The sequence below is a fragment of the Shewanella sp. TC10 genome (genome assembly GCF_009663145.1).
Lineage (GTDB): Bacteria > Pseudomonadota > Gammaproteobacteria > Enterobacterales > Shewanellaceae > Shewanella.
Genome location: NZ_VKHR01000035.1, coordinates 1 through 54,161, shown reverse-complemented (window position 1 = coordinate 54,161; position 54,161 = coordinate 1). Strand labels below are relative to the sequence as shown.

The window sequence follows — 54,161 nt, the reverse complement described above, 5'->3', positions numbered from 1 at the left end:
GTAAAGCGCCGACATTCGGCGCTTTACGAACACGGCGTTGACCTGTGTTATAAGTCCAAGCTTGTCGAGGTAAAGCTTCTTGGTCCATAGTTTCTTTTACAAGAAGTGCCGTACCAGCAAGGCGCGCTGGTTGACGTACAACTTGTTTAAAGAAGAACAATGTATTTGATTCTTTTAACTGATCTAACGTTACTTCAGGGCGACTATAGCTGAAACGAATTTCTTCAGCAGTTTCAATCAAGGTATAAGCACCACCTGCAGTAGGAGCTGCTTGGCTACGTGCGGTTTTAATATCAACACCACGATAACGTAAAATATGGTTCCAAATGACTTCTAAACCATTATTAGGAATAGGAAATGGCACACTAATAGATGCGCCACTTACACCATTACCATTTGCCACAAGCTCAGCATTCAATGCATTCGCTTTTGTTGCATCATATACATATTGCGGTAATGAAGCAGTACGACGAGTTTCATAAACATTCATTTTGTATGTATCTGGATACAGTTCAAAAAGCTTGTTTTGACCCGGTGTTAAAAACTCAGCGTACTGGGCTTTATTTGCATTCGTAATGGTAAATAAGATCTTATCTGAAGGAAATGGATCTGGGTGATGCATACCCTTTTCATAGCCAGCTACAGGAGAGGTAATCCCATTATCCCAAGCTGGAATTGAACCGTCAGCGTTACCCGCTTTAACAGCGCCAATGGGAGTAAGTTCATTACCCAATTTAGCTGCTTCAGCTTCAGATACTTTCGCCATCGCTGCAGGTGCGCTAAACGCCATAATTACTGCAGCCGATAATATCGTCAGTTTCTTCATTATTATTATCCTTCTAGATAGAATACTTGACGTTGAACGAGACGTAATCTCGGTCTGTCATTGCATTAGTTGTTCCTACACCACCAAAGAAGTTGTTGTAAGAAATATCTGCTCCCCAGCGGCTGCGATAATCAAAACTAACGCCTACAGCAACTGACTTACGACCTTCTGTAAATAAGAACATTGGATCAGGCGTAATACCGTCAACATCGTGAGAGAAAATCACACGTGGCGACATATTCACACCAGCAAAGATATTATTGTAGTCAGCTTTCGCAACTAAGCGATAACCCCAAGCAAAATCTGTTGGGAACGGATTAGTTTCAGGACCATCATGAAGTGCTTCGATAATACCTGGCATGTCAGGATTACCACCTGAACGGGCGGTACCTGGACCGTTTAAACGTAGCTCGTCAAAGCCTGGCATGTCATGGATCCACACACCACCGACTTCTGCAAGCATAGTTAAGTTATCAGTGCCTAAGGTAGGTCCAAATAAATGAGTCAATGTAAACTGTGCTTGAGTGGTATCAGATAGAATGAAACCATCAATTGTTTCACCAGCTTCTACACCTTCAATTTGCGACACACCATCTAAATCAGGGCGTAAACCTGCATTAGCAAGCTGCTGAGGCATACCTGCAAATAACAACTCAACGTCATCAATTTGTAATGGCTCATCAACACGGTGTGAAACTTCACCCGCAACTGATGTGTCACCGACTAGGGTGTTAAAACTTGCGCCGTATAATTGAATATCTTCAGGATATACCACTTGAGCTTTAGTAAACGATTCCATGCTTAGCATTAATTCACGGTCAATTTCACCGCCACTTGCAGCTAAACGTCCATAGTCTCTTGCTAAAGCTTCACTGCTAAAGTTAGATGCTGTACCACTGATAATTGGACGACGACTGTGATAGTTCATGTAATACAAACCAAACTCAGTTTCACCAAGACTCGGCGCGTAATAACCTAACTTTATACCGTACTGACCATCATCACTTGGCTCAGCCTCATCCTGCAGTAAAGCTACTTTAGTAGCATATGGCACCATGTAAGCTGCGAATGCAGGATCAAAATTTGCCGCAGCTGCTGCACCATAAAGTGCGGCATACTCTGACATTAAGAATTCAAGATTGATATCAGGGTTTGAGTTGAAACCTAGCTGTGCATTTTGGTTATAACCACCGAAACCAACAAAGTCATTGGTAGCAAAGTTAGAACCTGCTGATGGAACCCAAACTGGTTCCCAATCATACTGGTAATAGGCTTCAACATTTAAATTTTCAGTAATACCTAACGATGCCCATACCATTCCTTGCGGACGGAAAGCTTCTTTAAGTTCTGCACCAGGTGTATTTAAGATATTTAAATCAACTGGGTTAATGACACCAATACCGTGTGGAATTAATGTACTTTCACCCCAAGAAACAACTTGGTTACCGACACGGACTGATAATGGGTTTTTACCATCATTTAAGTTAAAGTTACCGTAAACAAAAGCATCTAATAAGCGAATGTCTTTACACTGAACCTCTTCTGCTCGGCTATCCTCACAAGGATCATATTCTTTGCCGGTCAGTGGATCATTATAATCAAAATCACCATCACTTAATTTACGGTCATAAAAATACATGCCGCGAACAAACAAACCGAAGTTCTTATATTCTAAAGATAGCTCATGCAAACCTTTAAAACGTTCAGAGGTAGTGTCACCCTGAGAATAGAGTAAGTTACTTAAGTCGTTGTTACTTGAGTATGAGCCAGGCTGGCCCCAAATTTGAGCTGAAGAGTAGATAGGAGTTTGTCCAAATGGCGCACCGAAACCAGAATAACCAGACCAATCAAACTGTGGCTGGTTAACTTTACCGATTTGCCCTTCCCAATCACGCTCAGAAACACGCCAGCTTGCGCCAACAGTCCAAGTCGAGTCAAAGGTGCCTCGTACTTCACCCCAATCAAATGAAACAGCATTAGCGCTACTGCTCATCCCTAAAGTCAATGCCGACACCACCCCCAAAGCGAGTGCCGACTTGTTAAAGCGTCTTTTAACAATATTCATTTTTGCTTCTCTCCGTAACCTGCCGGATTCGTTGTTATAGGATTTGAACCAACATTTTGTTAGCCTGCAGGCAACTCCATTGTTACAGCAATTAACATCATTGAGCAAGTTCAAAAAACATTAAATTTGTTAACGAAATGGTGTAGTTAGGAGAAATTTAGGAAGAATAAACGAACGCTTATTTGAATTAGATCACACGAATGGACTACAAAGAGAGATAAAAATAATAAAATAATTTAATTACAATAACTTAAATAAAACCAAGTGAAGCTAAATTACCATTTAACAATCAATTGATCGTTTGAAGTAATTGCTCTAAATTTTATTCAGAGAAATAAATTTTCCAGAAGATTCTAAACGCAAAACAAACTGTCCGTGGATACCTGTTGAGCTTACATATGGTCTAAAATATTTACCATTAATATGTAATATTTTGCCATTCACATCCTTTACTTCCACATTCTTAACTGTGCCTTGGTAATACGGAAGGAAATCATTGAAACTAATATACATCGAAAATATAAATTGCATGGCTTGATTATTTAATTATAAAAATGACACAACTAACTGACAATGGCTTGTATTAAAACAAAACCATTGCCAGTTAAACAGAGTTAAGCTTGCTCTAACGCTTTGTCGACTTTCTCAAACAAATCTTTAGAAAGGTTTGGTAATGCTTTTAATCTTAATAAGCAATCTTTCATTTTTTGCTGACGTTCTGCATCAAATTTAGCAAATTGGATTAGCGGTGTAATCATTCTCGCTGCAATTTGCGGATTTAACTCATTCAATTTAATTAATATATCAGTCAGGTAATTGTAACCGCTACCGCTGATGTCGTGGAATTGATAAGTATTAGCTGCAACAAAAAAGCCAATCAAAGACCGAACACGATTTGGATTATTAAAGCTGAAGCTTTCATGTTGAGTTAACGATTTAATTTCAGCTAATACTTCAGGCGTGTTTTGCGACGCTTGAAGGCTAAACCATTTATCCATGACTAAAGGCGTTGAAACCCACTTCTTCTCGAAATCTGCCATTAATTCTTGTTTACAAGCTAACTGACCCGATACAGCTGATTTCAATGCAGCCAAACTATCTGTCATATTGTTTGCAGAATGATATTGCTCAGTGACCAAAGCTTCGTATTCTGAAGAAACACGTGATAACAATACTAAACAGATATTTTTAAAGGCTCTTGAAGCGGCATCATCTAAATGAATAAGTGAACGATAACGTGTCACAAGTTCATCTAAACATGACTCTGCAAGTTCATCGACTACAAACTCTCTCGCCGCCTGTAATGAGTCTAAGTCAACTGATTCGACTTGTTCGATAAGCGCTGCTGCACTTGGGAAAGCAAGGATTTCGGCAACTAACGCTTTATCAATATTCTCGTCTAAGATAATACCTCTAATAGCTTCAATCACTCTAGCATCAAGATGCATAGTTTCTTTAGCATTGAGACTTGCTACATTTTGCCATACCGCTTGACTAAATAAGCCCACTGATGCTTCCCAGCGAGCCACTTCACTCGATGCAAATCGGCTCAGGTGTACAAGTTGATCCACATTAAAGTCGTACTCCAAGCGCACTGGAGCAGAAAAGTCTTGTAATAAAGACGGCACTGGCTGCGAGGCAATATTGTCAAAAGTGAATGTTTGCTGAGCTTGTTTTACGTCCAAAACTTGATTGGTTAACGACGTACCTTCAGAATCCAGTAACTCAACACTGAAAGGAATGTGTAATGCTTTTCCTTTAATACCTTGTGAAGTCACTGATTGACTCACGGTTAAATGGTATTGCTGTTTCTGTTCATCATAGCTGTCTTCAACATGGACAACTGGCGTACCGGCTTGACTGTACCAATTTCTGAATAAAGTCAGGTCAATACCACTCGCCGTTTCCATCGCGTTGACAAAGTCATCACAGGTTACCGCTTGTCCATCATGGCGTTCGAAGTAAAGCTTCATACCTAATTGGAAGTTCTTCTCACCTAAGATGGTGTGCATCATTCGAATAACTTCAGCGCCCTTGTTATAAACCGTTACTGTGTAGAAGTTATTCATTTCAATAACAGATTCTGGGCGGATCGGATGAGACATTGGGCCTGCGTCTTCAGCAAACTGTTGGTTCTTCATAACTCGAATAGCTTGAATACGGTTTACCGCGCGCGAACCTAAATCAGAGCTGAACTCTTGATCTCTAAATACAGTTAAGCCTTCTTTCAAACTCAATTGGAACCAATCACGGCAAGTGACACGGTTACCTGTCCAGTTATGAAAATACTCATGACCCACGACAGACTCGATGCCATGATAATCTTCATCTGTGGCACTGGCGGTGTCAGCTAATACGTATTTGGTGTTAAAGACATTTAAGCCTTTGTTTTCCATCGCGCCCATATTGAAGAAATCAACGGCAACAATCATGTAAATATCTAAGTCATATTCTAAATCAAAGCGAGTTTCATCCCATGCCATCGACTTTTGTAGCGATACCATTGCATGGTTAGCTTTGTGCAAGTTTCCTTTGTCCACAAATACTTGTAGCTTCACTTCTCGACCACTGCGGGTAATAAACTTATCTTCAAGTAAATCAAAATCACCAGCAACTAAAGCAAATAAATAGCTTGGTTTAGGAAATGGATCTTCCCAACGAACAAATTGACGAGACTCAGTAACATCGCCCTTTTCAATTAAGTTGCCGTTACTGAGTAAAAAAGGAAATGCTGCTTTATCTGCTTCAATTCTTACTGTGTAAATAGCTAAGACATCTGGGCGGTCTAAAAAGTAAGTAATTCGTCTGAAGCCTTCAGCTTCACACTGAGTACAATAAGCCCCGTCAGACATATATAAGCCTTCAAGGCTTGAGTTAGCTTCAGGATCTTGTTTAGTGACGAGTTTCAATTCAAAATCGTTTAATGCTGTGGTCACCAGTAATTGGCTATCTTGCTCTTTGAAATCTGCTGGCTGACCATTTATTTCAACTGAAACTAAATTTATCTGCTCACCTACCAGTACTAAAGCTTCATTATGATCGCCAACCCTCTGAACTTTACTTGTTGCGATAACTTCAGTATCCGAACCTTTTAAATTAAAATCTAATTCGATGTGACTTATTGTGAAAGTCGGTGCTTGGTAGTCTTTTAAATGTTTTGCTTGAGCTTGAGTCATAAATAATCCTTGAATAACACTTAGCACTTTATAGGCATAAAATTTACATAATAAAAAACGCGCTTAAAGCGCGTTTTTTGGCAATAAAATAGGATTTATTTCACTGCTAATTTTTTAGCATCAACCATATCTAAGGTAATTAATGCTGTCTCTTCTAAAAACGCATCTGGCACTTCTAATTCATCTTCTTCAGACTCTTCAGTATCCGCTGCATCATTATCAGCAACTTCGGTAGAATCTGCTTCAGTTTCAGTTGTCTCTTCATCTTCTTCATCAAGTGATGCTAAAGGCTCAAGACCATTTTTAACACGGCGCTCATTGGTACGATCAAGAATACGTTTTTCATCTTCTTCACGCGATGCGATTCGCTCACTTTCTACTAGCGAAATAGTTTTATCGTCATGATGCTTCTTGAATTCAGCAATATCATCGAAGATATAACCAAACTCTACGTCTGTCTTAATACGTTGCTGATGCTTGGTATCCAGTTTAGCGATTAATTCAGGGTAAATGTTACCCAAAGTGCCGTATTGAGCTACTGGAACTTTATCCCATGGTAAAGCATTTTTCTCTTCAGACTCACCGTATTCACCAGGCTCTAAGGCGCTAGGGAATTTAATATCTGGAGTAACCCCTTTAAGTTGGGTACTACCACCATTAATACGGTAAAACTTTGCAATTGTATATTGTACGTGACCAATGGGTTTTTCGTACATATCGTAAATACGGCCTAAGCTTTTATGTTGCTGAACCGTGCCTTTACCAAAGCTCGCTTCACCCACAATTAATGCTCGATCGTAATCTTGCAATGCTGCTGCGAAAATCTCTGAAGCTGAAGCACTGTAACGATCAACCATCACTGTTAATGGACCGCTATAAGCACTTTTTCCATCATTGTCACGGTTTTGTGTAACACGCCCGTTAGCATCACGTATTTGAACCACTGGGCCCATATCGATAAACAAACCAGTTAATAAGGTTGCTTCCGTTAAAGCACCGCCGCCATTACCACGTAAATCAATGATAATACCTTCGACTTTATCTTCTTTAAGTTTGGCAATTTCTTTTTCGACGTCTACAGACAAGTTCATGTAGAAACCAGGAATTTGAATCACACCAACTTTACGGTTAGCAAATTCACCTTCTGTTGGTTCGATAACTTTAGACGTTGCAGCGCGATCTTCTAAGCGAATTTTGTCACGAACAATTGTCACTTCGAATGTTTTAGCGTTAGCGCCGCCTTTTTTAGGCAGAATTTGTAAGTTAACTTCACTGCCCTTAGGGCCTTTAATTAACTCTACAACATCATCTAAACGCCAGCCGATGACATCAACTATTTCACCGTCTTTTTGACCAACACCAATAATTTTATCTTCAGGAGATAGCTTCTCACTGCTTGCAGCAGGTCCACCAGCTACAAGGCTTTTAATCACTGTGTAGTCATCGTCCATTTGCAATACTGCACCAATACCTTCAAGGCTTAGGTTCATTTCCATTTGGAAACGTTCAGCATTTCGAGGAGATAAATAACTTGTATGAGGTTCTACAGTGCGAGCAAAGGCGTTCATTACACCTTGGAATACATCTTCACTGTGAGTTTGACTCAGACGCTTAATCGCATTGTTATAACGCTTACCGAGTATTTCAACTGTTTCTTCCCAGTCTTTATCAGCAAGTTTTAAGTTTAATGCATCATATTTGACACGTTGACGCCAAAGCTCATTTAATTCTGCTTCATCTTTTGGCCATGCAGCTTCTTCGCGATCAAACTCATAAGCATCACCGGCTTCTGTGAAGTCGAATTCTTTGTCTAGTAGCGTTAATGCGTAGGCAAAACGTTCATATCGACGTTTTTGCAATAAAGAGAACATATTAAAGGCAGGTTCGATATTGCCAGTTTTGACCATATCGTCGAACAGATGCTGATATTGTTTGAAACTATCAACATCTGCCTGGGTAAGTACATTACGTCTGAAATCTAACTGTTGTAGATAACGATCGTAAATCAACTCAGAAAAAGCATCATCAAGTTCAAAGCGATGGTAATGAGAGCGAGTGAATAAATTCGTTACCCTCTTACTCGCAACCTTGTGTTGAGGCTCTTGCTCAAGTTTAGGTAACTCGTTGATTTGAATAGTTGGTGAAATTGCCCAAGCCGAAAAACCGACAAATAAAGTGGCAATCGACGCAGCCAAAGTGAGTTTTCGCATCAACAAGTTACTCCTTAAATGATCACGATAATAAGATATGCTCTGCACGTACTTTAACGACTAAACCAGAATCAAGCTGTACATGGACATCTTCTTTTTTGATGTCAGTGATAACGCCAGCTACAGGATTTTGTCCTAACTTGACACTAACACGTTGTTTTTGTTTAAGCTCGTCAAATTTTGCAGGTACATAATTAACTTTTGGAGCAGCAGGCTTTTTAGCCTTAGCTGGACGGTCTTTTTTAACCGCAGCTGCTTTCGAAGCTGGTGCTTTTTTAGCTGGCTTCTTAGGGTTTGCTTTAGCAGCCTGTGCCTGACGCTTAGCTTTAGCTTTCTCTTGACCTTCTTTTAAGGTCTGCTGAGCATGATCAATATGTTCCTGCTCAAGTTCACCACAGTCTTGACCATCTAGATCAATACGTTGAACGCCAGCTTTTACACCTTTAAGGTAGCGCCAGCTACTTGTATAACGTCTAAGTGCAACACGTAATTGTGTTTTACTTACTTTAGAATCATCAGCCAACCTTTCAGCTAAATCTTGAAACAACCCAATTTTTAATGGCTTAGTTTCACCTTCTGCAATAAAGCATAAAGGAAATGTTTCATATAAATACGCTAAAACTGCGTTGGTGTCGGTCAACTTGTCTGTTGATTCCATTTTTACTTCCACGTTATATAAGGGGACTGGTTAATAGCTGTCTTAGCTAGATACAGTCGTTTATCTTTCGTTAAACAGAGTCTTGCTTAACGTTCAAATTAGCATTTCCTACATAATTGCTAAAGCAGTAGAAACATGCCTTAACAAATTAACTTACTTGCCTGCATATTTACAGTAAATAAATTTTAAACATAGTAATGCGTGCAGCTCAGTATTATAAAGCTCATGTCAGCGATTGCGACCTGCAATTTGGCTTATTTGTTCGCAAATTAAGCAAATAAGCAAGATTCGAAGCTTTTAACTAAGTTTTCGAGTCCTTTTTGATCATCTTTATCAAAACGATTTAAAGAAGGGCTATCAATATCTAACACTGCGATGATATTTTCACCATGATGAACAGGAACAACTATTTCAGAATTACTCGCTGCATCGCAAGCAATATGTCCTTCAAATTGATGCACATCTTCAACTAATTGAGTTTGATCTAATGCCGCAGCTGTTCCACAAACACCTTTACCAATGACAATACGTGTACAAGCGACCTTTCCTTGGAATGGACCTAACACTAATTGGTCATTTCGCTTAATGTAAAAGCCAACCCAGTTAATATCGTCCAAATTATCATTTAACAATGCAGAAAAATTTGCCATACCCGCAATGAGGTCATCCTCACCTTCCATTAAAGCCAGTACTTGTCGGTTTAAGGTGTCATATAAATCAGCTTTCATTTTACTTCCTAACAATTATTTTATTCTGCGGCCGCTTTTTTTGTTGCCTTTTTAGCTGCTGGTTTTGTCGCAGCAGGTTTTGCTTTGACCACGCCTTTAAGTAAATTTGCAAGCTCATCTTTATTAGATGCAAGATAAAATGCAAGTTTCTCTACACTATTTTCATCAATTTCTAACTCAGCGCTAGTAATAAAAGGAACTAAGTTATCAGCAATGTCGAGCATTTTGTCATAGGCATCGGCTTCTTTTTTAGATGTGAATGTCATCTTTTCCACCCCTTCTCTGACCACGACAAACTTTGTAATTACCGCCATGATTAACCTCTTACTGTTTTTATATACAGTGCATAGAGTGTCATAGAACTAACTTCTGATGCAAGTATTCTGATTATTCTGGTATTATCTCATTTCATTGTAACTCGAATCGTGATGAATAAACTCATTTCGAGGTCATATTTAGTGCCAATTAAAGGGATTAATATGTCTCAAGTTGCATCAGGATATTGCAGCTATTATTTACTAAATGGATGGTTTTAGCTTTTATATGCCAAAAAATTTAGATCAAGACACCATTATTTTGTGCCGCTCTTGTGATTTAGCAGTGCAGCGACGAGCACTGCCCTCTAATGTTCGGGCGCTTTGCCCTCGTTGTCATACTGCTTTATATGATGTGCCTTACTGCTCAATTAACGGCATGCTTGCGTTATGTATTGCTGCCATTATTTTCTATATTCCTGCCAATTTCTTACCCGTTTTAGAAATTCATTTTTTGGGCAGTATTCGTACCACAACGGTTTATGAAAGTGCTTTTGCAGTCTGGGTTCAAGGCTATTGGATTGTCGCAGTCGCTGTTATCGCAGCGGCAGTGATAGCACCAGGTTTATTAATTTTATCGATATTATTACAAATCATCATTGTTAAACGCCGTCTACATTCTAAATTTTGGCAACAAACCTATCGTAAACTGCTCAAAAATCATGGCGTACTTTCGCAGTTAACTATGCTAGAAATCTATGTCATTTCCTTTTTAGTCGCAGCATTCAATTTATCTGACTTTTCAGATATCTATTTAGGCATGGGCACTTTTTGTTTTGGGATGTTATTTCTAGTGATTCTATTTTTGCAACGTGAGTACAATTTAGAACATATGTGGAGAATGGTTCATGACGAATAGCTCTACACCTGCAGACGATGTAATGAATGAATCGAAAGAGACTCGGCTAGATTCAGCCCAACAAGGCAAAGAAATAGGCATGACGCTTTGTGGTACGTGCCGTAATATAAACCCTATTGACCAATTACACTGCAGTCGCTGTCACTCTAAAATTCAGCCTCGCAATTATCAAAGTCTACAACAAAGTTGGGCATTGCTGATTACCGCGGCCATTTTATTAATACCTGCCAATATTTACCCTATCACTATGCTAACTAACCAAGGCAAAGTAACATATGACACTATTTTTACTGGCATTGTGCATTTGGTTCATTCAGATATGATCCCTATTGCTATTATTGTGTTTACTGCCAGTATTTTAGTGCCTTGGTTAAAAATTGTAGGGCTTGCAATTTATTTAACAGCTATCAGTTTTAATTTACCGGTTTCTAAAAAGAAACTCATGGTAGGCTTTCATATCATTGAGTGGATTGGTCGCTGGTCTATGCTCGACTTATTCGTTATTGCACTGACTGTTGCAGTGGTGAATATGGGACAACTGTTAGATGCAAAACCTGCTCCTGCAGCTACAGCATTCGCGCTGGTCATTCTATTGACTCAGTTAGCTGCAAAGGTACTTGATACACGTTTACTTTGGGATCGCTTGGAAAAAAACAATGACACGAATTGAATCACCAAAAGTCGTTAAAAAGAAACTCTTTTCTCCTATATGGTTATTGCCTATTGTAGCGCTTGTTCTGGGCGCTTGGCTTGGAGTTAAAAGTATCAAAGAGTCTGGAATTGAAATTCAAGTTCATTTTCCAAGTGCTATTGGCATTGATATTGGTAAAACTTTAGTGAAATACCAAGGGCTAACTGTTGGTAAAGTCACTGACATCAGCCTTGATAAGGACCTATCAGGGGTAAATGTCAAAATAGTGATGGATTATCGCTCTGATCCTTTCCTAAATAAGAACACCCTTTTTTGGTTGGTTACGCCAAAAGCTAGTATTACGGGAATTGAAGGGCTAGATACCCTATTTTCAGGAAATTATATTGCGATTGAACCGGGTGATGGTAGTTCAACATCTGAATTCATTGCATCCACTGAAGCTCCTTCAATGATCCCCAATGAAGAAGAAGGTATCGTTGTTAAGCTAACGACCCCAACTTTAGGTTCATTAGATGTAGGCTCTTTAGTGTTTTACCGCCAAGTACCTGTCGGTAAAGTCGTTAATTATCGTTTGATAGATAGTGACACTATCATTATTAGTACTTTCATTGAGCAGCAATATTCACACCTAGTGAATCAAGAGTCTCAATTCTGGAATGTATCAGGCCTTAAAATTGATGCCTCTTTGTCAGGAATTAAAGTCAATACAGAAAGTCTTGCATCCTTATTAGCAGGCGGGATTAGTTTTAACTCTTATACTAAAGCGGACAAAGCAGTCACCGGCGATAATTACGTTTTATACCCAGATGAAGAAAGCGCTGTTAAAGGGGTTGAGTTTGTATTAACAGCAGATAATGCCGATGAAATTAACCAAGGCTCTGCACTGGTTTATCGTGGCGTAGAAGTCGGTAAAATTCACCAAACAAAATTAACCGAAAACGGGGTTAAGTTTTTAGCGAAATTTGATATTCAATATCAACAACTGCTTAATGCTGACAGTCAGTTTTGGGTTGCTGGCGCAGATATTTCAATGGATGGCGTTAAGCACGCGAGTCGTTTACTTACTGGTAGTGTTGTCAATGTATTGCCTGGATTAAGTGATAACGCATTACCTCAAGATTTTATTCTACAAAACCAGGCGCCTGACCTACTAAGTGACAGTAAACTCAATATTAAACTGACCTCAAATGAACACAGTGGCTTGAATACAGGAGCTGAAGTCAGATACAAGCAAATGCCAATTGGTGAAATCACTCAAGTTAATTTTTCAGAAGATTTTAGTGGTGTGGAATATTTGGTTGAGATACTACCTGAATACAAAAATTTGCTGACAACCGATAGCCATTTTGTTTCTGAGTCAGCTTTAAAGGTAGATGCGTCTTTAGATGGCGTAACGGTTACCACCCGAGATTTAAGTACTGCCATAGAAGGTGCGGTTTCACTAGTTAGAGGCAATACCAAAGCTTTAGTGACGCCAAATAGCCGCTTTGAGCTTTATCATTCAGCAGAACATGCAGTCGAATCTATTGCAAAAAACAATATCACTAGCCTTTCACTTGAAAGTGTTGATGGCGCCGGATTATCTGTAGGCTCGCCAATTTATTATAAAAAAATGCAGATTGGCGCTGTGAGCAATGTTCACTGGGACAATAAAACAGATCAGTTTTCAATTGATCTTGCTATTAAAAATAAATTTAGCCAGTTAGTTCGAGACAATAGTGTGTTTTGGCGAAATGACGCTGCGAGCATTAACGCAAGCTTATCTGGTGTTGAAGTTAACGTTGCGCCGCTTGAAGGTGCACTTAAAGGCAGTATCAGCTTAGGCTTACTCAGTGATGATCAAATAGGTAACCAGCAGCGTTTGTACGATTCTAAAGAACTAGCGCTTAAACAAGCTCAAACCATAACGCTTACTTTACCAGCTGAAGCTAAGGTGGCTGCTAAGGCTGCGATACGTTACCAAGGTCACCAGATCGGTGTTGTTCAACAAGTAAAATTGAATCAAGATTTAGAAACATTAACTGCAACGGCTTACCTCTATGGAGATTATGCAAGTCACTTCACTAAATCTGACACTGAATATTTTGTCGTCGATGCGCAAATTTCTTTAACAGGCATTAAAGCACCAGAAACGCTCATTACAGGGCCATATATAGGTGTTATTCCAGGTAAAGATTCAGATAGTTCAGATATATTTAACGCACATTTAGCTGCTCGATATGATGCTGATATTGACGATGATGCGTTAACCTTGATTTTAGAAGACAGCCAACTTGGATCGATTAAAGTGGGAACCCCCATCTTTTTCAGAGGAATTTCAATTGGGCAAGTTGACGGTTACACCTTGTCTGATAACGGTAATAAAGTACTCATGTATTCACACATTGAAAAACAATATACCCATCTTGTTAATCAAAGCAGTCGATTCTGGGATGCATCGGGTATTCAATTAGAAGTGGGTATATTCTCAGGAGCCCAAATTGAAACAGGCTCATTAGAAACCCTACTCTCTGGTGGTATTTCGGTTGTTACCGAAGATGTCACGACTAGTGTGAATGCGTTGTCTTCAGGTGCCAGCTTTAATCTTTATAACAAGATGAAAGAAGAATGGCGTAGCTGGCAACCAGAGCAAGTCAAACCTTAATAGTTAACACAATTCATCATCAATAATTCGCTGTTAATAGTTCAAAATAAAAAGTCGGCCCATGGCCGACTTTTTTGTTGCTTTAAAGCGAACGACTTGATGTTAAAGCAATAGATTTACAACGACTATATCTCAAGGGCTAGATTTACAAGGACTAAATTTATAACGACTAGGTTTAAACGGCTATACCCACCTAACCATAAAACCAGTAACACACACCAATAGCGGCAATAATGCCACCCACATCAGCGGCAAGTCCGCAGCCTAATGCATGGCGGCTATTCCTTATACCTACTGAACCAAAATACACCGCTAAAACATAAAATGTGGTTTCAGTACTGCCCTGAAATATTGCAGACAATCGTCCAGCAAAAGAATCGACACCATGGTGGTCCATTGTTTCAAGCATCATAGCTCTTGCTCCTGAGCCACTAAAAGGCTTCATTAGCGCAGTAGGCATAGCATCGACAAAACGGTTATCGAAGCCCAATAAAGCAACTAAGTTTGATAAGCCTTGCAAAGCAAAATCTAACGCTCCTGACGCTCTTAATAAGCCAATCGCCAGCAACATTGCTAGCAAATAAGGAATGAGCATCACCGCCTGCGAGAATCCCCCCTTCGCCCCTTCTACAAATTCATCGTAAATGGCGACCTTCCTGTGTCCAGCTATGAGAATAAAACTTAAAATTAGTACTAATAAAATGCCATTACCTAAGGCTGTTGATAAAGTGCCAATTGCCTCTGCTGATAAGGTCATTAAATAAAATACACTGGCAATCAACACACTAATTAGCGTTGCGCCATAGGCAAGCACGACACTATTGAATAAAGAAATTCGTTGTACCACAGCTACAACAGTTAGGCCGACTAATGTCGATGCAACAGTAGCGAGTAAAATAGGCAAAAACACGTCAGCAGGAGCTGCAGCACCTTGCTGGGCGCGATATAAAAAGACCGTGACAGGCACTAAGGTGACAGAAGAGGTATTTAGGACTAAGAATAAGATTTGCGCATTGGTGGCAACGGTTTTTTCAGGATTTAAACTTTGTAAATCCTGCATTGCTTTTAAACCAAGAGGCGTTGCAGCATTATCAAGTCCAAGCATATTAGCTGTTAAGTTCATCGACATACTGCCATAAGCAGGATGCCCTCTTGGTACATCTGGCATGAGTTTAGATAATAAAGGCTCAAATAGCCGAGCAAATACCGCTACCACTCCCGCCTTTTCACCGACTTGCATCAAGCCCATCCATAACGCTAATACGCCAATCAAACCTATTGATATTTCGGCGGCAAGTTTCGCACTACTGAATATGGCATTGACCGAATCACTGAGTACCTCAACATGCCCATTGAATAATTGAACTATGATGGCGACAGCTGCCGTTAAAAAAAACAATAACCAAACTCTATTCAGCACTTAATACTCCATTATCTTGACCGACATCAACCCAGCATTTTATGCCTTTATCATTTCCAAGCTTTTATCATTTCCAAGCTTTGTCGGCATAGTTAGCCTAAGCTTTATTAATGCATGATATAATCTATTTCATTATTACACAGTTGTTTTATCGAATTTTTTACTATGGCTCAAATAAATCCAGATTACCTCACACACATTGCCAGCGAGCTTCCTGAACATCTTAATATGGATGAGTTTATCGCGGCTTGTCACCGACCTTTAAGAAAATCAATCAGAGTAAACACCTTAAAGATTACTGTTGATGACTTTAAACAGGTTATGAATTCAAAAGAATGGAAATTTGAGCCAATTCCTTGGTGCAAAGAAGGATTCTGGATAACCCATGATGACAGTCAACAACCTGGTAATTGTGTTGAACATATTCAAGGGCTTTTTTATATACAAGAAGCAAGCTCTATGCTGCCGCCACAAGCGTTATTTAATGAGCTGTTAACTGATGACATAGGTCAACAAGCCCCTATAGTATTAGATGTGGCCTCTGCACCAGGTTCTAAAACCACCCAACTTGCAGCATTAATGCATAACCAAGGTTTATTAATTGCTAACGAATACTCTTCAAGCAGAGTCAAGATCCTTCATGCCAATATTCAACGTATGGGCGTTAACCAAACTGCTTTAACCCATTTTGATGGTAACGTTTTTGGTGAGTATCTTTATGAAAAATTTGACGCGATTTTATTAGACGCTCCTTGTGGCGGCGAAGGCACTGTAAGGAAAGACGTTAATGCGCTTAAAAACTGGCAACTTGATGACGTAACTGAAATTGCCGAAACCCAAAAACAGTTAATAGAGTCAGCCTTTTTAGCCTTAAAGCCTGGCGGTTCATTAGTCTATTCAACCTGTACGTTGAGCCAGATTGAAAACCAACACATTTGTCATTACATACAACAGCAATATCCAGACTCGGTTGAATTTATTGCTCTCAACCATCTATTTGAAAACGCTGAAAAAGCCTGTACTTCTGAAGGTTTTTTGCATGTTTGGCCTCAAATATTTGATAGCGAGGGTTTCTTTGTCGCTAAAATTCATAAGAAAACCTCAGTACCACGATTAAAAAAGTGCCCTAAACAGCAACGAAACTTTCCTTTTGTCTCCGCCAATGAAAAGCAAACTAATGCTGTCGCCGAATATTTACTCAAAACATTCAATATCATAATACCCGAACAATTTAACGTGATGATACGTGACGAGGAATATTGGTTATTTCCAGCAAAGTTCAGTCAATTCATCGGACTAATGCGCTTTCAACGCATCGGTTTCAAACTTGCTGATGTGCTTAAAAAAGGTTTTAAAGTCAAACATGAAGCTATCATTGCATTGAGTGATTCAATTGAGAATCAAGATAGAGTTATTGAGCTTAACCGCCAGCAAGCAATTGAGTTTTTAATGGGCCGTGATATTCCAACCAATGAGATAATAGGTTTAGACGTGAAACCTGCAGGTGAGATGATTGTGAGCTTTCACAATAAGCCACTTGGCGTCGTAAAACACCTCGGACATCGCCTTAAAAACAACCTTCCAAGGGAATTGGTAAAAGATAAAATTGAAACTAAATGACAAATTAATACGAAAGTTGAACCTAGGATAAGTCACTAAGATAAGTCACTTAGTTTGCTAAATATTTAGCACATAAAACTCATACTAGACAAGCTAACAAGCTTTAAACACCATTTACCAAGCATATAACGAGCAATAAATGTGCAATATGTCAATTGACAACTATAATGTGTGCAGACGATTTAGTTTTGAGAGTAAAGCCCTGAGACGCTTCATTCTCATTCATGTTTACTGAGAATAGCCTCTCAACACAGTAGCGCAGGGCTCTTTTTATTAAGAGCCATTCCCCTAGACCCAGAACAATTGGATAGTTTTGGGTCTTTTTTTTGGCTTGGATAAAGGGAAGCACCAATGTTACTGGAAACTAGCGTCCAATCAGTTTGGCTGCATCTGTGAATAAATTAAAGAAATTTTCTGAAGTGTAATGGGCCAAATCTTCATATTTTTCGCCACGTAACTCTGCTACAAACTCAGCAACATCACGAACGTAGGCAGGTTGGTTTTCTTTGCCACGATGTGGCACTGGCGCTAAGTATGGCGAGTCTGTTTCAACCAATAGTCTGTCTTGTGGAACTTGGCGGATCACGCTACGAAGCTCACCAGCATTTTTGAAAGTGACTATGCCCGATACTGAAATGTAAAAGCCCAAATCGATTGCTGCTTGGGCCATTTCCCAGTTTTCAGTAAAACAATGTAATACTCCACCGACTTTATCTGCACCGCCGGCTTTTAGCATCGCTATGGTGTCTTCTCTTGCATCACGTGTATGTACAATTAGAGGTTTGTTAACATCCACTGCCAGTGCTATTTGCTGTTCAAAACATTGTTGTTGCAGCGTTTTAGTTTCAGGGGCGTAAAAGTAGTCAAGACCAGTTTCGCCAATAGCAACGACTTTGCTGTCAGTGGCAAATTGTTTTATTTCATCAACATTTAAGCCGTCTTGGACATCCAACGGGTGAACACCAGAAGAAAGGAATACATTATCGAACTGTGCCATTTTCTCACGCATAGATTCGAATCCTTGCTGGCGTACATTGACGCACAGCAAATAATCTACACCACGAGATTTAGCGCCATCAATAATGGCTTGTAAACTAGGTTGATCAGGAGCCGCTTTTAAACGGTCTAAATGGCAATGAGAGTCGATTAACATTGAAATTCTATCTAAAGCTAAAATAAGCCAGCAAGAATACCTAGCTACATAGTGCAGGTCAAATCACTTGAAGAAAGTTCACTCGAAAGTAATTTTTCTATGTGATGTTTATGACTCTCAGGATCGGTTTTAATTTTAACCCCAATACCTGCAGGCCTTCCACCAGAAGCACCTAGGGGATTAATCCAAACAACAACACCTTTAAAGTCTGTCATTTGCGATGTACCGGGTAACTTATATGATATCGACAGTTCTTGGCCTAAAAAGTGGCTTTCTGTAGTCGAAATAAATAAACCTGCTGGTTTAATAAATGGCATATAAGCTCTGTACAATTGGTGCAGAGTATCAAAATTTACAACAAGATCGGTCATAATCTCAGTCTATTATTTAAGATGAATAAGTTGTCTAAATTCAAGTATATAATCTTGGCATAAAGCCGGAGCATTAATACTTGCCATTGTTGCTAGTCGTTGACACATTTGTGCCACTTTCGAAGACAAACCAATAATGTTACTTATAGCTAAAGCGTCTAGCTCTTTACTTTTTAACACATATTGCCTTAAGTACAAATATAAAACATTAAGCGCATCAACAATTTGATGTTCAGAAACCTTAATTAAACTACCCGTCAAATGGCCTGACTTAATACTCAACGCCCAATCAGTACGAAACTGTATTAACTGCTGATAATGATTGCTACTGAGGCTTTCAGCTAATTTCAGTGGGCCACCAATCATACTCAAACACCAAGTGACATCATGGGGCTTTTCACCTGGATTCACAGTTGGCAGCATCTGGTAAGCTTGCAGCCAGTCATACACTTGTCTTCTATCGGGTGTATGAAAAGCCACTTTTTGGCAGCGACTCTTAATTGTTGCTAGTAATCGAGAAGGAACATCTGTCTGTAATATGATTAAAATATTATTACCGGGTTCTTCAAGTGTTTTTAGTAACGCATTCGCTGACGCTAAATTAAACTGCTCACAATTTAAAATAATAGCAACTCGTTGACCACCTTGCTGAGCTGTGACGGTAAGCTTTTGGCATAAGTCGCGAATTTGATCGACTTTAATTTGAGTGCCGTCAGCCTTAATCACATGACAATCAGGGTGTGTACCAGCCTTAAATAACAAACAACTTTTACATTGGCCACAAGCACCCACAGGGGTTAAAGCTGTGCACATTGCCGCTTCTGCCATTTCATTCGCTAAAATATGGCCACCTAAGCCTTGGTCAATACTGACAAGTTGAGCATGGGCACTGTGGCCACTATTACGCTCATTGATAAAGCGCTCAAACGGCGCATCTAACCAAGGTAATTGATGTAAACCAAATGCTTGCATTATAAGCCTGCTGTAATCATTTGTCGTATCATGACTTAACCTAACCTAGCCGATAATTCATGAGCAATTTGCGCATGCACTTGCTCAATGGTTTGACTGGCATCTATAACAATGATTGACTCGTCTTCTGCTGCAAAAGACAAAAATGTTGCTCTTGCACGCTCGAAAAACTCTATCTTTTGAGTTTCAATTCTATCTAACTCACCACGATTCGCCGCTCGAGTCAGCCCTAATTGCGGGTCAATATCTAGATATAAGGTTAAGTCAGGTTTAAACCCTTTCAAGGTAATATCACTGATTGATTTAACTAAAGGCATTAAGCCTCTGCCACCACCTTGATAGGCTAATGAAGATAAGTTATGACGATCGCCTAATACCCAAGTGCCTTTCGCTAAGGTTGGTTTAATCACATTGGCAATCAGTTGTGCTCTAGCCGCGTAAAATAATAAGCACTCAGCTTCATCACAAAGAGGGTCAGTTTCATCGGCAATTTTTACTAAATCACGCATTTTTTCAGCAAGGGGCGTACCGCCAGGCTCTCGAGTACATACTGGTGCTTGTTTAGTATGTTGAGTAATGATTGCTTTGACTAATTCAATAGCGCTTGATTTACCTGCGCCTTCTAGTCCTTCAATCACGATAAACTTAGCTTGTTCTTGGGTCATTTTCTATTTCTCTGGTATTCGTTTACTGCGCGGTTATGTTGCGCTAATGTCTCTGAAAACACATGACTGCCATCGTTGCGTGAGACAAAATATAAGTAGTTTACATCTGCTGGTTTTGCCGCAGCAAAAATTGCAGCTTTACTCGGTGCCGCTATGGGCGTTGGCGGTAAACCATTGATTCGATATGTATTGAATGGGGTATGCTCACGTAAATCGCTACGGGTAATATTGCCTTTATATCGGTCACCCATTCCGTAAATAACGGTTGGATCTGTCTGCAAGCGCATGCCTAACTTCAAGCGATTATTAAATACAGCCGCCACCCAGTCACGCTCAGAAGGCTTACCGGTCTCTTTTTCAATAATTGACGCAATTGTGAGTAACTCATAAGGTGTTTTTAACTTAAGATCGGTATCTCGCTCACTCCAAGCCGCTTCCAGTGTTTTTTGCATCATTAAATAGCTACGATTTAAAATCGATTCGAGAGAGTCATTCGCTTGATATTGATAAGTCTCTGGGAAGAATTTTCCTTCAGGTAAGCCTGATTCATCTCCATTTTTAAGCAAAACACGGTTAAAAACTTCAGCATCAAAAGTTAAATGAGGTAAGTCCGCTAACGCTTCATGCCACTCTTTAATCGTTTTGCCTTCAATTAACGTAATTGAGAATGTCATTTCGTCGCCGCGATTTAACTTGGTCAGTAAACTTCCGATAGAGTCTCCTGGAGCAATTTGATATAAACCAGTGCGAATATGAGCATATTCAGGCTTGATTTTAAGTAAGTACTTAAGTTTCCAACTATCAGTAATGATTTGCTTGTTTTCTAAGTCAGAACCCAGTTTGGTGACATTCATGCCCTGAGCTATGGTCAATTCTGTTGGTTCATCAATTGATAACATTTGCTCTGGATAAGCAATAATCTGCTGATATCCTAAAAAGCCAACAACACAGGCTACTGTTGTCAGAGTCATCAAGGATGTAAGTAAAATGGTGATGGTTTTTTTCATATTATTTTAAATAAGGGCTCTAGTATAAAAGGTTAAGCTGAGTTAATACGTTATGGGTCATTGCCCACGGTTTATAATGATGGCTTGAGCTTAAATTTGAATTAATCACACCCATATTAATGCTATTGATATTCACCATACCTAATAAACTATTAGTGATAAATACATGCTCAGCATTTTGTAAATCAGTCAAGCTTATCGCTTTCGCCATTACCACAATATTGTTCGTTAATAAGGCATCGATCACTTGTTCGCGCATCACGCCTGATACGCCACATTGATTCATCGCAGGTGTTATCACCTGCTCACCTTTAACAATAAATATATTCGCCATTGAAGACTCAACAACATAGTTATCAGCATCTAAAACTAACCAGTCATCAACGCTTTCTGGAAGTGCTTGTTGCTTCACCAGTACTTGCTCAAGACGATTAAGATGCTTCATTCCAGCAAGTAACGGCTGTTTGCCTAATAAAACAGGCGAAAGTGCTAAAGATATTCCACAAGCTTGCCAGTTTGCATACGAAGCGGGTACATCATGCAAAGAAATAACTTCGGAAATATTAGGTGATTCAGGAGCAGTATATCCACGTCCGCCGACTCCGCGACTAAGCAGTAGTTTAATACAGCCTTGTCTTAGTGTTTGAGCATGAACATTTAAACGCTGCGATATTGAATTAATATCTGGAATGCTAAAGCCTAATCTTTGACAGGTTTGTTGCAGTCTTAGTAAATGTTCAGTCAAAAATAAAATCTGACCATCACAGACTCGCATAGTGGCAAATGCCCCATCTCCATAGGCAAGTCCCCTATCGAGAGCTTGAATCGTATTATCAGATTGTCCATTCACAAATACCGAAGACATGATTTCCTTAACTCATGGTTAAATAAGCTCGTAAAATAATATAGGCAGGCTTATTTATTCTTAACTAACTATATATTCTTAACTAACTATTGATTCAATATTCGCAGCTAATAGCAAACATTGCAAAATAGTGATTGTAGATACTGACAAGCGTGAATAAAAATGTATATAGACACTGATGCCAGAGTGGCCTCAGTTAAGAATTGAGGCTCCAAAATAATGGAGCCCTTATCTAGAAAATCTGAGATCACATCCTTGTTATCTTTAGATTATCTCGCTAACAGATGCTGAATTCTTGCTTTAAGAATATCTGTTGCAATGCGATTTTTACCACCTCGAGGGACAATAATATCAGCGTGCTGTTTTGATGGTTCGATGAACTGTAAAAACATAGGGCGAACAGTGGCTTTGTACTGTGCAATAACTGACTCCATAGTACGACCACGCTCGGCAACATCACGTGTTAAACGACGTAAGAAACAGATATCCAATGGCGTATCCATAAATACGCTGGCATCCATCAGTTCTCGTAGTTTCGGATCGGTTAACAATAAAATCCCTTCTAAAATAATGACCTTTTTAGGTTGCATATCAAGGGTTTTAGTCATACGAGTATGTTCTTTGTAGCTATAACAAGGGATGTTAACCTGCTCACCTTTCTTTAATTGCTTAAGGTGTTCAGCTAATAGCTGATGATCCAGTGCTTTAGGATGATCATAATTAGTTTTAACACGGTCTTCCATTGTCATATGACTTTGGTCACGGTAATAAGCGTCTTCATTAATCACACCGATTTGATCTGTGCCTAGGTCACGCTTAAGCTCTTCAAAAATCGTTTGGGCAATTAAACTTTTGCCTGATGCTGAAGCACCTGCGATACCAATAATGACACATTGCTGAGAATTCATTACTTAACCTTACTCGTCGTCTGAAATACTAATTGAAACTGTGTTTTTATTTTGCTGCTTCGCAAGTTGAGCACCGACTTTACGGGCTATTTCACGATAAATTGCTGCAACTTCTGAATCTGGTTTACTAACAACCGCAGGGTTACCTTCATCCATTGATTCACGAATATTAATATTAAGCGGCAATGCCCCCAATAATGGTACTTCGTAGCGCTCTGCTATCTTGCTACCGCCGTGGGTGCCAAATGGGTGTTCTTTGTGACCACACTCCGGACATAAATGAAAGCTCATGTTCTCGATAATACCCAATACTGGAATATCAACTTTTTGGAACATGGTGATACCTTTTTTGGCATCTTCAAGTGCGATATCTTGCGGTGTTGTCACCACGACAGTGCCGCTTACAGGAAACTTTTGCGACAAGGTTAATTGTATGTCACCTGTTCCAGGTGGCAAATCAATCACTAAATAATCCAGTTCAGGCCACTGGGTTTCTGTTAATAATTGGTTTAAAGCACCTGCAGCCATCGGTCCACGCCAAACAGCCGCTTCTCCATCGCCTAACATAAAGCCAATTGATTGCGCAGCAATGCCGTGAGCCGAAGCTGCTGTCATCATTTTGCCATCTGGAGATGTCGGTTTAAAACCTTGTAGCCCAAGCATCATTGGAATAGATGGGCCATAGATATCGGCATCTAAAATACCAACTTCAGCACCTTCAGCTTTTAACGCTAACGCTAGGTTAACGGCTGTGGTTGATTTACCCACGCCGCCTTTTCCTGAAGCGACAGCAATCACTTGCTTGATGTTCGGAATAGGCTCTACAGAAGCAATAGCTGAAAATACGCGAGGCTGGAAGTCAATTTCACATTCTACTTCGTCGATAGCATCTAATACGGCTAATTTTTTAGTCACATCCATGACGGTATCACGGTACTGCGTCATACAAGGATATGGATAAACCAAGCCTAATAACAAACGTTTGCCCTCAATGGCTAGTTTGTTAACGCAACCCGCAGACACTAACCCTTCGGCTAAATATGGATCTTGAAATGCATCTAAAATACTCAATACTGGACCAAGAAGGTCATCACTTAATTGATAATCTGTATGCGAAGTAGACAAAAGCAGAACTCCCAGCAATAAATTTGCCCAAGTGTACCAGAATTAGAGAAAAATGAGCGCTAATTTAGCCGTTTTTGTTGTTGTTTGATGAAATAATCACTTTGATCGGTTAGTATCTTGACCATATATTTAGTGTAATCGATTGTTGAGACAAAATGACAAATTCACAACGTAAAATCCTGGTGACAAGTGCCCTCCCATATGCAAATGGTCCAATCCATTTAGGTCATATGCTTGAGTATATTCAAACTGATATTTGGTCTCGCTACCAAAAGCTTCGTGGACATGAATGTCACTATATTTGTGCTGATGATGCCCATGGCACACCAATCATGCTCAAAGCTCAACAAATGGGTATCACTCCTGAGGAAATGATTGCACAAGTTCAAAAAGAACATGAACAAGATTTTGCAGACTTTAATATCCAATTTGATAATTTCCATAGCACTCACAGCGATGAAAACCGTGAGCTTTCGACTCAAATTTATCTAAAATTGAGAGAAGGCGGCTACATCAAAAGCAAAACCATTTCACAGCTTTTTGATCCAGAAAAAGAAATGTTCTTGCCAGATCGCTTCGTTAAAGGCACATGCCCGAAATGTAAGAGTGAAGATCAATACGGTGATAACTGTGATAACTGCGGTGCGACATACAGCACAACTGATTTGATTAACCCATACTCTTCAGTTTCAGGCGCTACACCTGTCATGAAAGATAGTGAGCATTTCTTCTTTGACTTGCCTGCATTTGAAACCATGTTAGGCGAATGGCTTTCATCAGGTTCTATGCAACCTGAAATCGCTAACAAATTAAGAGAATGGTTTGAGCAAGGTTTACAGCAGTGGGATATTTCTCGAGATGCGCCTTACTTCGGTTTTGAAATTCCAGATCAGCCAGGTAAATTCTTCTACGTATGGTTAGATGCGCCTATCGGCTATATGGGCTCATTTAAAAACTTATGTGATCGTAGAGACGACATTAATTTTGATGATTTTTGGGCTAAAGATTCAACTGCTGAACTTTATCACTTCATTGGTAAAGATATTGTAAACTTCCACGGTTTATTTTGGCCAGCAGTGCTTGATGGTGCAGGCATTCGTAAACCAACGGCAATCTTTGCTCACGGTTATGTCACTGTCAATGGCGCTAAGATGTCTAAATCAAAAGGGACGTTCATTAAAGCACGGACTTATTTAGACAACTTAGACCCAGAATACTTGCGTTACTACTACGCTGCAAAACTGAATAACCGTGTTGATGATTTAGATTTAAATCTTGAAGATTTTGCCCAACGTGTTAATTCTGACTTAGTCGGAAAATTAGTTAACCTTGCATCACGTACGGCAGGTTTTATCAGTAAGCGTTTTGATGGCAAGTTAGCAAAAATTAACGATACATCGTTAACTGAAGCCTTCCTTGCTAAACAAGATACTATTGCAGAACTATACGAAACACGCGAGTTTGGTAAAGCGATGCGTGAAATCATGGCGCTTGCTGACTTAGCCAATGCTTATGTAGCAGAAGCTGCACCATGGCAGTTAATTAAACAAGAAGATAAGCAAGAAGAAGCGCATCAAGTTTGTAGTAATGCACTTAACTTGTTCCGCATTCTAGTGACTTACTTAAAGCCAGTATTACCAACTCTTGCAGCCAACGTTGAAAGCTTCCTTCAAATCACGCTAACTTGGAATAATTTAGACCAAGATTTAGCAGGGCATGAGATAGCTAAATTCAAAGCGTTAATGCAGCGTATTGAAATGAAAAGCATTGAAGCAATTATCGAATCTTCTACTGAAAATCTTCAAGTCACGCAAACCACAGAAGCACCAAAAGTTGAAGCGGTTCAAACAGAACTTGAAAAAGAGCCATTAGCGCCGGAAATTACTTTTGATGACTTTGCTAAAATCGATTTGCGTATCGCGCTTATTGCCAAAGCCGAGCACATCGAAAAAGCTAACAAGCTGTTAAGATTAGAACTCGATTTAGGCGGTGAGACTAAACAAGTATTTGCTGGTATCAAATCGGCTTATGCCCCTGAAGATTTAATCGGCAAGCATACTGTCATGGTAGCTAACCTTGCACCACGTAAAATGAAATTTGGTGAATCAGAAGGTATGGTATTAGCTGCAGGCCCTGGTGGTAAAGATATCTGGATTTTAGAGCCACATGCTGGCGCTAAACCAGGTATGCGAGTGATGTAATCAGCATAATCAAGCTGCAATAATTCGTAAAAAAGGCCGTCGTATGACGGCCTTTTTAATACATGTAATTTACAACATTACGAGTGGACGCGAGTTTCGCCATCTTCTTCGTTACAATCTTTATTTTCACATGGCGCTTCTTGGGCAAAACGTTGACTCTTATAAGCCTCAGTATCTGCTTCAATCGCTTCTTTCAAACGCTCTTCATATTCAATGAATAGATTAATAAAGTCACCGCCAAACTTCTCACCGTCAGAACGACCGACCCATTCATTATACAGCACTTCTGAAGCTTCTTTTTCAACCTTCATATAAGTCTGTTTTTGCCTTTCGACTAACTCTGAAGAGAACCCCATGGCTTTCATTGACTCAGCACCGACTTTCAGCGCAGAACGAAATGTTTCAGATTCAACATAATCTGCTCCTGCTTGACGTAATAAATGACCGTGACCGCGGTCAAAAGCTCGGCTAATCACTTTTAAGTTAGGATATTTATGCTTAAGGTGTTTAACCAATTCTACGCTGCTCTGTGGGTTATCAATCGCTACAACAAATGCCGAAGCCGTAGCAACTCCCGCAGTTTCAAGTAAGTCAGGTCGAGTGGCATCACCATAGTAGGCTTTAGTGTTGATTCTACGTAAATTGTCTACTTGAGTAGCTTGATGATCTAGTACTACCGTTTTAACGCCATTAGACAGTAATAGTCGGTTCACAATCTGGCCAAAACGGCCTATACCCGCAATAATGACGGTGCCTTGCTCATCTACTTCATCGTGCTCACGGTCATTCGATGTTTTCTGGTACTTAGGTAAAATGACTTTCTCATAAAAGATGAATAAGCCTGGAGTCAAGAACATTGATAAAGCAACGACTATCGATAATGGCTGCGCTATTTCAGGTGAAATGACATGATTTTGTTGGCTAAAGCTTAATAGTACAAATCCAAACTCCCCTGCTTGCGCCAAACTTAAGGTATATAACCACCTATCGCTGCCTTTGATGCGAAACATAAAGCTCAACATGAGCAATACCAGCGCTTTTAAAATCATCACTGCTGCAGTAATACCTAAAATAGCCCCTAAATAATTCCACAGAATTTCAAAGTCGATTCCAGCCCCTACGGTAATAAAGAACAAGCCTAACAAGAGTCCTTTAAAAGGGCCAATATGTGTTTCAAGCTCATGTTTAAATTCACTGTTAGCGAGAACCACACCCGCTAAGAAGGTGCCAAGAGCTGGTGAAACACCAACTAAGCTCATTAAGGTTGCAATACCAATCACTAACAATAAAGCCGCAGCGGTTGAGATTTCACGCACACCAGAATCAGCAATAAATCTAAAAACAGGTCGACTCAAATAATGCCCACCAAATACAACTAAACCGATTGAAAGAACCAGTATCAGCGCATACAAACCGCCGTGTAAATCTGCCACTAGAGACAATTCTTCATGATGTTCAGCAGCACTGGCGACCGTTGTCTGCGCAGCTTCAACTAATTCAGGCTGGGCCAAAAGTGGAATAAGCGCAAGCATTGGGATCACGGCAATATCTTGGAATAACAATACTCCAAACGCATTTTTACCCGCAGAGGTTTTGGTCAACCCTTTCTCGTTCAACGTTTGCAGTACAATCGCAGTCGAAGAAAGTGAGAAAATTAAACCAATGGTTAGCGCCACCGTCCAAGGCATATCAAACATCAATGCTATGGCCATCACAATACCTGCCGATAAGCCTACCTGTAGGCCACCCATGCCGACTAATCGATGCCGCATTGACCACAGCATTTTAGGTTCAAGCTCGAGACCTACTAAAAATAACATCATGACCACACCGAATTCAGCAAAATGCTGAATGGTGTTCGTTTCACTGCCAACTAATCCAACGATCGGACCAATAACCACCCCAGCGATTAAGTAGCCGAGCACTGAGCCTAAGCCCATTCTTTGTGCTATCGGAACTGCAATAACTGCAGCTGATAGGTAGATAAATGCTTGGATGAAATACTCAGTCATAATGCTATTCCTTAAGCGATATCAGAAAGTTAAACTGGATTAACAATATCAATAAAATGATGCGTAATGCCGAATTCTTGCGCTAAATGTTCCCCTAAAGCTTGTATACCAAATTGCTCAGTCGCATGGTGACCTGCAGCAAAATAATGGATCCCTTGCTCCATAGCACAATGAAATGTACGTTCTGACACTTCACCACTAATAAACGCATCGACGCCAAGCGATGCAGCATGATCGATATAATCTTGCGCTCCACCGGTACACCAAGCGAGCGTAGAAATAGACTGGGTTTCATCACCGATATGAAGTGGTTCTTTATTCAGTTTTGCAGCCAACAGCTCATTCATTTGCAAAACGCTCAATGGTTTAGGCAATTTCCCCTTCCATAGCAAGTTTTGCGGGATCTCAGTACACACTTCTACATCGATTAAACCTAATTGATTGGCAAGTTCTGCATTATTGCCTAAGGTATCATGCGCATCTAAAGGTAAATGATAGCCGAATAAATTAATGTCGTGAGTCATTAAGGCTTTAATTCGATTGTATTTCATCCCTGTTATCACTTCTGGCTCATTTTTCCAAAAAAATCCGTGATGAACTAAAATAGCATCAGCATTCAGCGCTGCAGCTTGCTCAATCAAAGCTTGGCAAGCTGTAACACCAGTTACAATCGTTTTTATCTCTTCAGTTCCCTGCACCTGCAGCCCATTGGGCGCATAATCTTTAAATTGGTTTACATTAAGAAAATCATTTAGATATTTGGATAATTGCTGGCGAGATACAGACGTTAATGACATAAAACTAACCCTAAAATTTTTGATACCAACAGTGTAACGCAGTCCAATACTTATTGAAAAACCCTTGTTAAGATTGATTATTTGCTAGGCTATTTTTGCTTAAATTGGACTTTTGGGTGCATTAAACACTAAAATTAGACCTAAGGGATGTTGAAAACATTAAATAAACTATTCATTACAGAAAAATAGGTCTCAAAATGTCAAACTTGACTAAAGAAGCGCTTATCGCCGAATTAAAAGCTGCTCTTGAAAAGCAAACTTCAAAAACTGTTGAAATTGAACAGAAAGGCAGTTGGTATAAAATTGATGGCGGCAAGTCTTTACGCTTTAGCGATCTTGAGCAAATGCACCTTGAAGCAACTCAAGGTCAGCCAGCAGCAGAAGCGCCTGCCGCTAAAAAAGAAGTGGCAAAAAAGTCTGCTGCTAAACCTGCAGCCAAGAAAGCTGTAGCTAAAAAGCCAGCGGCCAAAAAAGCCAATACTTCTGGTGGTAAAACGCCAAAAGAATTATGGCGTGAAAAATTAGCCAATGCAGGTAAAAATACTTTACCGCGCGGCTTCTAATATTTGCACTTGATATATTCACAATAGTGATAAAACTAAAAGGAGCCAAAGGCTCCTTTTTTATTAACTGTTATTACTGTGTTTTCAAGTTACAGCGGCCAAAACACTGCTTGCTTAGCCCTAATGACATAGCAATATAGCTACTCAATAATAACTACATAGCAATATCGACTCTTACATAACCTGTAAGGTACACCACGCGCACTTCGTCACCAGCCACGAACGTCATACCTGGATCTAAGTCCTGGATCACCATGACTTGAGTTCCATCATCTAGGTTAATCATCATCTCTATTAACTGGTACTCAAGAGTGCGGGTTGAATTTCCGTATCGATTCGCTGCAGCGCCGCCTAACAAAGCCCCAAGAACCGTAGCGACATCCTGCCCAGAACCACCACCAAATTGATGGCCAACAACGCCACCGATTAACGCTCCGCCAAACGTTTTCCAACCAAGGTTTCGATCTTCGACTAATTGAGTTTCTGTGACATGTTTAATGGAAGCAACATGCCCATATATGACTTTTTCAACAGGTACTGCTTGATTACGCTCATAAGCTGCAACTGCTGAGTGACTAACAAATGAAATTAATATGGCGAAAAGCGCACTAAATGCCATCACTGAGGTGTTTGTGAGTTTCAACATAAGCAAAATTCCGCTAACGTATGCATAAGGTTTAGTAAATAATATACTTAATTGTGAACTCACTGTCTTATTTAAATCATCTTCCGCACTTCCCAGATCCACAGCAAGCGCTAGATGAACCCAATGGCTTACTCGCTGTTGGTGGCGATTTATCACCTCAACGTTTAGTTGAAGCCTATTATCAAGGTATTTTCCCATGGTTTAATGATGATGACCCCATCCTGTGGTGGTCACCTGAGCCTAGAGCAATCTTTTTGCCAAAGGCTAAGCCGTTAAATAAAACCATGAAAAAATTCCTTCGTAAGACCCAATGGCGATTCACCATTAACCATGCATTTTCACAAGTCATTAAAGCATGCTCTGAGCCAAGGTTAACTCAAAAAGAAACTTGGATCTCATCGGACATTCAAGATGCATATATTCAGCTACATTTATTGGGTAAAGCCCATTCAATTGAAGTTTGGGACGACAAGCAATTAATAGGCGGTTTATATGGGATTGCAGTTGGCGGTGTATTTTGTGGTGAGTCTATGTTTCATCGTCAAACTAATGCTTCCAAAGCGGCTTTTGCAATGCTAAATCAACATCTGGTCAAACATGGCTTTAAACTAATTGATGCCCAAATTATGAATCCGCACCTTGAAACCTTAGGCGCTCAACCTTGTCCTCGTGAAGATTTCTTATCAACACTAAAACAATTACGTAATCAGGTTATCGATAGCAAGGCTTGGATAGCACAAGAGGTATGTTTTGAGCTCTAGAAGTATCAGTGTTGGTATTAGCCACCCTTTTGATTGCAGTTACATCGAAGGACTAAAAGAGCAACTGCTCATCATCCAAGAACCACAATTGGATAGTGCGCTATTCGAGCAACTTTTAGGGATGGGGTTTAGACGAAACGGCAATTCTATTTATAAACCAAGATGCCCTAGTTGCTCAGCATGCCAATCTATTCGAGTTGTAGTACCTGAATTTACAATATCAAAAAGGCAAAAGCGCACACTTAAAAACAACCAAGATTTACATTGGGAAGTCACCACTCACGTCACTGATGCGCATTATGCTTTATATGAAAAATACATTATTGGCCGTCATTCAGATGGTCCCATGTATCCACCCAGTGAAGATCAATTCAATGATTTTTTATTGTGTGACTGGTTAGAGGCTACTTACATCGAAGTGTACCAGCAGGATAAACTGATTGGTGTAGCCGTTACCGATAAGATGAATAACAGCCTCTCTGCGATATACAGTTACTTTGATCCTGATTACGCCAAGCGCTCACTAGGTGTTTATATGATCTTGGTGCAATGCCAATTAGCGCAACAGTTAGGTAAACAATTTTTGTATTTGGGCTATCAAATTGATGAAAATAGAAAAATGAATTACAAACGTTTATATCGCCCATATCAAATATTAACGGCAAATGGCTGGCAATATATTGAAAAAGAACACTCGCTATAGTGTTTCAATCCTTTACAGCAAGCGCTTTTTGGGGCATGATACGGCGAATTTTTTTATATTTGAAGGCATAAAGGTAACCAATTAATGGCGAAAGAAGACAACATTGAAATGCAGGGCACAATCCTTGAGACCTTGCCAAATACAATGTTCCGCGTTGAACTTGAAAATGGTCATGTTGTGATTGCACACATTTCTGGCAAGATGCGCAAAAACTACATCCGTATTTTAACGGGTGATAAAGTTACGGTTCAGTTGACTCCTTACGATTTAAGTAAAGGTCGTATCGTCTTCCGCGCACGTTAATACTGCCTCATCTATTTAAAAACCCGGCATAAATGTCGGGTTTTTTATTGGCTAAAGATTAACGTTGATACAAAAAATGGCTATCTGATTTCAGATAGCCATTTTTATTGAACGATTAACAATTAGATGCTAAATCAATCTGCGTTCTACGACACTTTCTCTTCGCATTCGCAGTTAATGACAATTTCATTGTCTTTAACATCCACTTTGGCTGTGCCGCCCGCTTCTAATTTGCCGAACAATATTTCATCGGCTAATGGTCGTTTAATCAACTCAGTGACTACACGGCCCATAGGTCGTGCACCCATATTTTTATCGTAACCTTTCTCAGCAAGTAATGTGCGAGCTTCATCAGTGACTTCAAGCGTGACACGTTTCTCATCAAGTTGTGCTTGTAATTCAATTAAAAACTTATCAACCACTTTCGCGATAATGGTCATATCTAAATGATTAAACCAAATAATCGAATCTAAACGGTTACGGAATTCTGGGGTAAATACCTTATTGATTTCTGACATAGCATTAAGACTATTATCTTGTTGCTTAAAGCCAATTGAGGTGCGAATAGTTTCCTGTACACCAGCATTGGTCGTCATCACTAAAGTGACATTTCTAAAATCAGCTTTACGACCGTTATTATCGGTTAGCGTACCGTGATCCATCACTTGCAGTAGCAAGTTATAAACATCTGGATGGGCTTTTTCGATTTCGTCCAATAACACCACACAATGAGGGTTTTTAATCACAGCGTCAGTTAATAAACCGCCTTGCTCATAGCCCACATAACCTGGCGGCGAACCAATTAAACGTGAAACCGCATGTCGCTCCATGTATTCAGACATGTCAAAACGAATCAACTTCATGTTTAAGCAAGAAGCCAACTGATTTGTCACTTCGGTTTTACCCACACCCGTCGGCCCTGCAAATAAGAAACTACCAACTGGTTTTTTCTCTGCACCTAAACCGCTACGAGATAATCTAATTGCCGAGCTAAGCCCCTCAATCGCCTTGTCTTGGCCAAACACCAACATTTTAAGATTACGCTCAAGGTTCTTAAGTAAATCCTTATCAGTCGACGATACCGACTTCTCAGGGATCCGAGCAATTTTAGCAATGATGGCTTCAATTTCTGGCTGACCAATGGTCTTCTTACGCTTACTTTGCGGCAGCATTACCATCCGAGCGCCCGCTTCATCAATCACGTCAATGGCTTTATCAGGCAAATGACGGTCGTTGATGTGTTTTGCAGATAAACTTGCCGCAGAACTAATCGCAGCTTGTGTGTAGCGCACTCCATGATGCTCTTCGTATTTTGATTTAAGACCTAATAGAATTTTGGTGGTCTCTGCAACTGAAGGCTCATTGATGTCAATTTTTTGGAAACGTCGTGCAAGAGCACGGTCTTTCTCAAAAATACTTTGATATTCTTGGAAGGTTGTTGAACCCATACAGCGAAGAGAGCCATTAGACAGTAATGGTTTTAACAGGTTAGATGCATCCATTACCCCACCAGATGCAGCACCTGCACCGATAATGGTATGGATTTCATCAATGAACAATATCGCATGTTCATTTTTACCTAACTCTTTAAGCAAACCTTTGAAACGTTTTTCAAAGTCACCACGATACTTAGTACCAGCAAGTAGTGAACCTAAGTCTAATGAGTAAACGGTTGCATCTTTAATGACATCAGGTACCTGATCATTAACGATACGATAGGCAAGCCCTTCTGCAATGGCAGTTTTACCCACGCCCGCTTCACCCACTAATAACGGATTATTTTTGCGACGACGACATAAGGTTTGAATAGCTCGCTCAACTTCATCGTCACGGCCAATTAATGGATCAATAACACCATCTTTGGACATCTGATTTAAATCAGTGGCAAATTGAGACAACAAACTTCTATCTTCAGTTGCTTCACCGCCTTCTTCAGAAGCCTCGGGATTATTAATTTCAGCGTCGTCATCATCTTTTGGCAAGCCATGAGAAATGTAATTCACCACATCTAGACGCGTAATTTCACAGCGGCGCAGTAAATAAACAGCTTGAGATTCTTGTTCACTAAAAATTGCCACTAACACGTTAGCGCCAGTGACTTCGTTACGCCCAGAAGATTGAACATGGAAGACTGCACGTTGCAGTACACGTTGAAAACCTAAGGTTGGTTGGGTTTCACGTTCTTCAGTGCTTTCGGCTATTAATGGGGTTGTTTGTTGAATGAAGTTAGATACTTCCTCGTGGAGACGAGTGATATCCGCGCCACAAGCCAATAGTGCTTCTTTGGCCGATGGATTATTGATTAATGCTAATAATAAATGTTCTACCGTCATATATTCATGACGTGAATCTCTAGCTTGTTGAAACGCTAGGTTCAAGGTGACTTCGAGATCTTTGTTTAGCATAAGCACCCCCTAAAAATACTCATAAACTGCAGAGTTACCGTTCGAGAATCAACATGTTCATTAAGCTGTTTCTAAAGAACACAGTAATGGATGTTGGTTTTCTTTGGCAAATTGATTTACTTGTAACACTTTCGTTTCAGCAATGCCAAACGAATAAACACCACATATTCCCTTACCTTGGTGATGGATAGCCAACATAATATCGGTGGCTTGTTGTTCATCCTTATTAAAAAAGCGTTGTAACACTTCTATCACGAAATCCATCGGAGTGTAATCATCGTTGTTTAACACGACTTTATACATTGAAGGTGGTTGTAGCTCCGATTCAACACGTTCTTCGGTGTGCTCTACGCTGCCTAATCTACCCATGAGTTAATACTAGCCTCTAGTTTGGTACAAGACCAATTGATATTATTAAATTAATTAAATGTTGTCATATTGTTAATTTTTACTTGACATCTTTTCGTACAAATTTCATTCTGTTCTGAGGCGGCGAAAGAGACCGCTGATTAAAATAAGTTTTACTATCTTACTGGTAAGTAGACAACAGAAGGAAGTGGAAGTATGGCAAGCGGAACTGTTAAATGGTTCAACAACGCCAAAGGATTCGGGTTTATTTGCCCAGATCAGGGTGGCGAAGATGTATTTGCACATTATTCAACAATCGAAATGGAAGGTTACAGAACGCTAAAAGCGGGCCAACCTGTAGATTTCGAAACTGAGCAGGGCCCTAAAGGGATGCATGCTTCAGCCATTTCACCAACTAAATAGTCGGTGAAACTATAAAACAAAAAGGCAGAGATTTTAATCTCTGCCTTTTTTATTTATCAAAATTAATGTAAATAGTAATTTGTTTGCCTAAAAAACACTCAAGGTTAGGTGTTGATGACAAATTTACTTACACAAATTTTCATCGTAAAAATTTTATTTGCACCAAAAACAAAAAAACAGAGACGATTGTCTCTGTTTTTATATTGAGGTTTGACTCTTTACTAAAGCCTTATGCTGTAATAAACGAATTCAATAGTGCGCTTGGGCGCATCGCAGTTTCAGCTTTTGCTGCATCTAAACGGAAGTAACCACCTAAATCGACAGCTGGGCCTTGTGAATCATTCAGTTCAGCAACAATCGCCGCTTCGTTAGTGGTTAACGACTCAGCTAATGCAGCAAATTCAGCAGCAAAAGAAGTATCAACCGTTTGAACTGATAAAGCTTGAGCCCAGTACATAGCTAAGTAGAAGTGGCTACCACGGTTATCAAGTTCACCAACACGGCGTGAAGGAGACTTGTTGCTATCTAAGAACTGTCCAATTGCAGTATCAAGCGTATCCGCTAATACTTGTGCCTTCGGGTTATTCTGAGTTTGGCTTAAATGTTCTAAAGAGGCTGCTAACGCTAAAAACTCACCTAATGAATCCCAACGTAAGTGCCCTTCTTTTTCAACTTGTTGAACATGCTTAGGCGCACTACCACCTGCACCCGTTTCAAATAGTCCACCGCCATTCATTAACGGAACAATTGAAAGCATTTTCGCACTTGTGCCTAGTTCAAGAATTGGGAACAAGTCAGTTAAGTAATCACGTAATACGTTACCAGTGACTGAAATAGTATCTAGACCTTCATGAACACGTTTAAGTGTCGCACGAGTCGCTTCAACAGGCGCTAGGATCTGTAAGTCAAGGCCGTCTGTATCATGATCTTTCAAATAAAGATCAACTTTAGCAATCAATTGCGCATCATGAGCACGGTTGCTATCTAACCAGAAAATTGCTGGAGTGTTGCTTAAACGAGAACGATTAACCGCTAGTTTAACCCAGTCACGGATAGGCGCATCTTTAACTTGGCACATTCTGAAGATGTCACCCACTTCGACATTGTGGCTCATTAGCACATCACCCGCGCTATTGATCACCTTAACAACACCAGCTGATGCTATTTCAAATGTTTTATCATGGCTACCGTATTCTTCCGCTTTTTGCGCCATTAAACCAACGTTTGGCACACTGCCCATGGTCGTTGGATTAAATGCGCCATTTTCTTTACAGAAAGAAATGGTTTCTTGATAAACACCAGCGTAACAACGATCTGGGATCATTGCTTTCGTGTCTTTTAGTTGACCATCTGGTCCCCACATTTTACCTGATGAGCGAATTGCAGCTGGCATAGACGCATCAATAATGATGTCGCTAGGTACATGCAAGTTTGTGATACCTTTGTCAGAATCAACCATAGCAAGTGCAGGACGTTTAGCATAAACAGCGGCGATATCAGCTTCGATTTCTGTGCGCTTAGCTTCTGGTAAACCTGCAATTTTAGCGTACACATCGCCAAAACCATTGTTAACATCAACACCTAATTCATCAAATAATGCTTGATGCTTAGTAAAGACGTCTTTGAAGAATACTTTAACTGCATGACCAAATAGAATTGGATCAGACACTTTCATCATGGTCGCTTTTAAGTGAAGAGATAATAAAACATCTTCAGATTTAGCCGCTTCAATTTCACGTTCATAGAATGCTTGTAATGCTTTGTTGCTCATTACAGCAGTATCAATGATTTCACCCGCAAGCAAAGGTAGACCATGCTTAAGGGAAACTTCTTGGCCGTCAGCTTGAGTCAGTACGATATTTACCGTGTCGGCATCAGATACTGTTACTGATTGCTCGCTACCGTAAAAGTCACCTTCGCTCATATGTGCAACATGAGACTGAGAATCACTTGCCCATTTACCCATTGAGTGCGGATTTTTCTTGGCGTAGTTTTTAACAGATGTCGGTGCACGACGATCTGAGTTACCTTCACGTAATACAGGGTTTACTGCACTACCTTTAATTTTATCATAACGGCTTTGAGCTTCACGCTCAGCATCTGTTGCAGGCTCATCCGGGTAATTAGGAATGTCGTAACCTTTAGCTTGAAGCTCTGCAATACAGGCTTTCAATTGAGGAATTGACGCACTGATATTAGGTAACTTAATAATATTGGCTTCAGGAGTCCCAGCCATCTCACCTAATTCAGTTAATGCATCAGAGATTTTCTGTTCAGCAGTTAACTTTTCAGGAAAGTTTGCAATTACACGGCCTGATAAAGATATATCTCGGGTCTCAACTTTTACACCAGCTGCATTGGTAAATGTGCGGATGATAGGGAGTAATGAAAGCGTAGCTAATGCTGGCGCTTCATCAGTTTCAGTATAAATGATCGTTGGAGAGTTATCTTTCATGCTTTTTCCTACATTATTGAAATAAAAAGTTTTTATAAATTATTATTGTAATAAGTAACTACCTAAAATAGCTTCAATCTTGTTGTCGAAGTCTATTTATATGCGGCACAAATCCATATGAAAATAGAAAAATAAACTGTGGCTGTGGTAACAAAAGTGGGCACAGATCACATTTTTTAGGCCAACATCATAGATCATTATCTCGCAGATTCAAATTCCACTAAGGCCCAATGCCAAGTAAACTATGCAAAATAATTCAATTTCGCCCATAAAAAGGCTTATGTATGCCAGCAAATGACAAAGCAAAACGATTTAGTACTAAACCGGCATTTGCCAGAACAACCAAAAAGCCAGCCAACAATAACAGAAAAATGGCAAAACGCCCTGTAAAAAAAGCGGTGGAAAATCCAATAATAGTGTTATTTAACAAACCGTTTGATGTGTTATGTCAATTTACTGATGAGTCAGGAAGACAAACCTTAAAAGATTTTATTCCGGTCAAAGATGTTTATGCTGCAGGCAGACTCGATAGAGACAGCGAAGGATTATTGTTACTCACTAATGACGGTAAGCTCCAAGCTCAAATTACCCAGCCAAAAAAGAAAACTTTTAAAACCTACTGGGCTCAAGTCGAAGGAGTTCCGAGTGAACAAGCGATAAAGAATTTGTGCCAAGGCGTTGAATTAAAAGACGGAATGACTCTTCCTGCTAAAGTTACCATTATGGATGAGCCCAAAGTCTGGGACAGAACTCCACCAGTACGTGAACGAAAATCTATTCCTACCACTTGGTTAGAAATCCAAATCTGTGAAGGTAGAAACCGACAAGTTAGAAGAATGACAGCGCACATTGGCCATCCGACTTTAAGATTAATTCGCTATAAAATAGGTCAATGGAGTTTAGATGACATTGAAAATGGCCAGTACAAGACGATTGCTCAGTAAAATTTCGATTTATTAGATTGATGCCAATGTGCTTCAGCGTGTTTGTAATTAGGAATTACACTCGACATTATCATTAGCTACTTACCGCTAAAATAGGATAACTCAATGACTCAGCAACGCTACAAACCCAATACCACTGTGGCTTGCGTAATCCATTGCCAACAGAAGTTTTTATTAGTTGAAGAAATCATTGATGGACAAGTTTGCTTTAACCAACCTGCAGGGCATATTGAGGCACTAGAAACAATTCCACAGGCTTGTAAACGAGAAGTTAATGAAGAGACTGGATTAGACATAGAATTAGTAGGCTTGATTGGTATCTATCAATTCAGCGCAGATGAGCAACTGGCTTTTGTACGGTTTACCTTCGCAGCTGAGTCTGAAAACCTGATAGATTGCCAGCCTTTAGATGAAGCGATTAAAGCTTGTCACTGGTTTACTTTAGATGAAATAAAGTCTCGTAAACATCAACTTAGAAGCCCTTTGGTGATTAAATGCATCGAGGACTATTTACATAAAGCTCACAGCCCATTATCACTGATCAATAGTGACCTGCAGATGATAGCCGACAACAACAATGCATGATAGAATATGCGCCGCACATTTTTGAGATTTTCGTGATGTTTTTCATCGATTTTTAAGGTTAATTTTAAACATCGATTTACACATCAATATTGGGTGGCAATTATCTAGTGACTTGAAAAGCACTGACGCCGACCACATGATCATCTCTTGTATCCGTAAATTCACTGGTTTTTAGGTTTTATGACATCAATCAATCCCAATTCAAATGGTAATAAAGTCATCGTAGGCATGTCCGGCGGTGTAGATTCTTCAGTTTCAGCATATCTGCTTATGCAGCAAGGCTATCAGGTTGAAGGATTATTTATGAAGAACTGGGAAGAAGATGATACGGATGAATATTGTCTTGCAGCTGAAGATTTAAAAGACGCACAAGCAGTCTGTGACAAACTCGGCATAAAATTGCATACGGTTAACTTCGCTTCAGAGTATTGGGACAATGTATTTGAGCATTTCCTTGAAGAATACAAAGCGGGTCGTACACCAAACCCAGACATCATGTGCAACAAAGAAATCAAATTCAAAGCATTTTTAGAATTCGCTGATGAAATTCTAGATGCTGACTATATCGCTATGGGCCATTATGTTCGTCGCCGCGACAACGAAGATGGCACCACTCAAATGCTACGTGGTATTGATGGCAATAAAGACCAAAGCTATTTTCTTTATACATTAAGCGACAAACAAGTTGCTAAGAGCTTATTCCCAGTTGGCGAATTAGAAAAATTCCAAGTACGCGATATCGCTAAAGAAATGGGTCTAATCACCCACGACAAAAAAGACAGCACAGGTATTTGCTTTATTGGTGAACGCAAATTCACTGATTTCTTAGGCACTTACCTACCCGCTCAACCAGGTGATATTGAAACCGCTGAAGGTGAAGTGATTGGTACTCACCAAGGTTTGATGTATCACACGCTAGGTCAGCGTAAAGGTTTAGGGATTGGCGGCTTAAAAAATAGTAATGACAACCCTTGGTATGTGGTTGAGAAAGATTTATTACGTAATGTTCTCATTGTAGCTCAAGGCGGTAACCACCCTCGCCTAATGTCACATGGCATGCTTGTGAGCCAATTGCACTGGGTTGACCGAAAGGGCCCTAGTTCGCCAGCAACCATTACTGTTAAAACTCGCTACCGCCAACAAGATGTTAAATGTACTGTCACAACAGAAGGCGAAGACAACATTAAAGTGATGTTTGATGAGCCAGTTGCCGCGGTAACACCAGGTCAATCAGCGGTTTTCTATGATGGTGAAGTCTGTTTAGGCGGCGGCATTATCGATACGTTAATTAGAGGATAGCGCGTGAGCCAAGTATTATTTGAACGCACAATGGCGTTCGCAGGTATTTTACAAGCTATTGCTCAAGTTCAACACCTCGCCCGTCATGGGGAGTCAGACGAAGCAGCCATGGCGGCAAGTTTAAACACTATTATGGTGACAGAGCCAGATTCAATTTCTGATATCTATCAAGATAAACAAGCGCTCAATAGGGGCTACCAGCTAATTGAAAATCAATTAGGTGATGGTAATAGCAAAGACGTTGAAACAACACGTTATTTAGTTGGCATGTTAGCACTAGAACGCAAACTGGCACGTTCGGCCAATGGTCTAGGCATGTTAGCCGAGCGTATTAACCAAGTTCACCGACAGCTGCATCATTTTGCCATTACTGATGAGCAAATCGTTGCGAGTTTAGCGAGCATCTACAGCGATGTGATCAGTGAACTTGGCCCTAAACTACAAATTTCTGGTAATCCAGCTTGCTTGCAACAACCGCAAGTACAACAAAAAATCCGTGCTTTACTTTTATCAGCTATGCGCAGTGCTGTTTTATGGCGTCAATTAGGTGGCAAACGTCGTCATCTGGTTTTTGCTCGTAAAGCCATTGTGGATACTGCTATTAGCAGCCGTAAAAATAATTAATCGTATCACCCTACAACAAAAGTTCATCAAGGAGCTTCAAATGGATCTTTCTGCACTGACTGCTATCTCTCCGATAGACGGTCGTTATGGTAGCAAAACCACCTCTTTACGAGGCATTTTCAGCGAATTCGGTTTAACTAAATACCGTGTTCAAGTTGAAATTAACTGGTTAAAACTACTTTCAAGCTGCCCAGAGATTGAAGAAGTTCCGCCATTCAGTGAAGAAGCATTAATTTTACTGGATAGCATCAAGGATAACTTCAGCGAAGAAGACGCATTACGCGTTAAAACAATTGAAAGAACCACCAACCACGACGTTAAAGCGGTTGAATATTTCATTAAAGAACAAATTGCTGATAACGCTGAATTAGTGGCTATTGACGAATTTGTTCACTTTGCTTGTACTTCAGAAGACATTAACAACTTGTCTCACGCACTAATGCTTAAAGAAGCGCGTGAATTAGTGTTAGCACCACAGTGCTTAGAAATTGTTGATGCTATTAAAAAATTAGCAGCTGATAACAAGTCAGTACCGCTAATGTCTCGTACTCACGGTCAACCAGCTTCACCAACGACCTTAGGTAAAGAGATGGCTAACGTTGCTGTGCGTTTAGAACGTCAACTAAACCAAATCAACGCAGTTGAAATCATGGGTAAAATCAATGGTGCAGTAGGTAACTATAATGCACACATCTCAGCTTACCCTGAAGTTAACTGGCATGAGTTGTCACAACGTTTTGTGACAAGTCTTGGCATTAACTGGAACCCTTACACGACTCAAATTGAACCGCATGATTACATTGCCGAACTTTTTGATGCTGTAGCACGTTTTAACACCATCCTAATCGATTTCGATCGTGATATTTGGGGTTACATTGCAATGGGTCACTTCAAGCAACGTACTATTGCTGGCGAAATTGGTTCTTCTACCATGCCGCATAAAGTAAACCCAATTGATTTCGAAAACTCTGAAGGTAACTTGGGCATTGCAAATGCACTTATGCAGCATTTAGCCGCTAAGTTACCAGTTTCAAGATGGCAACGTGATCTAACGGATTCTACGGTTTTACGTAACCTAGGTGTTGGTATGGCTCACTCATTGATTGCTTATCAAGCGACAATGAAAGGCATCAGCAAACTAGAAGTTAACCAAGAAAACCTGCTTGCTGAATTAGACAAAAACTGGGAAGTATTGGCTGAGCCAGTACAAACAGTTATGCGTCGTTATGGTATTGAAAAGCCATATGAGAAATTAAAAGAGCTGACCCGTGGTAAGCGCATTGATGGTGAGCAACTTGCTTTATTCATCGATGGTTTAGCGCTTCCAGACAGTGTAAAAGCTGAGCTTAAAACAATGACGCCAGCTAACTACATTGGCCGTGCAGAAGCGTTTGTTGACGAATTAAAGTAATTCAACAATCACTTTAGAGCTGTATTGCTCACTAAATAAGGAATGGCGACACCTCGTATGAGCTGTCGCCTTTTTTAATACTATGTATACATTAAATTTTGATACTGCAAAATTCACCCGTGAATATTGGCAAAAAAAACCGATTGTCATTAAAAATGCTTTTAATGCATTTGAAGATCCTATTTCTGCCGATGAGCTTGCCGGTTTAGCAATGGAGGAAGATATTTCTTCACGTATTGTGCAAACGCAATCTCAGGGTTGGAATGTGGTTCAAGGACCTTTCGAAGATTTTGATGAATACGGTGAAGATGGCTGGCAACTGTTAGTTCAAGCCGTTAACCATTGGTACCCGGAGTCACAGCCATTAGTTGAAGCATTTCGTTTCTTACCAGATTGGCGTTTTGACGATTTAATGGTGTCATTTGCAACCCCTAAAGGTGGTGTTGGGCCTCATATTGATAATTACGATGTGTTTATCATTCAGGGCGAAGGTGAACGTCGCTGGCAAGTGGGTGATATTGGCAACCATCAACAACGAGGTGGCGATAAAAACAGCCCATTAGTCGATGACTTTGAACCCATTATTGATGTGGTATTAACCAAAGGCGATGTGCTTTATATCCCGCCAGGTTTCCCACATTGCGGCGAAACGTTAACCCTTGCTTTAAGTTATTCAATTGGTTTCAGAGCGCCTAGTCAGCAAGAACTATTAACAGAACTGGCTGACTCACTAATTGATAATAACCTCGGCAAACAACGTTTCACGTCTACTGAAGAAGTGGCCAATAAAGGCCAAGTTAGCCAACAGCATCAACAAGGCATGATGGCGTTGTTATCACAACTCGCACAGGATCCAACTCAATACCAAACCGTATTAGGCAAGCTTCTTAGTCAAAACCGCTTTGAACTAGACCTTAACCCATTTGAACAAGCTATTTCTGAAACAGAAGTTATTGAAGCCATTGAAGATGGTGCCAATATCCAGCGCATTGGTGGTTTGAAAGTTCTGCAATTAGAAGCTGACAATCAAGCACAATTGTATGTAAATGGTGAGGTTGTCAGTGTCGATGGTATCGATACTGACACTGTTACTATAATTGCCAATGAGCACTTTATTGAACAAGCAATTTTATCAACTTGGCGTCAACAACCTGCTCTAATGATATTGTTAACTCAGTTTATCAATCAAGGTTGGTATTATTTATCTGAGTAATTCTGCATTGAAATAAACCCAAATAAAAAGGCACTAAGATATTCTCTTTAGTGCCTTTTTTATCATTGCCATCTAAGCAATTTGATTCATCAGAACTTAGTAGAGTTCAGGCTCACCTGCTGGACGAGTTTTTAAAAACTTTAAAAACCACATGTATTGCTCAGGGTAAGCATTGATAACTTGTTCAACCATTTTGTTAAGTGCAATCGCTTCGTTATCTTTACCCTGCATGTCTTCAGGTGCAACAGCTTGCATAATCGTCAACTTAAACTGTCGTGCTTGTTTATCATAACCAATTTTAACTGGCAACACTTGCGCTTTGCCTGCTTGAGCTAAACGGCCAACCACTGGCAAAGTGGCTTTTACCGTACCAAGCAATGGCGCAAACACACTTTGCTCAGGGCCTAAATCTTCATCTGGTAGATAAAAGAAACTATTATCTTGTCTTAATTCGCTGATTAGAGCACGTATGCCCGCCTCTCGCATGTAAACTCGACCGTTTTGACTACTACGTAGCCGATTACTGAACCAGTTAAACAAGCCATTCCTGTGAGCTTTAGCCATAGTCACCATCGGCAGTTCGATATTAAGCCTGATCCCAGCATAATCTATCGGCCAAACATGAGGCATGATGAAAATCATCGGTTGCCCTGCCTCTCTTGCAGCTTCGACATGCTCAAAACCATCAATGGCGACACGACGTTTAATATGCTCATTAGAGCGCAATAACAACTCAGCTTGCGACATTAATGTTAGGACAAACATATCGACATTGTCTTTAATCAAGGCATCAATTTCTGCTTCCGACTTTTCAGGGAAACAAGTACCCATATTAATTCGTGCAATATTAATTGGCTTTTTAGCTATCGACATTACAAGTTTGGCAAGCAGTCTTGAGATGGGGTCGCGTAGCCAAGCCGGCATAATGCCAAAAATGAATAAAATCAGAATGACAAACCAAGTGCCCCAATATCTAGGGTGTAACAAAGAAAGAGTAAATCGACGATCGAAATGTTTTGCTTGTCTAGCCAAAAGAAACCTCAAAATTACATCAGCGCAGTGAAATGAATAGCGGTGCCAAAGACATATAATAACAATTTTCTGCTACTCACAGCACGATATTTTTACTCCTCCCACACACTGAGTAGTGATTAATTAATTTTAGAAAACAAAAAAGCCACTCAATTGAGTGGCTTTTTTAATAAAGCGAAACTATTTCTTAGCCGAGTTTGATTCTTCGACTCGAGTTTTCAGCTTTTGCCCTGGACGGAACGTCACAACACGTCGAGCTGAAATTGGAATATCTTCACCAGTTTTTGGGTTCCTTCCCGGTCTTTGATTCTTGTCGCGCAGATCAAAGTTTCCAAAGCCAGATAACTTGACCTGCTCACCACTTTCGAGTGCTTCTCTAATTTCTTCAAAGAAAGACTCAACCATCTCTTTGGCAACACGTTTGTTAATGCCTAGCGTTTCAAAAAGATGTTCTGCCATTTCGGCTTTGGTAAGTGCCATACTTTTAGTCCCTCAACGATGCGTTGAACTCGGTCTTAAGTGCAGAGACAACTGAATCAACAGTTTCAGTTATGTCTTTTTCTTCAAGCGTACGAGTAATGTCTTGTAATGTAAGTGCTATTGCGAGGCTCTTTTTGCCTGCTTCAACACCTTTACCTCGGTATACGTCGAACAAGTTTAAGCCAACCAACTGATTTTCGCCAACTTTTCTTATCAAATTCATAACATTAGTTGCAGAAACTTCTTCTTCGACAACAACAGCAATATCACGTCGATTTGCAGGAAACTTAGATACAGTCTGGGCTAGCGGCAAACTGGCATGCAGTAAAGCGTCCAGTTCTAACTCAAAAATAATTGTTTTGCCATTTAGTCCAAAAGGCTTCTCCAAACTAGGATGGACAGCACCAATGATACCAATGACCTGATTATTTCTTAGTATTTCAGCACATTGCCCCGGATGAAGAGCTGAATGTGTTGCACTTCTAAAAGTAAATTCAGAAGTTGAAACTGTCAAGCCGATAATTGATTCTAAATCACCTTTTAAATCAAAGAAGTCGACAGTTTTTGAATCCATTGACCAATGTTCATCATTTTGAACACCAGAAATCACCGCACCAATCATCGCTTCTTGTCTAACACCAGAATCTGCTTTTGCATCAGGTACAAAGCGTAAACCAGTCTCAAATAAACGTACACGACCTTGTTGACGGCTTTGGTTATATCCTACTGACGTCAATAATCCAGTGAACATTGAAAGGCGCATAGCTGACATTTCTACCGAAATTGGATTCGGTAAAATCATCGCAGGCGCATCAGGGTGAACCAGATTTTGTTGCTTAGGATCAACAAAGCTATAAGTCACAGCTTCTTGGAAACCACGAGCCACGAGAACATTGCGAACTTTACGTAACGAAATATCAGCTTCTTTATGGTCAGACATGGTTAACGAAGCTACAGGTGCGATGTTTGGGATATTGTTGTACCCATAAATACGCGCCACTTCTTCAATCAAATCTTCTTCAATCGCCATATCGAAACGGTAAGTTGCAGTCACAACGTCCCATGTTTCTGCATTGGCAGTCACAGTGAAGCCTAAACGTTCGAGGATTTCAGTCACATCACTATCTGGAATATGGTGACCTAAAATCTTATCTAGCTTGCTACGACGAAGGGTTAAGTTAACTGGCTTAGGTAAATTTGCTTCTGTAACAGCTTCTTCTACTGGGCCGGCTTCGCCACCACAAATATCTAATACAAGGCGAGTCGCACGATCCATGACCTTATGTTGTAGTTCAGGGTCAACACCACGCTCAAAACGGTGTGATGCGTCTGTATGAAGGCCTAAACGACGTGACTTACCCATAATCGCAAGAGGCGCAAAGAATGCACACTCTAACAAGATGTCTTGAGTCTTCTCAGTCACACCAGTTTTTTCGCCGCCAAACACACCAGCCAACGCTATAGAACCACTGTCATCAGCGATAACTAAAGTGTCATCAGGCACAGTAACTTCGTTACCGTCTAATAAAGTTAACTTTTCAACGCCATCGCTCAAACGCACCTGAATCGCACCTGTTAAGGTAGCTAAGTCAAATGCATGCATTGGCTGACCGTATTCAATTAATACATAGTTAGTGATATCAACGATTGGATCAATTGAGCGAATACCACTACGGCGCAGTTTTTCTTGCATCCATAGCGGTGTTGGCGCAGCAAGGTTAACGTTTTTAACCACACGACCTAAGTAACGAGGACATGCTTGTGCATCGATAACATTAATCGCAACTTTATCGTCGATTGTTGCTGTCACTGCATCCCAAGTTGGCTCAGTTACCGCTTCACGGTTTAATACACCGACTTCACGAGCAAGACCTGCCATACCTAAACAATCCGCACGGTTTGCCGTTAAATCAACGTCAATCACCGCATCGTTAAGGTCAAGGTATTCACGAACATCTTTACCAATTGGTGCGTCAGTTGGCAATTCGATAATGCCATCACTTTCGATGTCGATACCTAGCTCACCGTACGAACACAACATGCCAAATGATGGTTGACCACGTAGTTTGGCTTTCTTAATTTTAAAGTCACCAGGAAGGACAGCGCCAACCATAGCAACGGCAACTTTAAGGCCTAAACGACAATTTGGAGCACCACAAACAATATCGATTAGCTCATCTGCGCCAACATTGATTTTAGTCACACGTAATTTGTCTGCGTCTGGGTGCTGTCCACATTCAACCACTTCACCGACAACCACACCGCTAAATTCACCCGCCACAGGATCTACGCCGTCTACTTCAAGACCAGCCATAGTAATTTGGTGAGATAACTCGTCACGACTTACTGAAGGGTTAACCCACTCGCGAAGCCAAGATTCACTGAATTTCATCTTTATATTGCTCCGTTATTTGAATTGCTTAAGAAAACGTAAATCGTTTTCGAAGAAGGAACGTAAGTCATTCACGCCATAACGCAGCATTGTTAGACGCTCAACACCCATACCAAAAGCAAAACCAGAGTATTTTTCAGGGTCGATACCGACACTGCGAAGTACATTAGGGTGCACCATGCCGCAACCTAACACTTCTAGCCACTTACCATTTTTGCCCATCACATCAACTTCAGCCGAAGGTTCAGTAAATGGGAAGTAAGATGGACGGAAACGTACTTCTAAATCTTCTTCGAAGAAGTTACGTAAAAAGTCATGCAAAATGCCTTTTAACTCGGCAAAATTAACTTTTTCGTCAACTAATAACCCTTCCACTTGGTGGAACATAGGTGTATGAGTTTGATCGTAATCATTACGGTAAACACGGCCTGGAGAAATAATGCGTAAAGGCGGTTTTTCGTGTTCCATAGTACGAATTTGAACACCTGAAGTTTGCGTACGAAGCATCACTTTAGGGTTAAAATAGAAAGTGTCATGATCAGCACGAGCCGGATGATGCTCTGAAATATTTAATGCATCAAAGTTATGAAAATCATCTTCGATTTCAGGACCGTTCTTAACAGAAAAGCCTAATTCACCAAAGAAAGTTTCAATACGTTCGATAGTACGTGTCACTGGGTGTAAGCCACCCAATTCAATTGTACGACCTGGTAGGGTCACATCAATTTGTTCAGCGATGAGTTGTGCTTCTAATTCAGCAGACTTTAAGCCTTCAATACGCTCAGAAAGTTCTTTCTGCACCGCTTGTTTAGCTTTGTTGACTGCTTGTCCAAAGGCAGGTTTTTCTGCTGGACTTAAGCTACCCATCAATTTCATCATGTCAGTGATCTTACCTTTCTTACCAAGGTAGTCGACACGGATATCATCCAATGTCTTTAGATCACTGGCCTTAGCGATTACTTCTAAGGCTTGTTCTACGATCTCAGTTAACTGCTGCATTATATTTTCCACTGCATTCTTGCATATCAAATGCGTTTGGGCGTCTAGGTTCAGACGACATATTAGTTTAGGTATTAATGTTAAATTAGACCTAAAGCATGGGGTTAAAACAAAAGATGGGATTTTACGTGACCTAGGCTAATTTTACTAGCATTTATTGCAATTAAAGCCAGTAAACTCCTGCATTATCATGAGTTAGCTTCATCTTAGTTATTTTTATTAAAACAATAAAATATTCAAACGCTATTCAACACTCGTACTCAGTGATTATACGAAATTAACTTGGTTTGAGATTAACACTGAAACTGCACCAAGATTGATACAAATCAATCTAAAGTTTATCAACTCATATCCGATATAAGCTTATAGCAAGTATAAAAATATGAGGCGATAATGAAAGAAGTAAAATTTAGGTGGGTTGATCAGTATTTGATTAAGTTAACCATCAAAGCAAAGTTCACCATCCTAGCAATTGTCCCTATTATATTGATTTTATTGCTTACATTTACGTTAACATCAAGTTTTAAAACCACTTTAGCCGAAGCCGAAGTTGAAGAAGCCGTATTACTTAATAACACCTATAACCATGCTGTTGAGGTTGCATTAAATCTATTAGATGAGGATAAAAAGCAAGCCTTTCTTTCCGATTTAGATGGCTCAAGCCGTGCTGTGAATATTGAGACGCTTTCTCGCCAAGCGCAACAAATTGCACGTCAAGGAGGCGGTTCCGTAGAAACCAACCAAGGCTTTAACGTCTTTAGTAATGTCAATTCGCACGATATCGTTATCAGCACCCTGATAACACACCAAACTATCGATGATAAAACCAGTGATGACAATAATTTAGCCTATTTATTAATGGTGATTGTTATTGCGATTATTCTATTATTTTCTTATTACATCTCAACTTTCATCGGCGGTGCGCTATATACCACTGTTATGGCACTACGTAGAGCAACTGATGGTGATTTAACTAGTCGACTAAACTTTTTTGAAGTACCCGATGAATTCAGTTTGCTTGCTATTAGTGTTGATCAATTAGTTGAAAGGCAGCACAAGCTTGTCGTTCAAATGACTCAAGCTACAGAGCAAATTAGACATGTTGTACACTCATTTAGAACCACAGCAGAAGATGGTCAAACCGTCGCCGTTAACCAGCGTCAACATCTAGACTCGCTGGCTACAGCCATGGAAGAAATGACAGCAGCAGTAAAAGAAGTCGCCCGTAATGCAGAGCATTCTTCGGCTGAAACTCAAGAAGCAAACAACCAAGTTACGGCAGGGTCTAACGACATTGAAACCACAGTGCAAGCCATTGATTTACTGTCAACTGAAATTGCTGACGCCTCAGATGCCGTCAATGAATTAAACGATAATGCCAGTAAAATTGATGCGGTGGTCACGACTATTAATGCTATTTCAGAACAAACTAACCTGTTAGCACTTAACGCTGCTATTGAAGCTGCGCGTGCGGGTGAACAAGGACGCGGTTTTGCTGTTGTTGCAGACGAAGTGAGAACGCTTGCTGGACGTACTCAATCAGCGACCGTTGAGATTAAAACCATGATTGAAGCCTTACAATCAGGCACTCAAAACCTTACTCAAGTCATGTCACGAACGGTTGACCAAGCTGAAGAAGGCAAAAAACATGTACTTAAAACAGGTGAAGATTTAGCAAGCATTGCCCATCACAGTGGCAAAGTGTTTGAAATGAGTGTGTTAATTGCCACGTCAGCAGAAGAGCAGTCAGCAGTGGCTAACGAAATTGCCTCAAATTTAATGGAGATTAGAAACCAATCTCATAATGTTGAAGAAGCGGCTAACTTATCAGTTTCAGGTTGTAATGAGCTAAATAGCACGGCTGAAGAACTTGATAAGTTAATGATTGGATTGAAAATATAGTTCAGATACTAATTTTAGTTTAACGTTAAATCTGAGCTAAGAATTCAGGCTGTATTCAAAGCTATAACTCAATACAAAAAAGCTCGTCACTGAAGTGACGAGCTTTTTTAATTCATAGCAAAAGTAAGGCTAATCTAACAGCCGTATTATTAACGATTTTTTCAAGTTAACGATTTTTCAAGTTAACGTTTCTTTCAAATTAACGGTTCTTTTCAAGTCTCGCTAATAAACTCGAGGTATCCCAACGATTACCTTTCATTGCTTGTACTTCAGAGTAGAATTGATCGACTAAGGCGGTCACAGGCAAATGGCTACCATTTCGGCGACCTTCTTCTAAAGCGATACCTAAATCTTTACGCATCCAATCTATAGCAAAACCAAAGTCATACTCACCTTGCCACATGGTTTGATAGCGATTTTCCATTTGCCAGCTTTGTGCAGCCCCTTTGCTGATCACTTCAACAACCTTTAAGCCATCAAGTCCTGCACTTTTAGCAAAATGTAGTCCTTCAGCTAAGCCCTGCACTACACCTGCAATGCATATTTGATTAACCATTTTAGTTAATTGACCAGCGCCAACATCACCTAATAATTCAGCGCAGCGACTGTATGATTCAATAACCGGCTTTACTTGATTAAATACACTCTCTTTACCGCCGATCATAACGGTCAACACACCATTTTCAGCACCAGCTTGACCACCTGAAACAGGCGCATCCATAAACTCAATGTCTTTATCAGCGAGTATTGCTGCAACTTCACGAGCAACATCTGCGGATGCCGTAGTATGATCAACTAGAACCGCACCGGATTTAATTCCGTGGATAACACCGTTTTCTCCAAGAATGACTTGTCTTAAGTCATCATCATTTCCGACACAGGTAAAGACAATATCTTGTCCTTGTGCAGCTAATGCAGGTGTTAACGCAAACTCTCCTTGATAATCTGTTGCCCATTGTTCAGCTTTTGCAGTGGTGCGATTGAAAACAGTGACTTGATGACCTTGTTTTACAAGGTGACCAGCCATAGGGTATCCCATCACACCAAGTCCGATAAATGCTACCTTCGCCATAATTTCCTTCTTATTATTTTAGGGCCCGTTGTTCATACTTAAAAATGGTTAAAAACAGCTGGCCTTCATTAAATGCGATTAACTGCTTTGTAAATTCGTACTCTACTCATTCAAGTGCAGGTGTGACTTAAAGTGCAGGTTTAACATGCGCTTCCATTTCGGCGCCAATACGCTTACGCATATCCATTAACCTCAGTGCCGAATCTCTTAAACGGATATCATCGTCAGTTTGAGGGATCCACTCAGGTACTGAGGTAGGCTTACCATCATCATCAACTGCAACCATGATGACAATACAATGTGTCGTTAAATGACGCTCAGGCTCTTTAGGGTCGCCAGCCTTAACATCAATACCTAAATGCATTGAAGAAGTACCGGTATAAATAACTTTGGCACTCACTTCAACAATATTACCCACATGAATGGGCTTAACAAAACGAATACCGCCAGCATAAACGGTAATACAGTATTTACCGCTCCACCCTGCTGCACCAGCATATGCCGCTAAATCGATCCACTTCATTACTGCGCCGCCATGGACCTTACCGCCAAAATTCACATCTGCAGGTTCTGCCAAAAAACGTAACGTAATCTCTCTATCAACACCGGCCATACAGCCTCCTCAATGACTTATCTAGCCTCAGTTTACGATATTTTTAAGCCTAAAACGTTAAAAAAATCAGCTTTGTAATAAATTAGTCATTACATTGGTAAATATATATTTAAATTTCGATATATCGCAGTATCGATAATTTAATCTTGAGTAAATTTTTAAATTAAATATTTGAATGTGCAAATATTTAAGCATAAAAAAAGCAGCAACCTAAGTTACTGCTTAATCTTTGTAAAACTCATGTACATGCTAATTTCAACGTATTAAGACACATTGCTAGAGCAATTTTTAAACATCGCCTTTCTTAAACAAAAGCGAGCCATTTGTGCCGCCAAAACCAAATGAATTACATAGCGCATAATCAAAAGAGTGAGCTTTAGCTTTGTGAGGAACAAAATCTAAATCACATCCTTCATCTGGGTTATCTAAGTTGATGGTAGGAGGTACAATTTGATCTCGTAAAGCCAAAATAGTCACAATGGCTTCTACTGATCCTGCTGCGCCTAGCAAATGTCCTGTCATTGACTTAGTTGAACTCACTAATAAATCATAAGCATGAGCACCGAATACAGATTTAACCGCCGCAGCTTCTGCTTTATCACCCGCAGGTGTCGAAGTACCGTGTGCGTTAATATAACCCACTTTTTCATTGTCAATTTGAGCATCATTTATGGCATTCACCATCGCTGCAGCAGCGCCTGCGCCATCTGCTGGAGGTGACGTCATATGAAATGCATCACCACTCATACCAAAGCCTACCAATTCAGCATAAATCTTGGCACCACGGGCTTTTGCATGTTCGTACTCTTCCATGACCATCACACCAGCGCCGTCGCCGATAACAAAACCGTCACGGTCTTTATCCCATGGGCGACTTGCAGCAGCTGGGTCGTCATTACGAGTTGATAAAGCTTTAGCAGAGCCAAAACCTGCCACAGCAAGAGGGCAAGTCACATCTTCTGCACCGCCAGCAACCATCACATCTGCATCACCATAAGCGATTGTACGTGCAGCAAAACCAATATTGTGCACGCCTGTTGTACACGCGGTAGTCACAGCAAAGTTAGGTCCTGTCATACCGTACTTAATCGATAAATGACCAGAAATCATATTAATAATGGTACTAGGTACAAAAAATGGAGAAACTTTGCGAGGGCCGCTTTTTAATAAAGCTGCATGATTTTGCTCAATCAATGGCATGCCACCCATACCAGCACCAATCGCGGTACCTACACGTGCAGGGTTTTCTTTTTCCATATCCAAACCAGCATCATTCATAGCTTGAATACCAGCAGCCATGCCATATTGAATGAATAAATCCATCTTACGGGCATCTTTGCGAGATAAGTACTGCTCGACGTCAAAATCTTTAACAGAGCCACTGAAACGTGTACTGAATTCAGTTGCATCAAATTTGGTAATGGGTGCGATACCACTTTTACCGGCTAATAAAGACTGCCAAGAAGAATCAACATCGTTACCCACTGGAGTAACTAGTCCTAGGCCTGTAATCACGACGCGACGTTTAGACACAGCATTCACCTTTGAAATAGATAGGCATAAGCCAAAAAATAAAGAATAGGGTTAATCCATCACCAACGGCTAATTGCATTGGGTAGATAAGGTTCGAACTGAAGGATTAACGCTTTGGAAATTAAGTCTAGTCGAAAAGAATCGACTTCAGAAACAAAAACAGGYGGCATTTTTGCCGCCTGTTTTTGTTTCTGAAGTCGATTCTTT

The 54,161-nt window shown here is 40.2% G+C and carries 47 protein-coding genes; 17 read left to right on the top strand and 30 right to left on the bottom strand.

Features of this window, described 5'->3' with window-relative positions; translation table 11 throughout:
• The 8 genes from FNZ24_RS13080 to FNZ24_RS13040 form a co-directional block, all read right to left on the bottom strand.
• Positions 1-826, bottom strand: an 826-nt coding sequence (locus FNZ24_RS13080) for a DUF1329 domain-containing protein (protein WP_153914971.1), incomplete at its 3' end; no start/stop codon positions are given.
• Positions 827-839: 13 nt separating this feature from the next.
• Positions 840-2,891 carry a DUF1302 domain-containing protein gene (locus FNZ24_RS13075; protein ID WP_153914970.1) on the bottom strand — a complete coding sequence of 684 codons (2,052 nt, stop codon included), beginning with the start codon at positions 2,889-2,891 and terminating at the stop codon, positions 840-842.
• Between the two features lie 315 nt (positions 2,892-3,206).
• Entirely contained in the window at positions 3,207-3,422 is a 216-nt protein-coding gene (locus tag FNZ24_RS13070; protein WP_153914968.1) for a DUF2835 domain-containing protein, read from the bottom strand.
• A gap of 83 nt (positions 3,423-3,505) precedes the next feature.
• Positions 3,506-6,067, bottom strand: coding sequence for an aminopeptidase N (pepN, locus tag FNZ24_RS13065; RefSeq protein ID WP_153914967.1), 2,562 nt, complete (start codon positions 6,065-6,067; stop codon positions 3,506-3,508).
• 95 nt (positions 6,068-6,162) lie between these two features.
• Complete coding sequence (gene prc / locus FNZ24_RS13060; RefSeq protein WP_153914965.1) at positions 6,163-8,277, bottom strand: carboxy terminal-processing peptidase; 2,115 nt, start codon at positions 8,275-8,277, stop codon at positions 6,163-6,165.
• Between the two features lie 22 nt (positions 8,278-8,299).
• Positions 8,300-8,935: an RNA chaperone ProQ gene (gene proQ, locus FNZ24_RS13055; protein ID WP_153914963.1), complete on the bottom strand. Its 636-nt coding sequence runs from the start codon at positions 8,933-8,935 to the stop codon at positions 8,300-8,302.
• A gap of 269 nt (positions 8,936-9,204) precedes the next feature.
• Complete coding sequence (locus FNZ24_RS13045; RefSeq protein WP_153914959.1) at positions 9,205-9,663, bottom strand: GAF domain-containing protein; 459 nt, start codon at positions 9,661-9,663, stop codon at positions 9,205-9,207.
• A 20-nt stretch (positions 9,664-9,683) separates the two neighbouring features.
• On the bottom strand, positions 9,684-9,977 hold the full coding sequence (locus tag FNZ24_RS13040; RefSeq protein WP_153914957.1) for a YebG family protein: 294 nt from the start codon (positions 9,975-9,977) through the stop codon (positions 9,684-9,686).
• A 229-nt stretch (positions 9,978-10,206) separates the two neighbouring features.
• On the opposite strand from FNZ24_RS13040, the gene FNZ24_RS13035 reads away from it, so the two are divergent.
• From FNZ24_RS13035 to FNZ24_RS13025, 3 genes are read left to right on the top strand one after another with little or no spacing between them, the layout of a single operon-like run.
• A complete protein-coding gene (locus tag FNZ24_RS13035; RefSeq protein WP_153914955.1) occupies positions 10,207-10,836 on the top strand; it encodes a paraquat-inducible protein A in 630 nt (209 codons plus the stop codon).
• 22 nt (positions 10,837-10,858) lie between these two features.
• Positions 10,859-11,506, top strand: coding sequence for a paraquat-inducible protein A (locus FNZ24_RS13030; RefSeq protein WP_153914973.1), 648 nt, complete (start codon positions 10,859-10,861; stop codon positions 11,504-11,506).
• On the top strand, positions 11,493-14,132 hold the full coding sequence (locus FNZ24_RS13025; RefSeq protein WP_153914953.1) for an MlaD family protein: 2,640 nt from the start codon (positions 11,493-11,495) through the stop codon (positions 14,130-14,132). Before FNZ24_RS13030 ends, FNZ24_RS13025 begins: the two co-directional genes overlap by 14 nt.
• Positions 14,133-14,325: 193 nt before the next feature.
• On the opposite strand, the gene FNZ24_RS13020 is transcribed toward FNZ24_RS13025, so the two are convergent.
• Positions 14,326-15,552: a nucleoside recognition domain-containing protein gene (locus FNZ24_RS13020; RefSeq protein ID WP_153914951.1), complete on the bottom strand. Its 1,227-nt coding sequence runs from the start codon at positions 15,550-15,552 to the stop codon at positions 14,326-14,328.
• Between the two features lie 165 nt (positions 15,553-15,717).
• Here FNZ24_RS13020 and rsmF point away from each other — a divergent pair, with 165 nt between their 5' ends.
• Positions 15,718-17,172 (top strand): 16S rRNA (cytosine(1407)-C(5))-methyltransferase RsmF, encoded by a 1,455-nt coding sequence (gene rsmF / locus FNZ24_RS13015; protein ID WP_153914949.1) that lies wholly within the window; start codon positions 15,718-15,720, stop codon positions 17,170-17,172.
• A 364-nt stretch (positions 17,173-17,536) separates the two neighbouring features.
• Here rsmF and FNZ24_RS13010 read toward each other — a convergent pair whose 3' ends face one another.
• From FNZ24_RS13010 to apbC, 8 genes are all read right to left on the bottom strand, one after another.
• Positions 17,537-18,325: a TatD family hydrolase gene (locus FNZ24_RS13010; RefSeq protein WP_153914947.1), complete on the bottom strand. Its 789-nt coding sequence runs from the start codon at positions 18,323-18,325 to the stop codon at positions 17,537-17,539.
• A 44-nt stretch (positions 18,326-18,369) separates the two neighbouring features.
• Positions 18,370-18,696 carry a PilZ domain-containing protein gene (locus FNZ24_RS13005; RefSeq protein ID WP_055024454.1) on the bottom strand — a complete coding sequence of 109 codons (327 nt, stop codon included), beginning with the start codon at positions 18,694-18,696 and terminating at the stop codon, positions 18,370-18,372.
• Between the two features lie 12 nt (positions 18,697-18,708).
• Entirely contained in the window at positions 18,709-19,668 is a 960-nt protein-coding gene (holB, locus tag FNZ24_RS13000) for a DNA polymerase III subunit delta' (RefSeq protein WP_153914945.1), read from the bottom strand.
• A 35-nt stretch (positions 19,669-19,703) separates the two neighbouring features.
• A complete protein-coding gene (gene tmk, locus FNZ24_RS12995) occupies positions 19,704-20,333 on the bottom strand; it encodes a dTMP kinase (protein WP_153914943.1) in 630 nt (209 codons plus the stop codon).
• Positions 20,330-21,340 carry an endolytic transglycosylase MltG gene (mltG, locus tag FNZ24_RS12990; protein ID WP_153914941.1) on the bottom strand — a complete coding sequence of 337 codons (1,011 nt, stop codon included), beginning with the start codon at positions 21,338-21,340 and terminating at the stop codon, positions 20,330-20,332. Before mltG ends, tmk begins: the two co-directional genes overlap by 4 nt.
• 19 nt (positions 21,341-21,359) lie before the next feature.
• Entirely contained in the window at positions 21,360-22,205 is an 846-nt protein-coding gene (gene pabC / locus FNZ24_RS12985; RefSeq protein WP_153914939.1) for an aminodeoxychorismate lyase, read from the bottom strand.
• Positions 22,206-22,474: 269 nt separating this feature from the next.
• The gene (gene udk, locus FNZ24_RS12980) at positions 22,475-23,113 is read right to left on the bottom strand and encodes a uridine kinase (protein WP_153914937.1); all 639 of its coding nucleotides are present in this window, start codon (positions 23,111-23,113) and stop codon (positions 22,475-22,477) included.
• A gap of 9 nt (positions 23,114-23,122) precedes the next feature.
• Positions 23,123-24,238, bottom strand: a complete 1,116-nt coding sequence (gene apbC, locus FNZ24_RS12975) for an iron-sulfur cluster carrier protein ApbC (RefSeq protein ID WP_153914936.1) — start codon at positions 24,236-24,238, stop codon at positions 23,123-23,125.
• 155 nt (positions 24,239-24,393) lie between these two features.
• Between apbC and metG the strand changes: the two genes are divergently transcribed.
• Positions 24,394-26,439 carry a methionine--tRNA ligase gene (gene metG, locus FNZ24_RS12970; RefSeq protein WP_153914934.1) on the top strand — a complete coding sequence of 682 codons (2,046 nt, stop codon included), beginning with the start codon at positions 24,394-24,396 and terminating at the stop codon, positions 26,437-26,439.
• 77 nt (positions 26,440-26,516) lie between these two features.
• Here metG and FNZ24_RS12965 read toward each other — a convergent pair whose 3' ends face one another.
• Positions 26,517-28,451 (bottom strand): monovalent cation:proton antiporter-2 (CPA2) family protein, encoded by a 1,935-nt coding sequence (locus FNZ24_RS12965; protein ID WP_153914932.1) that lies wholly within the window; start codon positions 28,449-28,451, stop codon positions 26,517-26,519.
• Positions 28,452-28,480: 29 nt separating this feature from the next.
• A complete protein-coding gene (locus FNZ24_RS12960; RefSeq protein ID WP_153914930.1) occupies positions 28,481-29,248 on the bottom strand; it encodes a Nif3-like dinuclear metal center hexameric protein in 768 nt (255 codons plus the stop codon).
• A gap of 197 nt (positions 29,249-29,445) precedes the next feature.
• Between FNZ24_RS12960 and FNZ24_RS12955 the strand changes: the two genes are divergently transcribed.
• Positions 29,446-29,811, top strand: a complete 366-nt coding sequence (locus FNZ24_RS12955) for a hypothetical protein (protein WP_153914928.1) — start codon at positions 29,446-29,448, stop codon at positions 29,809-29,811.
• 154 nt (positions 29,812-29,965) lie between these two features.
• Here the strand turns inward: FNZ24_RS12955 and FNZ24_RS12950 are convergent, their stop codons facing one another.
• Complete coding sequence (locus tag FNZ24_RS12950) at positions 29,966-30,430, bottom strand: glycine zipper 2TM domain-containing protein (RefSeq protein ID WP_416384836.1); 465 nt, start codon at positions 30,428-30,430, stop codon at positions 29,966-29,968.
• A gap of 80 nt (positions 30,431-30,510) precedes the next feature.
• Between FNZ24_RS12950 and aat the strand changes: the two genes are divergently transcribed.
• The 3 genes from aat to infA all read left to right on the top strand — a co-directional run bounded on the left by aat (position 30,511) and on the right by infA (position 32,224).
• Entirely contained in the window at positions 30,511-31,218 is a 708-nt protein-coding gene (gene aat, locus FNZ24_RS12945; protein WP_153914924.1) for a leucyl/phenylalanyl-tRNA--protein transferase, read from the top strand.
• Positions 31,208-31,921: an arginyltransferase gene (locus tag FNZ24_RS12940; protein ID WP_153914922.1), complete on the top strand. Its 714-nt coding sequence runs from the start codon at positions 31,208-31,210 to the stop codon at positions 31,919-31,921. The genes aat and FNZ24_RS12940 overlap by 11 nt, the downstream gene beginning before the upstream one ends.
• A gap of 84 nt (positions 31,922-32,005) precedes the next feature.
• Positions 32,006-32,224: a translation initiation factor IF-1 gene (gene infA, locus FNZ24_RS12935; RefSeq protein ID WP_011496276.1), complete on the top strand. Its 219-nt coding sequence runs from the start codon at positions 32,006-32,008 to the stop codon at positions 32,222-32,224.
• 146 nt (positions 32,225-32,370) lie between these two features.
• Here the strand turns inward: infA and clpA are convergent, their stop codons facing one another.
• Together clpA and clpS are read right to left on the bottom strand one after the other, a co-directional pair.
• On the bottom strand, positions 32,371-34,629 hold the full coding sequence (clpA, locus tag FNZ24_RS12930; protein ID WP_153914920.1) for an ATP-dependent Clp protease ATP-binding subunit ClpA: 2,259 nt from the start codon (positions 34,627-34,629) through the stop codon (positions 32,371-32,373).
• 60 nt (positions 34,630-34,689) lie between these two features.
• Positions 34,690-34,998 carry an ATP-dependent Clp protease adapter ClpS gene (gene clpS / locus FNZ24_RS12925; protein ID WP_102528713.1) on the bottom strand — a complete coding sequence of 103 codons (309 nt, stop codon included), beginning with the start codon at positions 34,996-34,998 and terminating at the stop codon, positions 34,690-34,692.
• A gap of 195 nt (positions 34,999-35,193) precedes the next feature.
• On the opposite strand from clpS, the gene cspD reads away from it, so the two are divergent.
• Positions 35,194-35,400, top strand: a complete 207-nt coding sequence (gene cspD / locus FNZ24_RS12920) for a cold shock domain-containing protein CspD (protein ID WP_055024439.1) — start codon at positions 35,194-35,196, stop codon at positions 35,398-35,400.
• 229 nt (positions 35,401-35,629) lie between these two features.
• Here cspD and FNZ24_RS12915 read toward each other — a convergent pair whose 3' ends face one another.
• Positions 35,630-37,855: an NADP-dependent isocitrate dehydrogenase gene (locus FNZ24_RS12915; RefSeq protein WP_153914918.1), complete on the bottom strand. Its 2,226-nt coding sequence runs from the start codon at positions 37,853-37,855 to the stop codon at positions 35,630-35,632.
• A 284-nt stretch (positions 37,856-38,139) separates the two neighbouring features.
• Here FNZ24_RS12915 and FNZ24_RS12910 point away from each other — a divergent pair, with 284 nt between their 5' ends.
• From FNZ24_RS12910 to FNZ24_RS12885, 6 genes are all read left to right on the top strand, one after another.
• Positions 38,140-38,799, top strand: coding sequence for an rRNA large subunit pseudouridine synthase E (locus tag FNZ24_RS12910; protein WP_153914916.1), 660 nt, complete (start codon positions 38,140-38,142; stop codon positions 38,797-38,799).
• A 105-nt stretch (positions 38,800-38,904) separates the two neighbouring features.
• Positions 38,905-39,384, top strand: coding sequence for an NUDIX hydrolase (locus tag FNZ24_RS12905; protein ID WP_153914914.1), 480 nt, complete (start codon positions 38,905-38,907; stop codon positions 39,382-39,384).
• Between the two features lie 180 nt (positions 39,385-39,564).
• Positions 39,565-40,683, top strand: coding sequence for a tRNA 2-thiouridine(34) synthase MnmA (gene mnmA / locus FNZ24_RS12900; protein ID WP_153914912.1), 1,119 nt, complete (start codon positions 39,565-39,567; stop codon positions 40,681-40,683).
• 3 nt (positions 40,684-40,686) lie between these two features.
• Positions 40,687-41,307, top strand: a complete 621-nt coding sequence (gene hflD / locus FNZ24_RS12895) for a high frequency lysogenization protein HflD (protein WP_153914910.1) — start codon at positions 40,687-40,689, stop codon at positions 41,305-41,307.
• A gap of 40 nt (positions 41,308-41,347) precedes the next feature.
• Positions 41,348-42,718, top strand: a complete 1,371-nt coding sequence (purB, locus tag FNZ24_RS12890; RefSeq protein ID WP_153914908.1) for an adenylosuccinate lyase — start codon at positions 41,348-41,350, stop codon at positions 42,716-42,718.
• 82 nt (positions 42,719-42,800) lie between these two features.
• Positions 42,801-43,931 (top strand): cupin domain-containing protein, encoded by a 1,131-nt coding sequence (locus tag FNZ24_RS12885; RefSeq protein WP_153914906.1) that lies wholly within the window; start codon positions 42,801-42,803, stop codon positions 43,929-43,931.
• 96 nt (positions 43,932-44,027) lie between these two features.
• On the opposite strand, the gene lpxM is transcribed toward FNZ24_RS12885, so the two are convergent.
• The 4 genes from lpxM to pheS all read right to left on the bottom strand — a co-directional run bounded on the left by lpxM (position 44,028) and on the right by pheS (position 48,834).
• Positions 44,028-44,963: a lauroyl-Kdo(2)-lipid IV(A) myristoyltransferase gene (lpxM, locus tag FNZ24_RS12880; RefSeq protein ID WP_153914904.1), complete on the bottom strand. Its 936-nt coding sequence runs from the start codon at positions 44,961-44,963 to the stop codon at positions 44,028-44,030.
• A gap of 180 nt (positions 44,964-45,143) precedes the next feature.
• A complete protein-coding gene (ihfA, locus tag FNZ24_RS12875; RefSeq protein WP_055024430.1) occupies positions 45,144-45,443 on the bottom strand; it encodes an integration host factor subunit alpha in 300 nt (99 codons plus the stop codon).
• A gap of 4 nt (positions 45,444-45,447) precedes the next feature.
• A complete protein-coding gene (gene pheT, locus FNZ24_RS12870; RefSeq protein ID WP_153914902.1) occupies positions 45,448-47,835 on the bottom strand; it encodes a phenylalanine--tRNA ligase subunit beta in 2,388 nt (795 codons plus the stop codon).
• 15 nt (positions 47,836-47,850) lie between these two features.
• Positions 47,851-48,834 carry a phenylalanine--tRNA ligase subunit alpha gene (gene pheS / locus FNZ24_RS12865; protein ID WP_153914900.1) on the bottom strand — a complete coding sequence of 328 codons (984 nt, stop codon included), beginning with the start codon at positions 48,832-48,834 and terminating at the stop codon, positions 47,851-47,853.
• A 393-nt stretch (positions 48,835-49,227) separates the two neighbouring features.
• On the opposite strand from pheS, the gene FNZ24_RS12860 reads away from it, so the two are divergent.
• Complete coding sequence (locus FNZ24_RS12860; RefSeq protein WP_153914898.1) at positions 49,228-50,736, top strand: methyl-accepting chemotaxis protein; 1,509 nt, start codon at positions 49,228-49,230, stop codon at positions 50,734-50,736.
• A gap of 199 nt (positions 50,737-50,935) precedes the next feature.
• On the opposite strand, the gene FNZ24_RS12855 is transcribed toward FNZ24_RS12860, so the two are convergent.
• From FNZ24_RS12855 to fabF, 3 genes are all read right to left on the bottom strand, one after another.
• Entirely contained in the window at positions 50,936-51,808 is an 873-nt protein-coding gene (locus tag FNZ24_RS12855) for an NAD(P)-dependent oxidoreductase (protein WP_153914896.1), read from the bottom strand.
• Positions 51,809-51,935: 127 nt separating this feature from the next.
• The gene (locus FNZ24_RS12850; RefSeq protein WP_153914894.1) at positions 51,936-52,421 is read right to left on the bottom strand and encodes an acyl-CoA thioesterase; all 486 of its coding nucleotides are present in this window, start codon (positions 52,419-52,421) and stop codon (positions 51,936-51,938) included.
• Between the two features lie 288 nt (positions 52,422-52,709).
• Positions 52,710-53,954, bottom strand: a complete 1,245-nt coding sequence (fabF, locus tag FNZ24_RS12845) for a beta-ketoacyl-ACP synthase II (RefSeq protein WP_153914892.1) — start codon at positions 53,952-53,954, stop codon at positions 52,710-52,712.
• Positions 53,955-54,161: the final 207 nt, after the last annotated feature.

Bases quoted from the DNA above. Each gene is read 5' to 3' on its own strand.
- FNZ24_RS13075 (WP_153914970.1), bottom strand. From the start codon at position 2,891: ATGAATATTGTTAAAAGACGCTTTAACAAGTCGGCACTCGCTTTGGGG.
- FNZ24_RS13070 (WP_153914968.1), bottom strand. From the start codon at position 3,422: ATGCAATTTATATTTTCGATGTATATTAGTTTCAATGATTTCCTTCCG.
- pepN (WP_153914967.1), bottom strand. From the start codon at position 6,067: ATGACTCAAGCTCAAGCAAAACATTTAAAAGACTACCAAGCACCGACT.
- prc (WP_153914965.1), bottom strand. From the start codon at position 8,277: ATGCGAAAACTCACTTTGGCTGCGTCGATTGCCACTTTATTTGTCGGT.
- proQ (WP_153914963.1), bottom strand. From the start codon at position 8,935: ATGGAATCAACAGACAAGTTGACCGACACCAACGCAGTTTTAGCGTAT.
- FNZ24_RS13045 (WP_153914959.1), bottom strand. From the start codon at position 9,663: ATGAAAGCTGATTTATATGACACCTTAAACCGACAAGTACTGGCTTTA.
- FNZ24_RS13040 (WP_153914957.1), bottom strand. From the start codon at position 9,977: ATGGCGGTAATTACAAAGTTTGTCGTGGTCAGAGAAGGGGTGGAAAAG.
- FNZ24_RS13035 (WP_153914955.1), top strand. From the start codon at position 10,207: ATGCCAAAAAATTTAGATCAAGACACCATTATTTTGTGCCGCTCTTGT.
- FNZ24_RS13030 (WP_153914973.1), top strand. From the start codon at position 10,859: ATGAATGAATCGAAAGAGACTCGGCTAGATTCAGCCCAACAAGGCAAA.
- FNZ24_RS13025 (WP_153914953.1), top strand. From the start codon at position 11,493: ATGACACGAATTGAATCACCAAAAGTCGTTAAAAAGAAACTCTTTTCT.
- rsmF (WP_153914949.1), top strand. From the start codon at position 15,718: ATGGCTCAAATAAATCCAGATTACCTCACACACATTGCCAGCGAGCTT.
- FNZ24_RS13010 (WP_153914947.1), bottom strand. From the start codon at position 18,325: ATGTTAATCGACTCTCATTGCCATTTAGACCGTTTAAAAGCGGCTCCT.
- FNZ24_RS13005 (WP_055024454.1), bottom strand. From the start codon at position 18,696: ATGACCGATCTTGTTGTAAATTTTGATACTCTGCACCAATTGTACAGA.
- holB (WP_153914945.1), bottom strand. From the start codon at position 19,668: ATGCAAGCATTTGGTTTACATCAATTACCTTGGTTAGATGCGCCGTTT.
- tmk (WP_153914943.1), bottom strand. From the start codon at position 20,333: ATGACCCAAGAACAAGCTAAGTTTATCGTGATTGAAGGACTAGAAGGC.
- mltG (WP_153914941.1), bottom strand. From the start codon at position 21,340: ATGAAAAAAACCATCACCATTTTACTTACATCCTTGATGACTCTGACA.
- pabC (WP_153914939.1), bottom strand. From the start codon at position 22,205: ATGTCTTCGGTATTTGTGAATGGACAATCTGATAATACGATTCAAGCT.
- udk (WP_153914937.1), bottom strand. From the start codon at position 23,113: ATGAATTCTCAGCAATGTGTCATTATTGGTATCGCAGGTGCTTCAGCA.
- metG (WP_153914934.1), top strand. From the start codon at position 24,394: ATGACAAATTCACAACGTAAAATCCTGGTGACAAGTGCCCTCCCATAT.
- FNZ24_RS12965 (WP_153914932.1), bottom strand. From the start codon at position 28,451: ATGACTGAGTATTTCATCCAAGCATTTATCTACCTATCAGCTGCAGTT.
- FNZ24_RS12960 (WP_153914930.1), bottom strand. From the start codon at position 29,248: ATGTCATTAACGTCTGTATCTCGCCAGCAATTATCCAAATATCTAAAT.
- FNZ24_RS12955 (WP_153914928.1), top strand. From the start codon at position 29,446: ATGTCAAACTTGACTAAAGAAGCGCTTATCGCCGAATTAAAAGCTGCT.
- FNZ24_RS12950 (WP_416384836.1), bottom strand. From the start codon at position 30,430: ATGGCATTTAGTGCGCTTTTCGCCATATTAATTTCATTTGTTAGTCAC.
- infA (WP_011496276.1), top strand. From the start codon at position 32,006: ATGGCGAAAGAAGACAACATTGAAATGCAGGGCACAATCCTTGAGACC.
- clpA (WP_153914920.1), bottom strand. From the start codon at position 34,629: ATGCTAAACAAAGATCTCGAAGTCACCTTGAACCTAGCGTTTCAACAA.
- clpS (WP_102528713.1), bottom strand. From the start codon at position 34,998: ATGGGTAGATTAGGCAGCGTAGAGCACACCGAAGAACGTGTTGAATCG.
- cspD (WP_055024439.1), top strand. From the start codon at position 35,194: ATGGCAAGCGGAACTGTTAAATGGTTCAACAACGCCAAAGGATTCGGG.
- FNZ24_RS12915 (WP_153914918.1), bottom strand. From the start codon at position 37,855: ATGAAAGATAACTCTCCAACGATCATTTATACTGAAACTGATGAAGCG.
- FNZ24_RS12910 (WP_153914916.1), top strand. From the start codon at position 38,140: ATGCCAGCAAATGACAAAGCAAAACGATTTAGTACTAAACCGGCATTT.
- FNZ24_RS12905 (WP_153914914.1), top strand. From the start codon at position 38,905: ATGACTCAGCAACGCTACAAACCCAATACCACTGTGGCTTGCGTAATC.
- mnmA (WP_153914912.1), top strand. From the start codon at position 39,565: ATGACATCAATCAATCCCAATTCAAATGGTAATAAAGTCATCGTAGGC.
- purB (WP_153914908.1), top strand. From the start codon at position 41,348: ATGGATCTTTCTGCACTGACTGCTATCTCTCCGATAGACGGTCGTTAT.
- FNZ24_RS12885 (WP_153914906.1), top strand. From the start codon at position 42,801: ATGTATACATTAAATTTTGATACTGCAAAATTCACCCGTGAATATTGG.
- ihfA (WP_055024430.1), bottom strand. From the start codon at position 45,443: ATGGCACTTACCAAAGCCGAAATGGCAGAACATCTTTTTGAAACGCTA.
- pheT (WP_153914902.1), bottom strand. From the start codon at position 47,835: ATGAAATTCAGTGAATCTTGGCTTCGCGAGTGGGTTAACCCTTCAGTA.
- pheS (WP_153914900.1), bottom strand. From the start codon at position 48,834: ATGCAGCAGTTAACTGAGATCGTAGAACAAGCCTTAGAAGTAATCGCT.
- FNZ24_RS12860 (WP_153914898.1), top strand. From the start codon at position 49,228: ATGAAAGAAGTAAAATTTAGGTGGGTTGATCAGTATTTGATTAAGTTA.
- FNZ24_RS12855 (WP_153914896.1), bottom strand. From the start codon at position 51,808: ATGGCGAAGGTAGCATTTATCGGACTTGGTGTGATGGGATACCCTATG.
- FNZ24_RS12850 (WP_153914894.1), bottom strand. From the start codon at position 52,421: ATGGCCGGTGTTGATAGAGAGATTACGTTACGTTTTTTGGCAGAACCT.